General features: G+C 46.6%; 48 protein-coding genes and 1 other RNA gene (2 of these 49 running past the window's edge). 11 read left to right on the forward strand and 38 right to left on the reverse strand.

The genetic code is table 11. The annotated features are described in order from the left end of the window. From D9A03_RS09320 to D9A03_RS09345, 6 genes are all read right to left on the reverse strand, one after another. On the reverse strand, positions 1 to 228 hold the 5' portion of the coding sequence (locus tag D9A03_RS09320; protein WP_216825432.1) for a histone deacetylase family protein. 762 nt of this gene lie to the left of the window's left edge; 228 of the gene's 990 nt are visible here — the first part of the coding sequence; it begins with the start codon at positions 226 to 228; the stop codon falls past the left edge of the window. Between the two features lie 127 nt (positions 229 to 355). After that, complete coding sequence (locus tag D9A03_RS09325) at positions 356 to 1,396, reverse strand: extracellular solute-binding protein (RefSeq protein WP_120497649.1); 1,041 nt, start codon at positions 1,394 to 1,396, stop codon at positions 356 to 358. Positions 1,397 to 1,423: 27 nt separating this feature from the next. Then, positions 1,424 to 2,212 (reverse strand): ABC transporter permease, encoded by a 789-nt coding sequence (locus tag D9A03_RS09330; protein ID WP_120496928.1) that lies wholly within the window; start codon positions 2,210 to 2,212, stop codon positions 1,424 to 1,426. Further along, the gene (locus D9A03_RS09335; protein ID WP_254055010.1) at positions 2,212 to 3,066 is read right to left on the reverse strand and encodes an ABC transporter permease; all 855 of its coding nucleotides are present in this window, start codon (positions 3,064 to 3,066) and stop codon (positions 2,212 to 2,214) included. The genes D9A03_RS09330 and D9A03_RS09335 overlap by 1 nt, the downstream gene beginning before the upstream one ends. Before the next feature lie 29 nt (positions 3,067 to 3,095). Continuing rightward, positions 3,096 to 4,190 carry an ABC transporter ATP-binding protein gene (locus tag D9A03_RS09340; RefSeq protein ID WP_216825433.1) on the reverse strand — a complete coding sequence of 365 codons (1,095 nt, stop codon included), beginning with the start codon at positions 4,188 to 4,190 and terminating at the stop codon, positions 3,096 to 3,098. Positions 4,191 to 4,439: 249 nt separating this feature from the next. Beyond that, entirely contained in the window at positions 4,440 to 4,817 is a 378-nt protein-coding gene (locus D9A03_RS09345; protein ID WP_162938065.1) for a DUF1127 domain-containing protein, read from the reverse strand. Between the two features lie 265 nt (positions 4,818 to 5,082). Between D9A03_RS09345 and D9A03_RS09350 the strand changes: the two genes are divergently transcribed. Then, complete coding sequence (locus tag D9A03_RS09350; protein ID WP_120496932.1) at positions 5,083 to 6,900, forward strand: aminopeptidase P family protein; 1,818 nt, start codon at positions 5,083 to 5,085, stop codon at positions 6,898 to 6,900. 42 nt (positions 6,901 to 6,942) lie between these two features. Here the strand turns inward: D9A03_RS09350 and D9A03_RS09355 are convergent, their stop codons facing one another. From D9A03_RS09355 to D9A03_RS09370, 3 genes are all read right to left on the reverse strand, one after another. Beyond that, the gene (locus D9A03_RS09355) at positions 6,943 to 7,830 is read right to left on the reverse strand and encodes a LysR substrate-binding domain-containing protein (protein WP_120496933.1); all 888 of its coding nucleotides are present in this window, start codon (positions 7,828 to 7,830) and stop codon (positions 6,943 to 6,945) included. Between the two features lie 393 nt (positions 7,831 to 8,223). Next, positions 8,224 to 9,144, reverse strand: coding sequence for a DMT family transporter (locus D9A03_RS09365; protein WP_120496935.1), 921 nt, complete (start codon positions 9,142 to 9,144; stop codon positions 8,224 to 8,226). A gap of 121 nt (positions 9,145 to 9,265) precedes the next feature. After that, the gene (locus tag D9A03_RS09370; RefSeq protein WP_120496936.1) at positions 9,266 to 10,018 is read right to left on the reverse strand and encodes an AraC family transcriptional regulator; all 753 of its coding nucleotides are present in this window, start codon (positions 10,016 to 10,018) and stop codon (positions 9,266 to 9,268) included. Between the two features lie 296 nt (positions 10,019 to 10,314). Here D9A03_RS09370 and D9A03_RS09375 point away from each other — a divergent pair, with 296 nt between their 5' ends. Continuing rightward, positions 10,315 to 11,019, forward strand: a complete 705-nt coding sequence (locus D9A03_RS09375) for an ABC transporter substrate-binding protein (protein WP_216825434.1) — start codon at positions 10,315 to 10,317, stop codon at positions 11,017 to 11,019. Between the two features lie 120 nt (positions 11,020 to 11,139). Here D9A03_RS09375 and ligA read toward each other — a convergent pair whose 3' ends face one another. The 28 genes from ligA to D9A03_RS09515 form a co-directional block, all read right to left on the reverse strand. Further along, positions 11,140 to 13,248 carry an NAD-dependent DNA ligase LigA gene (ligA, locus tag D9A03_RS09380; protein WP_120496938.1) on the reverse strand — a complete coding sequence of 703 codons (2,109 nt, stop codon included), beginning with the start codon at positions 13,246 to 13,248 and terminating at the stop codon, positions 11,140 to 11,142. 5 nt (positions 13,249 to 13,253) lie between these two features. After that, positions 13,254 to 14,924, reverse strand: a complete 1,671-nt coding sequence (recN, locus tag D9A03_RS09385; RefSeq protein WP_120496939.1) for a DNA repair protein RecN — start codon at positions 14,922 to 14,924, stop codon at positions 13,254 to 13,256. Between the two features lie 13 nt (positions 14,925 to 14,937). Continuing rightward, positions 14,938 to 15,777 (reverse strand): outer membrane protein assembly factor BamD, encoded by an 840-nt coding sequence (locus tag D9A03_RS09390; RefSeq protein WP_120496940.1) that lies wholly within the window; start codon positions 15,775 to 15,777, stop codon positions 14,938 to 14,940. Between the two features lie 251 nt (positions 15,778 to 16,028). Continuing rightward, positions 16,029 to 16,982, reverse strand: coding sequence for a UDP-3-O-acyl-N-acetylglucosamine deacetylase (gene lpxC / locus D9A03_RS09395; RefSeq protein WP_120497650.1), 954 nt, complete (start codon positions 16,980 to 16,982; stop codon positions 16,029 to 16,031). Between the two features lie 156 nt (positions 16,983 to 17,138). Then, entirely contained in the window at positions 17,139 to 18,830 is a 1,692-nt protein-coding gene (gene ftsZ / locus D9A03_RS09400; protein WP_120496941.1) for a cell division protein FtsZ, read from the reverse strand. Positions 18,831 to 18,923: 93 nt separating this feature from the next. Further along, positions 18,924 to 20,195, reverse strand: coding sequence for a cell division protein FtsA (gene ftsA / locus D9A03_RS09405; protein WP_120496942.1), 1,272 nt, complete (start codon positions 20,193 to 20,195; stop codon positions 18,924 to 18,926). Positions 20,196 to 20,262: 67 nt separating this feature from the next. Next, entirely contained in the window at positions 20,263 to 21,123 is an 861-nt protein-coding gene (locus D9A03_RS09410) for a cell division protein FtsQ/DivIB (protein ID WP_120496943.1), read from the reverse strand. Next, positions 21,120 to 22,052, reverse strand: coding sequence for a D-alanine--D-alanine ligase (locus D9A03_RS09415; RefSeq protein WP_120496944.1), 933 nt, complete (start codon positions 22,050 to 22,052; stop codon positions 21,120 to 21,122). Before D9A03_RS09415 ends, D9A03_RS09410 begins: the two co-directional genes overlap by 4 nt. Positions 22,053 to 22,075: 23 nt before the next feature. Then, positions 22,076 to 23,029 carry a UDP-N-acetylmuramate dehydrogenase gene (gene murB, locus D9A03_RS09420; protein ID WP_120496945.1) on the reverse strand — a complete coding sequence of 318 codons (954 nt, stop codon included), beginning with the start codon at positions 23,027 to 23,029 and terminating at the stop codon, positions 22,076 to 22,078. Between the two features lie 2 nt (positions 23,030 to 23,031). Further along, a complete protein-coding gene (gene murC / locus D9A03_RS09425; protein ID WP_120496946.1) occupies positions 23,032 to 24,459 on the reverse strand; it encodes a UDP-N-acetylmuramate--L-alanine ligase in 1,428 nt (475 codons plus the stop codon). Beyond that, positions 24,456 to 25,613 carry an undecaprenyldiphospho-muramoylpentapeptide beta-N-acetylglucosaminyltransferase gene (murG, locus tag D9A03_RS09430; protein ID WP_120496947.1) on the reverse strand — a complete coding sequence of 386 codons (1,158 nt, stop codon included), beginning with the start codon at positions 25,611 to 25,613 and terminating at the stop codon, positions 24,456 to 24,458. The genes murC and murG overlap by 4 nt, the downstream gene beginning before the upstream one ends. Further along, positions 25,613 to 26,746 carry a putative lipid II flippase FtsW gene (gene ftsW / locus D9A03_RS09435; protein WP_120496948.1) on the reverse strand — a complete coding sequence of 378 codons (1,134 nt, stop codon included), beginning with the start codon at positions 26,744 to 26,746 and terminating at the stop codon, positions 25,613 to 25,615. Before ftsW ends, murG begins: the two co-directional genes overlap by 1 nt. Further along, positions 26,743 to 28,155, reverse strand: coding sequence for a UDP-N-acetylmuramoyl-L-alanine--D-glutamate ligase (gene murD, locus D9A03_RS09440; protein ID WP_120496949.1), 1,413 nt, complete (start codon positions 28,153 to 28,155; stop codon positions 26,743 to 26,745). Before murD ends, ftsW begins: the two co-directional genes overlap by 4 nt. Before the next feature lie 6 nt (positions 28,156 to 28,161). After that, positions 28,162 to 29,250, reverse strand: a complete 1,089-nt coding sequence (gene mraY, locus D9A03_RS09445; protein ID WP_120496950.1) for a phospho-N-acetylmuramoyl-pentapeptide-transferase — start codon at positions 29,248 to 29,250, stop codon at positions 28,162 to 28,164. Beyond that, on the reverse strand, positions 29,250 to 30,671 hold the full coding sequence (murF, locus tag D9A03_RS09450; RefSeq protein ID WP_254055011.1) for a UDP-N-acetylmuramoyl-tripeptide--D-alanyl-D-alanine ligase: 1,422 nt from the start codon (positions 30,669 to 30,671) through the stop codon (positions 29,250 to 29,252). Before murF ends, mraY begins: the two co-directional genes overlap by 1 nt. Continuing rightward, positions 30,664 to 32,166, reverse strand: coding sequence for a UDP-N-acetylmuramoyl-L-alanyl-D-glutamate--2,6-diaminopimelate ligase (locus tag D9A03_RS09455; RefSeq protein WP_254055012.1), 1,503 nt, complete (start codon positions 32,164 to 32,166; stop codon positions 30,664 to 30,666). Before D9A03_RS09455 ends, murF begins: the two co-directional genes overlap by 8 nt. A 4-nt stretch (positions 32,167 to 32,170) precedes the next feature. Beyond that, positions 32,171 to 33,937 carry a penicillin-binding protein 2 gene (locus tag D9A03_RS09460; RefSeq protein ID WP_120496953.1) on the reverse strand — a complete coding sequence of 589 codons (1,767 nt, stop codon included), beginning with the start codon at positions 33,935 to 33,937 and terminating at the stop codon, positions 32,171 to 32,173. Continuing rightward, a complete protein-coding gene (locus D9A03_RS09465) occupies positions 33,934 to 34,284 on the reverse strand; it encodes a hypothetical protein (RefSeq protein ID WP_120496954.1) in 351 nt (116 codons plus the stop codon). Before D9A03_RS09465 ends, D9A03_RS09460 begins: the two co-directional genes overlap by 4 nt. Continuing rightward, positions 34,281 to 35,357 carry a 16S rRNA (cytosine(1402)-N(4))-methyltransferase RsmH gene (gene rsmH, locus D9A03_RS09470; protein ID WP_120496955.1) on the reverse strand — a complete coding sequence of 359 codons (1,077 nt, stop codon included), beginning with the start codon at positions 35,355 to 35,357 and terminating at the stop codon, positions 34,281 to 34,283. The genes D9A03_RS09465 and rsmH overlap by 4 nt, the downstream gene beginning before the upstream one ends. Further along, the gene (locus D9A03_RS09475; RefSeq protein ID WP_120497651.1) at positions 35,354 to 35,821 is read right to left on the reverse strand and encodes a division/cell wall cluster transcriptional repressor MraZ; all 468 of its coding nucleotides are present in this window, start codon (positions 35,819 to 35,821) and stop codon (positions 35,354 to 35,356) included. Before D9A03_RS09475 ends, rsmH begins: the two co-directional genes overlap by 4 nt. Positions 35,822 to 36,189: 368 nt before the next feature. Continuing rightward, an RNA gene (gene rnpB / locus D9A03_RS09480) (RNase P RNA component class A) lies at positions 36,190 to 36,630 on the reverse strand. Positions 36,631 to 36,649: 19 nt separating this feature from the next. Continuing rightward, a complete protein-coding gene (locus D9A03_RS09485) occupies positions 36,650 to 37,363 on the reverse strand; it encodes an N-acetylmuramoyl-L-alanine amidase (protein ID WP_254055013.1) in 714 nt (237 codons plus the stop codon). Further along, entirely contained in the window at positions 37,360 to 38,358 is a 999-nt protein-coding gene (gcvA, locus tag D9A03_RS09490; protein WP_162938066.1) for a transcriptional regulator GcvA, read from the reverse strand. The genes D9A03_RS09485 and gcvA overlap by 4 nt, the downstream gene beginning before the upstream one ends. A gap of 291 nt (positions 38,359 to 38,649) precedes the next feature. Beyond that, entirely contained in the window at positions 38,650 to 39,750 is a 1,101-nt protein-coding gene (locus tag D9A03_RS09495) for an NAD(P)/FAD-dependent oxidoreductase (RefSeq protein ID WP_120496957.1), read from the reverse strand. 52 nt (positions 39,751 to 39,802) lie between these two features. Beyond that, positions 39,803 to 41,662 carry an ATP-binding cassette domain-containing protein gene (locus D9A03_RS09500; protein WP_120496958.1) on the reverse strand — a complete coding sequence of 620 codons (1,860 nt, stop codon included), beginning with the start codon at positions 41,660 to 41,662 and terminating at the stop codon, positions 39,803 to 39,805. Positions 41,663 to 41,676: 14 nt separating this feature from the next. Then, positions 41,677 to 42,402 carry a TerB family tellurite resistance protein gene (locus tag D9A03_RS09505; protein WP_120496959.1) on the reverse strand — a complete coding sequence of 242 codons (726 nt, stop codon included), beginning with the start codon at positions 42,400 to 42,402 and terminating at the stop codon, positions 41,677 to 41,679. 207 nt (positions 42,403 to 42,609) lie between these two features. Further along, positions 42,610 to 43,398, reverse strand: a complete 789-nt coding sequence (locus tag D9A03_RS09510; protein WP_120496960.1) for a DUF3750 domain-containing protein — start codon at positions 43,396 to 43,398, stop codon at positions 42,610 to 42,612. 142 nt (positions 43,399 to 43,540) lie between these two features. Beyond that, positions 43,541 to 44,257 (reverse strand): DUF2161 domain-containing phosphodiesterase, encoded by a 717-nt coding sequence (locus D9A03_RS09515; RefSeq protein WP_120496961.1) that lies wholly within the window; start codon positions 44,255 to 44,257, stop codon positions 43,541 to 43,543. Between the two features lie 158 nt (positions 44,258 to 44,415). On the opposite strand from D9A03_RS09515, the gene D9A03_RS09520 reads away from it, so the two are divergent. From D9A03_RS09520 to D9A03_RS09545, 5 genes are all read left to right on the forward strand, one after another. Beyond that, positions 44,416 to 45,807 (forward strand): FAD-binding oxidoreductase, encoded by a 1,392-nt coding sequence (locus tag D9A03_RS09520; RefSeq protein WP_120496962.1) that lies wholly within the window; start codon positions 44,416 to 44,418, stop codon positions 45,805 to 45,807. Positions 45,808 to 47,049: 1,242 nt separating this feature from the next. Beyond that, a complete protein-coding gene (locus D9A03_RS09530) occupies positions 47,050 to 48,147 on the forward strand; it encodes an ABC transporter ATP-binding protein (RefSeq protein ID WP_120496964.1) in 1,098 nt (365 codons plus the stop codon). A 93-nt stretch (positions 48,148 to 48,240) separates the two neighbouring features. Continuing rightward, the gene (locus D9A03_RS09535; RefSeq protein WP_120496965.1) at positions 48,241 to 49,335 is read left to right on the forward strand and encodes an ABC transporter substrate-binding protein; all 1,095 of its coding nucleotides are present in this window, start codon (positions 48,241 to 48,243) and stop codon (positions 49,333 to 49,335) included. 163 nt (positions 49,336 to 49,498) lie between these two features. After that, complete coding sequence (locus tag D9A03_RS09540) at positions 49,499 to 50,758, forward strand: ABC transporter permease (RefSeq protein WP_120496966.1); 1,260 nt, start codon at positions 49,499 to 49,501, stop codon at positions 50,756 to 50,758. A gap of 5 nt (positions 50,759 to 50,763) precedes the next feature. Next, the gene (locus D9A03_RS09545; RefSeq protein WP_120496967.1) at positions 50,764 to 51,609 is read left to right on the forward strand and encodes an ABC transporter permease; all 846 of its coding nucleotides are present in this window, start codon (positions 50,764 to 50,766) and stop codon (positions 51,607 to 51,609) included. Positions 51,610 to 51,696: 87 nt separating this feature from the next. Here the strand turns inward: D9A03_RS09545 and D9A03_RS09550 are convergent, their stop codons facing one another. Further along, positions 51,697 to 52,764, reverse strand: a complete 1,068-nt coding sequence (locus D9A03_RS09550) for a GlxA family transcriptional regulator (RefSeq protein WP_120496968.1) — start codon at positions 52,762 to 52,764, stop codon at positions 51,697 to 51,699. 190 nt (positions 52,765 to 52,954) lie between these two features. Between D9A03_RS09550 and D9A03_RS09555 the strand changes: the two genes are divergently transcribed. The 4 genes in view from D9A03_RS09555 to D9A03_RS09570 are tightly spaced (at most 12 nt apart) and all read left to right on the forward strand, a layout consistent with a single transcriptional unit that may run on beyond the window. Beyond that, a complete protein-coding gene (locus D9A03_RS09555) occupies positions 52,955 to 54,205 on the forward strand; it encodes a sarcosine oxidase subunit beta family protein (RefSeq protein ID WP_046503047.1) in 1,251 nt (416 codons plus the stop codon). A gap of 12 nt (positions 54,206 to 54,217) precedes the next feature. Further along, on the forward strand, positions 54,218 to 54,556 hold the full coding sequence (locus D9A03_RS09560; protein ID WP_120496969.1) for a sarcosine oxidase subunit delta: 339 nt from the start codon (positions 54,218 to 54,220) through the stop codon (positions 54,554 to 54,556). After that, positions 54,556 to 57,576, forward strand: coding sequence for a sarcosine oxidase subunit alpha (locus tag D9A03_RS09565; protein WP_120496970.1), 3,021 nt, complete (start codon positions 54,556 to 54,558; stop codon positions 57,574 to 57,576). Before D9A03_RS09560 ends, D9A03_RS09565 begins: the two co-directional genes overlap by 1 nt. Continuing rightward, a protein-coding gene (locus D9A03_RS09570; protein WP_162938067.1) for a sarcosine oxidase subunit gamma crosses the window boundary here: on the forward strand, positions 57,569 to 57,671 show its start. 494 nt of this gene lie beyond the right edge of the window; 103 of the gene's 597 nt are visible here — the first part of the coding sequence; its start codon is at positions 57,569 to 57,571; its stop codon lies off the right edge, out of view. Before D9A03_RS09565 ends, D9A03_RS09570 begins: the two co-directional genes overlap by 8 nt.

Consider the following 57,671-nt stretch of genomic DNA (forward strand, 5'->3'; position numbering starts at 1 on the left):
ACAGTTTGCGACAGCTTCACCATTAAAATCTTCTTTTTCCCATTCCGACCAGCAAGTTTCTAAAAATGTGAGGTAAGCTTTGTCGTGAATTTTTTCTACGGGCTCCATTCCGTATTCAATCGGCGGTTCAATTGGCCCCAATTCTACCGTCTTAATTCGATCAAGAATAATGTCCATTCGCTTTGGGCATTCAAAGGGAGGAACAATTTCGCCCCCGAAAATCTCCATCTTTGAATTCCGCAGAGCATGTTTTTTAGAATAAATAGTTATCATAAAACTTTGTCCAGAACTTGAGGCTAAATCAGAATCAGGATTGTAGGTAGGCGGTGCTATTGCACCGCCTGAAGTGGTGTCTTTATTGCAGCAAGGTTGTCCAAACTTTACTTTGCAATTTGATTGCTTTTTCAGAGCAGGTTTTGGTGAAAACCATTGGTGTCCCTTCGGGAGGGGATAATTCTTGAGCCGCCTTTAGTTTATCAGTAAAAAATTCCTGACTGCCTGTGATTCCGTTTGAATACCCTGCGAAATTCGACTGAATGGCAATGTTTTCAGGTTGCATCATGAACTTGATAAACTTGAGTGCGTTATCTAAGTTTTTTGCACCTTTTGGAATGGCCAGATTATCAGCCCAGGTAATTACGCCTTCTTTAGGAAAGGCATAACGCATACTGGCTTTAGCTTCGCGAGCGCGAATGGAATAACCATTCCAATTCTGGTGAATTGCTGTATCGCCAGAAGTCAGGCGTTCAAGAATACCATCAGAGTTATAAACTTTTACAAATGGCTTTTGAGTTTGAAGCAAATCTAATACTTGCCGCATTTCTTCTGGATTTTCATTACACAGAGATAAGCCCAGTGAAATCTGTGCCATAGAAATCACTTCATCTGCGGACTTAAACATTCCGATTTTACCTTGTAATTCTGATGGAGGCTGGAACAAGATCTCATACGTGTTGATGTCGCCATCGTATACTTCTGTATCAACAGTGAAGGATGTCGTTCCCCATTGCCAAGGTATTGTATATTGATTGTCTTTATCCCAAGGTGGGCTTTTGAAGTTAGCCGTCAGATTTTTATAGCTGGGCATGTCTGCTGCATTGATCTTTTGTAGAAGACCTTCGGTTACAAAAATTTCTACAAAATTGTGGCTGGGAACAACAATATCATAGCCTTTTGCCCCGGATTTTAATTTTGCGAGAAGTGTTTCATTGGTATCGTATGTGTCCAATGTCACAGATATACCTGTTTCGGACTCAAATTTGGTGATCAGATCAGGGGCAGTGTAATCTGTCCAATTATATATGAACAGATCTCCGTCTGCTGATGCAGGGGACGTACAGGCGATTATAGTCGCTGTTATTCCTGCTATGAGTGTGTTTCTTTTTTGTAAATCCATTTTAGAAGCCTTTCCCATTGTTTTATCTCACCGTTTTTTTTCGACCAGGTATGAGATGGTTACAAAGATGATCGAAATGCATAATAGGATTGTTGATACTGCGTTCACTTCCGGCGTAATACCAATGCGGACCAATGAATAGATATAGATTGGAAGAGTTGTTGATCCTGCTTCGGCGACCATGAGTGTGATAATAAAATCATCAATAGATATGATAAATGCGAGCATTGCCCCTGAAATAATTCCAGGGGTGAGTAATGGCAATGTTACATAACGTAGGGTTGCCCATTTTGAGGCATATAAATCCTGTGCTGCAATTTCCATATTTTTATCCATGCCATGAAGCCGCGCACGAATAGGCAAATAGGCAAAAGGAATACAGAATACAGTATGGGCGATAATAATATTTCCCAGCCCAAGAGATAAACCTATAACAGAAAAGAAAGTTAGTGTTGCAACTGCAGTGACGATTTCTGGAACCATAAGCGGCAGCATTAACACGCCATTAAAAACTGGTTTATGTTTTATTTGGTGATTCCGAGCAAGAGCCAAAGCGGCCATTGTTGCAAACGATGTGGCAAAAATAGTTGCAAATGTTGCGACAACAAGACTGTTCCAAGCTGCCCGACGAATGTCACTATTATCAAAGGCTTTGGCATACCAATTGAGACTGAACCCGTCCCAAACGGTGGCTGAATGCGTTGCGTTGAATGAAAAGACGACGAGTATTAGCAATGGAATGTACAAATATATAAAGAACCCAATGGTTGCTAGCCGAAACCCGGGTAATGTGCGTATGTCTGTTTTCTGTGCCATCAGTGGATTGTACCTTCACTGTTGTTTTTATGTGCATTTCGTGCGTAGAGCATCAACGCAAGCATGACTACAATTAGGATGATGACAGCTAAAGCTGATCCAAAAGGCCAGTTTCGAGCTGATGAAAATTGAAGCTGTACCAAGCTTCCCAACATCAGTTTTTGTCCGCCGCCCAGAAGTTCGGGTGCGATAAAAGCGCCTAAGGCAGGGATGAAAACCAGAATAGATCCGGCAACGATTCCGGGCATCGATAGTGGTAGAATAATTTTACGTAATGTAATCCATCTCGTGGCGTATAGATCACGGGATGCTTCGATGAGCTTTACATCCAGTCGCTCTAGTGACGCGTAAATTGGTAAGATCATAAAAGGGATATATGTATATATCAGCCCCAGAGCGATTGCGCCTTCGGTATAGAGAAGTTTTACAGGCGTATCTGTAATACCAAACACTTGAAGGCTGTTATTGACTAATCCAGTATCTCGTAAGACTAAAATCCAAGAATAGGTCCGGATCAAAAGATTTGTCCAAAAGGGAACGGTTATCAGTAGAATTAAAAAATTACGACGAGAGGGGGGCTGTATTGCGATGTAATAGGCGACGGGGAATCCTGCCACAAGGCATAGAATAACTGTGATTAGCGCAATCCAGATAGACCTGAAAATAATCACTAGATATGCCGAATTAAATGATATCTCATCAAAAAGATCTCGTTCATACAGGATCTTTGTATAGGCCTCAGTTGTCAGATTCCAGTTCACTCCACCATAAGGGTTTGCTTCAAGAAGAGAGTAGGTAACGATAATAAGAATCGGTATGAACATGAAAAAACCGATCACAAATATTGCAGGCATTATTCCTACATATTGTTTGATCTTATTTATCATGAGTTTTCACTCTCTAATATGCGTATAGATGTGGGATCTATACGAAGCGAGACCTTGTCACCGGGCTTGGCAATAGCTAACCCGTTTTGTTGGTTTTCGTTGCGTACAACAATTGAAAGTGATGAATTTAACTCTATTTGATAATCTGTTGAGCTTCCCAGATAAACGATATCTTTTATTTCCCCGCTTACGAGTTCTAGAGTACTGAAATTAATAATGCTGATTTTCTCGGGACGGACAAAAAGTGTGACTTTAGCATTATCAGGCATGTTTGGGCGTAAGGGACCTTTCAGATGTACTCCGTTACCGATTTGATATGTTGTTACATCATTCTCTGATTTGACTATTGATGCGTCATAAAAGTTTGCATCGCCTATGAAATCTGCAACAAACCTATTCGCAGGGGTTTCATAGATTTCATCTGGCTTTGCAATCTGTTGAACTTTACCTGCGGACATAACGGCAATACGGTCACTCATTGCGAGAGCTTCTTCTTGATCATGAGTGACAAAAACAAATGTTATGCCTGTTTCGCGCTGGAGGCGTTTAAGTTCTAAACGCATATTTTGCCGTAACTTTAGGTCTAACGCAGATAGGGGCTCATCCAGTAGCAGGACTTTGGGCTGTGGTGCTAAAGCACGGGCTAATGCTACGCGTTGTTGTTGCCCACCAGACAGTTGTTTAGGCATGCGCGTTGCAAAATCGTCTAGGTGCACAAGCTCAAGCATTTTTTCAGCAGCAGTATTGGCTTCATTCTCTGTTTTCCCCAAACGGCGCAGACCAAATGCGACATTTTCAATAATTGTCATATGTGGGAAGAGTGCATAGTGCTGAAAGACAGTGTTTACAGGTCGTTTTTCAGGAGGGAGATGAGATATATTTTGTTCAAACAGATGAAGTTTGCCAGCCGTTAAGTCTTCAAAGCCTGCAATTAATCTTAACAGAGTTGTTTTCCCGCATCCAGAAGGGCCAAGCAGGGTGAAGAATTCATTATGGTGTATATCAAAAGAGATATTTTTAAGGGCATCAATAGATGGTGAGCCATGGTACGTTTTCTTGACATTTCGTACGGAAACTGCAACAGCCATCATTTTTCCTCATTTTGCAAATTGCCTTACCAATATTACTTGGAATGGCAAGAATTCAAAATCATGCTGGAATATAATGAACTTGGAAATACCACCAAAGGGGTAGTATTTTAGTTAAATATTTTGCTTTATTTAGATGTGTAGGAAAAGTTTACTGAGGAACTTTAGATAACTTAAATTGATGCTTTATATAAAAAACGCGCCGGAGTTTCCGGCGCGTTTCAACAAGTAGTGCTGCAAGCAAAAGGGGGATTATGCTGCGCGTACTGGCTTGCTGTTGTTTTCAGCTTTGTTTGTTTCTTGTGTAGAAACGAAGTCTGAAGAAGAAAGGAAAGAGAAACCTGGCTCAAAGGTTTTGGCTTCTTTTTCTTCTGCTTCAGCATAGAGGCTGTTTACAGTTGCTTCGATATTACCGCGACTTAGACCAATGTCGTTAAGTTCATGGTCGCTTAGGTTCCAAAGCTGATTTACAGTCGCACGGCGCTCCATGTAACTTTTGAAGCTCTGAACCATGCCGGAAATAGCAGCATAGATACGGTATGTTTTTGTGTAGCGGTGTGGTGCTACAGTAACGAATACAGGCTGGTTAGCGATTTCGTTGGCCGCGAATACGAATTTATCTTCTCTCATGATCATTTCTCCTAGATCAGTTAATGCGGCCGACTATTGCTTTCTATTGCCGCTGTGCTGTTGCACTATATCTAGCGTATAAAAGTTTTTTCGGTAGCGGTGATTCTGCACCACAGCCATGCATTTTGGGCATGATTTGATTTTTATCTTGTTAAGTTGTTGAATATAAATGTTTTAGTATTATGCAAAAGCAAGTATTGTTATGCGCGAGTGGCTCAGATAATCTGCTGAAAACTGGATTGTATATTGTATAGGGACTATAGAAATGCCCGAAACGGCTACTCTTGATCACACTGCTCGCCTGAAAGCATTGCGCGACCAACTGGTATCAGAAGGTGTGGACGGCTTTATCGTGCCCAGAACTGATGAGCACCAAGGTGAATATGTTCCTCCACAAGCCCAGAGGCTGGCATGGTTGAGTGGCTTTACGGGGTCGGCCGGGCTTGCGACGGTCCTGATGGACCGCGCTGCAATCTTCGTGGATGGTCGCTATACAATTCAGGTCCGTCAAGAGGTGAGTGATCAGCTATTTGCCTATCAGCATCTGGTTGAAGAGCCTGCTCATCAATGGTTGGCGGATCATGTTTCCGAAGGGATGCGTATTGCCTATGATCCTTGGTTACAGAGCGAAAATCAGATCAAAGCTTTGCGCAAAGGTGTTGAAAAAGCGGGTGGCGTTCTGGTTCCTCTTTCAGAGAATCCTCTTGATAAAGTTTGGCTGGATCAGCCTGCGCGCCCTTGCACTAAATCCATACCATATGATTTAAAACATGCGGGGAAATCTTCGCGCGATAAACGGGACGAGATTGGTAAGCTGCTTGCAAACTCAGATGCAGACTGTGCTGTTTTGAGTTTACCAGACTCTGTTGCATGGCTTTTGAATGTGCGTGGTGAGGACGTGGCTCATACACCCTTGGTTCTTTCCTTTGCGATTGTCCATGCCGATGGAGCTGTACAGTGGTTTGTCGATTCAGAAAAAGTGACAAGCGAAACGCTTTCGGCGCTAGATAATCAGGTTGAAGTGGCTGAGCCAGGCACATTGGAGGCTCGCCTTGAAGCTTTCGCACGCGAAGGTAAGAAGGTCTTGATTGATCCTGCAACCTGCCCAGAACGTATTACTGTCCTCTTGGAAGAAAGTGGCGCACAGCTTGTTCGGGATATGGATCCAGTTAGCCTGCCAAAGGCCAGAAAGAATACATCAGAACTGGATGGTATCCGTGCTGCACATATCCGTGATGGTGCTGCTATGGTTCGATTCCTCAAGTGGGTAACGGAAACCGCGACGGAACGAGCTGGTACAGAAAACCCTGTGACTGAAATGGAAGCGGCTGAAAAACTCAGAGTATTCAGGGAAGAGGTTCCTTTATATAAAGATACCTCTTTTGATACCATTTCTGGCGCAGGACCGAATGGTGCGCTTTGCCATTATAAAGTAAGTGATGAGAGTTCTTTGCCGCTTAACAAGGATGAAATCTTTCTGATTGATTCCGGGGGGCAGTATCTGGATGGTACAACAGATATCACTCGCACTGTTATTATTGGGACAGCAAATGAAGAAATGAAAGATCGTTTCACCCGCGTATTGATGGGTCACATTTCTCTGTCCACGGCAAAATTCCCGAAAGGGACTAATGGTATTCAATTGGATAGCCTTGCCAGACGACCACTCTGGGACGCTGGTTTAGACTATGACCATGGAACAGGGCATGGTGTCGGGTGTTTCCTTGGTGTACATGAAGGCCCACAACGGATAGCAAAAACTTCATCGCCAGTGGCTTTGGAGCCTGGTATGTTTCTGTCAAATGAACCCGGTTATTACAAAGCCGGGGAATATGGTATCCGCATCGAAAATCTTATGATCGTACGTGATGCGGGGCAGATGGTTGGATTGGATATACCGTTATATGACTTTGAAACAGTGACCTTGTGTCCGATTGATTTGCGTTTGATTGAACCATCTTTGATGAGTGCTGCAGAGATTAAATGGTTGAATGATTACCACGCCTGGGTTCGCAAAGAGTTGACACCCTTGCTTGATGAAGAGCATGCGGTATGGCTTGAAACTGCGACGCAGGCAATTTGATTGTACGCACCCGCTCTCTGATTTTAATCAGAGAGCGGGTAGCTATATCGTACTCTCTTTATTCTGATTACGTATCCAGGTTAAGAACTTCTTCAAATGTGACGGAATGATACCTTGTTTATAAACAAGGTGATATCCGGTAAGTTCGTGTCCTGAGAGAGAGAAAAGCTCTATCAGCTGACCGCTTTTAATGTCTTCCTGCACCCAGTTTGAAGGCAAGACACCGACACCTTGACCATCACGAATAGCATCCTTGGTTAAATAGCCTGATAGGTGAATTTTTGCATAGTGTGCGTGAAAATCAATTTCATGATGTTTAAGCCAGAAGTGCCACTCTGAGTCGTTGTGATCAATATCGCATACCCAGGGTAACTTCATAAGGTCTTTCGGTTCTTTAATTTGCACATCTTTCAGAAGCTTGGGGGATACAACAATGCTGGTATAACTGGGCATGAGCTGTTCAACACTAAAGCCGGGCCAGTTTCCAGCACCATAGCGAATGGCAAGATCGTAATCATCCCTGCGGAGATCGACGACATCGCTGTTTGCATTCAAGAGAATTTCAACATCCGGGTGTTGTTTGCGAAAATCGCCCAATCGTGGCATGAGCCAGAAATTTACGAAGGTTGGCGTCATGGTAATGCGCAAGGGGCGATCTGTTGTGCTGTCTTTGAGATCCCTGACAGCATCATCAATGATGTCAAAGCTCTTTCCCAGTTCAGTACCGAGGCGAAAACCTGCCTCTGTAGGAACAACGCCCCGTCCTTCACGTTGAGTGAGTGTTGCGCCCAACCATTCTTCCAGACGTTTAATTTGTTGGGCAACAGCAGCGTGAGTCACATTTAGCTCTTTGGCTGCGTGACTTAGGTTGTGGTGCCGCACGACTGCTTCGAAGGCACGTAGGCTGGAAAGGGAAGGGAAATCACGCATTAAATGTAAGAAAATCTAACATTATAAGATTTTTCCTGATTTGAATTTAAATTCATTCCGCCTGATATTTATGAGAATAGTTATACAGAAGGAATGGATCAATGATAAATGTTTTAGGGCAAACTTACATTTTAGCTACGAGATTAGAGAATCGTGATGCGTTTACCGAGAACGGTAATTTTGAACAAAAAGATAATAATTTTAAGTCAGAGAGGCCGAGGAAGAGCGCAAAAATGAACTGGAAGTTCAAATCTGGCGGCCTTTTCAAGTTACTTGGTGCTTCGACTGAATGCTCTTGTCATTAAGTCCCGTTATTAAGCCCTGGTATTCTTCTTGAGATCGGGGAGGCATTTTTTATCAATAAAAGATATTTGCTATTTTTTGATCAGAAGTTCATTCGTTTATAAGGGTGTTGTTCTCCGGTGCAGTAGAGTTTGGCTTCAACATTTTTGCTGATGCTAGAAAGGCACCACCAACAATGAGCAAGCAGGCGATGGCAATGCTCCAGCTTGCTTGCGCCAAACCCACGGCTACCAGTAATAAGGTGCTGAGAAGAGGAGCACCATAGGAGAGAGCGCCTAATACCTGAATATCTCCATGTTTGGTTCCGTAATCCCAAACAAAGAAGGCGAGGCCAACTGGGCCAAGCCCTAGGGCCAGAATAGCGAGTGACTGAATGCTTGTTGGTGTTATCCATGTTTCTGTGCCGAGGTGAAAAATCAACCCCAAAAAAGCAGTTACCCCACAAAAACCGGTCACAGCATCGGTTGGAACCTCTTTGAATTTTCTGTTCAGGACAGAATAGCCTGACCAGATGAGCGCGCAGATGATTGCAGCGAGGTACCCCATATAGTGTTCTGCATTCCAGGATAAACTTTGCCCTTTGGTGACGATCAGGACAGCGCCAGTCAGACCGATTAAAGTGCCAGCAATATGAAACCAGTAGAGACGTTCACCCGATAGTAATGCAGAGAAGAATACAATCAGAAGGGGCCAGAGGTATGCAATCAGGCTTGCTTCTATGGCCGGGGCATTATGCAGGGCAATAAAATAGAACAAATGATAACCAAAGAGACCGCCAACAGAGATAATCCAGACAATAGGTTTTTGTTTTAAGCTCTGAAAAGATTTTTTGCCTTTGGTGCTCAAAACGATAAGCCCGGAAACAAAGGCAATAAAAAATGTGAGAGCTAATAGCTGGAAGGGAGGGACACCTTTTGCCCAAGTTGTAAAAAGTGCCAAAAGTGCCCACAAAAGAATAGCAACGATCCCAATAAGAGTGGCACGGGTATTATGGCTTGGTGAGGATGTCATTCTTGTTTAATTCCAAAGTTGCGGACCAGATATAAGGTTTGGAATGTACAGATTTTAGAGCAGATGTCTTGTCTCTGGTTCTGTTTATTTTTACCAGGATTCTGCTTTTTGAGATTCTGTTTCAGACTTTATTGTGGAGTGTTCGGTCCGTGCCGGGTGTCGTGCCAAAGCTATTGCGATAGGCACGATTAAAGCTACTTTGATCTGAATACCCGATGTTATGCGCGATTTCTGTCAGGGAAAATTTTGTGTTTAAAACGAGTTGTCGGGCATGTTCTAACTTCAGATTAGTTTGAAATCTTTGCGGCGAATAGCCCAAATAGTTACTGAAGAGTGCATGTAGGTGGCTTATCGATAGGCAAGCTTGTTCAGCGATATCTTTAGACGATAGTTTTCTTGTGTGGTTTTGTTTGATAAATTTTAGGGCCTTTTGCAGCTTTTCTGGCAGCTTGTTGTCTTCAGAGTTGTTTCTATCGGCAAGGGCCAACAAGAAGAGCTTTATGCTTTGTTCCCCGATAGATGTTATGGACTGATCTTTTAATTCCGAGGCCGTAAATTGACTGAGGTTTAAGAGGCCTTCATCAAGTGGAAAAAGAATCTGGTTGTGTGCGCTATCCCAAAGTGAATTGAGTTCAGGCATATAGTTGGCGTCAGCAAAATCAAAATCGACAACAGTAAAGCTGTTGGGGTTAAGGCCTCTGAAAGCATGGGTGTCATTGGCGGTTATAATGGCAACCTGATCTATTCTGGCAATTCCTGACGATTGTTCAGCTTCAAGTTCCAATTCACCCTTGTGTGGAATAATAAGCTGGTGAAAAGTACTGTGGTTGTGACTTTTAAAATCGCTTGTATAGCTACGGCAGTTTACTTTCATCCCTCCATTTTATCAGGCTTACTTTATAAGCCAAGCTATGTTGGTAAAAAGCAGGTCACACCTGATTTACTGATTTAGTTCTAAAGGAGGGAGTACTGGTAGTGCTTCATAAAATAGATCGTTTTCTTAAGCACAAGTTAAAACAATTTTCCTATGATAGATGTTCTTTTGGTTAATCATTTTGCTGAAGGACAAAGGTCAGATCAGATTTTTTTGTGATTTATAGCCAAAGATTACGAGTACTGTGGGCTTGGTTGGTACCTATGAAATTATGCAGATATGGAGTTGTATTTTATTTGCTGTTGGGCGTGTTTTTTGGATCTGCGCATTCGCAAAATATATATACGGAGAACTTCCCACCCTATAACTACCAGGTTGATGGTGAGTTATTGGGATTATCCAGTAAAGTTATTCAGGAAATGGCTCGTGAAATAGGTGTAGAACCTTCCATTACCTTTTTGCCTTGGGCAAGGGCCTATAGGTATGCAAAAGAGAAGGAGAATAGCGGAATTTTCTCTATTGTCCGTGTTCCCCCCAGAGAAGCTGACTTTCAATGGGTTGGCCCTATCGAGAGTGTGAATTTGGGGATATACACATCTGAACTGAACAGTGTTGAATACTCTGGGGAAAATGAGAAAAGGCTCGAACAAGCCAGACAGGCTACTAGTGTCGGGGTACAGCGAGGTGGTGCTGCGGAGAAGATACTTACATCAATGGGGTTCAAGAATTTGTATCATTCCGCAACAACGCGCAAAGCTATTTTGAGGTTGGCCGACTATAGATACGAACTGTTGGCACTTGATGAAAATTATTTGCGGTTCATATTAGAAGCAGAAAATATTCCGCTATCACGTATCCGTCGAGTTGCTGATCTTGGTGAATTTGATCTCTACCTTGCTTTTTCAAACAGTACACCAATAGAAGTCGTTAAAAAATGGCGACATGCATTGGATATCATTAGAAGCCGTTCGCAGAGTGAGGATAAAGACCTAATGAATTAATGATTTATCATTCTCAATAAGTCGAGTGTGGTAGTTGGAAATCACAATTTTAAACAAACAGCGTAGAGTTGTTTTACCCTGATTAACTGGGATGAGGGCGTCATAAACGCATAGAAACTTTTAACTCACAAGTGTGTGCCATTCTTCTTCACTTAGAACACTGACCCCTAAATCGGCAGCTTTTTTTAGTTTGGAACCCGCATCAGCGCCAGCCACAACATAATCGGTTTTCTTGGAAACAGATCCTGAAACCTTGGCGCCAAGGCTTTCTGCTTTTGCCTTGGCTTCATCCCTGGACATCGTCTGCAATTTACCTGTGAAAACAACCGTCTTTCCAGCTACGGGTGAATCAGAACTAACTTCAAGAACAAACTCTTCAATGTTTATCTGGGCTTTAAGGTCTGCAATAACTTCCTGATTATGGGGTTCGTTAAAGAAGGCAATCAGATCGCCGGCCATAGAAGCACCAATACCGTCAATTGATAGTAGCTCTTGTAGTGCGTCGCTCTCAGGATAATGTGCAAGCCGGGTGATTTCTTCTATGCGCTCTAGCGTGCCATAGTTTTTGGCCATCAGCTTGGCGGTGGCCTGTCCAATCTGGGGAATACCAAGAGCAAAGATAAAGCGATCCAGCTGGATTGTTCTTTTACTTTCTATGGCATTATAGAGATTTTCTACGGATTGTCGCCCCCACCCAGCTTGGTTGCGGAGGGGTGTCAGACTTCTGCGATCTTTCTCTGCCAGTCGGAATAGATCAGCAGGTGATTTGATGGTGCCTTGATCAAAGAAAAACTTGATTTGTTTATCGCCCAGTCCTTCGATATCAAAGGCGTTTCTACTGACAAAATGCTTTAGACGTTCTACGGCCTGTGCCGGGCATATCAAGCCGCCAGTACAGCGTGTAACAACTTCGCCGTCTTCCTGTGTGGCCTGTGATCCACATTCAGGGCAACGATCAGGGAAAGGGAAGGGAGCAGAGTCAGCGGGACGCTTGTCGAGAATAACTTCAACGACCTGTGGAATTACGTCGCCAGCGCGTTGGATGACGATACTATCGCCTTCGCGCACGTCTTTTCGTTCGATCTCGTCCTTGTTGTGCAGGGTTGCCCGGGAAACGACAACACCACCCACCGTTATCGGTTCTAGATTGGCAACAGGGGTAAGTGCGCCTGTTCTGCCCACTTGAATGGTTATTTCGCTAAGGCGCGTAATCGCACGCTCGGCGGGGAATTTGTGTGCAATAGCCCAACGTGGTGCACGACTGACAAAGCCGAGGCGTTCCTGCCAATCCAGGCGATTAACCTTGTATACTATTCCGTCAATTTCATGATTGAGATCTGGTCGATCTGTCATAATTTGACGATAATAGTCTAGGATTTCATCTAACGAGGTACAGAGCTGACCGGGATTCACTGGTAATCCCCAGGCTTCCATTTTTGCCCGAACATCTGTCAGGCTTTCGCCTAAAGAGGATGACGTTTCGCCCCAAGCATATGCATAGAAATCAAGAGGTCTTGCCGCAGTGATGGATGGATCAAGTTGTCTTAATGATCCCGCCGCAGCATTTCGGGGATTAGCAAAGGTTTTCCCGCCTGTTGAAGTCTGATTTGTATTAAGTTCCAGGAAACGGTCACGTCGCATGTAAACTTCACCGCGGATTTCAATAACATCGGGATATGAAGTTTCGGTAAGCTGGTGAGGAATAGAGGAAATGGTTTTAACGTTTGCTGTAATGTTTTCACCGATGGCACCATCGCCACGGGTTGCGGCTTGTACGAGGACACCTTTCTCGTAACGGATAGAACATGAAAGGCCATCGATTTTGGGTTCGGCAAAGATATGCACTAATTCGTCTTTGCCTAAACCAAGAAAGCGTCTAATACGGGTAAGAAACTCTGAAACATCTTCGTCTGCAAAAGCATTTCCAAGCGACAGCATTGGCACACTATGTTTTATCTTGCCGAAACCGGAAGAGGGGGAGGACCCTACTTTGTTTGTCGGGCTGTCTTCGCGGACAAGATGAGGGAATGCCTTTTCAATTGCTTCATTCCGACGTCTGAGAATGTCGTACTCGGTGTCAGTTAACTCTGGTTCATCTTTTTGATGATAAAGTACATCATGACGCGCTATTTCAGTTGCAAGATGTGCGAGTTCTGTCGCGGCCTGATCATCGGTAAGCCTTTCTGTCTCTGGATCAAAGAGAGAGAATATAGGGGTATCTTTTGTCAAGGTATCTATCCTAAAAGACTATCGGCGGCTGAACGTGCTTCGTTTGTTATCTCTGCACCAGAGAGCATGCGAGCTACTTCTTCCCGGCGTTCTTCGTGGCTTAAATGGAAAACGGTTGTTGTGGTTTGATCCGCTTTTGATGATTTGACAACTTTGAGATGTTGCATGCCTTTTGCCGCGACTTGGGGACTGTGAGTAATGACGAGAATTTGTCGCTCCTTTGCAAGGCGGGACAGGCGTTCGCCAACAGCATGGGCCGTCGCACCGCCGATGCCCGCATCAACTTCGTCAAAGACAAGACAAGCAACCGGGCTGACCTTTGCCATAACCACCTTCAGGGCAAGCAGAAAGCGTGCAAGCTCACCACCGGAGGCAATCTTTCCCAATGGACCTGGGGCGGAGCCTGAGTTTGTCGCCACAAGAAATGCGACCTGATCCCAACCGTGTTGCCCCCAGCTTTCTTCCGGCTGAATGATCAGCGAGGTTTCAAAAACAGCGCGTTCAAGCTTTAGGGGCGGCAATTCGTTATTGATTGCCTGATCCAATTCTTTTGCTTTTGCATGTCTGGCTTTACTTAATTTTTCTGCTGCTTTGGCATAGGCAGATCTTGCTTCCTCGCATAAACGATCCAGCTCTTGCAGGTGCTCATTGCCTGTGTCGATGAGCTTTAGCTGTTCTGCTATTGCGTCCTTTACCCTGGTTAGTTCCTCCGGCTCGACACGATGTTTTCTGGCGAGATCCTGATAGAGAAAATAGCGTTCTTCTGTTTCCTGAAGGCGGGTTGGGTCGAGATCAAGATCATTTGATATATCTTGTAACGAAGCAAGAGCATCCTGTATTTCGTAGGTTGCTCGATCCAGAGCTTCGACAACGGGTTCCAGCTTTTTCCCGACATTTTCGGGGGTAGTTGCCAAATGGCGTTGAGCTTCTGCAAGGGAACTTTCGGCACCACCGATGCCGTTTTCTCCACTGAGTTCCAGTGTGCAAGCATTCATTGCCTGTATTAGCTTTTCACTGTGGATCAGTAGCTGCCTCTGGGAAGAGAGGTTTTCCAGCTCCCCGTCAATGGGGGATAAATTATCCAGTTCTTCCAGAGAGTGGCGCAGGAATGTCTCTTCTCGTTGTGCTTGTGCCAACTTGTCGTCTGCTTCGGACCGATCTTTGGCAATAGCTTGCCATTTTCGCCAAAGTTCCGATGTCTGTATTATAAGGTGATCATTATCACTTGCCGCGTCGAGTAAGCTTCTGTGATTACTTTGGTCCAAAAGCCCGCGTTGTTCGAACTGTCCTTGTATCTCAATTAGTAAATCGCCCGCCTGTCTGAGCAGATTAGCAGAAACTGGTGTATCATTAATGTAAGCACGACTTCTGCCATCGGCGTTTACGACACGTCTGAAAACCAGCAAATCATCATCTATGGTGACGTCTTTATCTTTTAGGAACTCAAAAACGGGATGTGTTGGTATGGGGTCGAAAACTGCGGATACGATTGCTTTGTCTGTGCCGTGACGAACCAGTCTGGATTCAGCTCTTGCTCCAAGGGCCAGTCCCAGAGAATCAAGCAGTATCGATTTTCCTGCACCTGTCTCGCCCGTTAGAACACAGAGGCCATTGTCAAAAGAAAGTTCAAGGCGGTCAATAAGAACAACATTGCTGATGGAAAGGTTCAGCAGCATAGAACACCTATTACTAGAGAATGGAATCCCAAACTTCAGAAATCCAGGAGCCGTCCTTTTCTTCAGGCTCCAGATCTTGGCCAGTTAAGAGAGCGTAACTGTCTTGATACCAACGCTCACCAGGAAAATTATGCCCCAAAACCGAAGCAGTTGCCTGCGCTTCGTCGATAATACCGAGGGCAAGATATGCTTCTACCAAGCGGTGTAATGCTTCAGGAACATGAGTAGTCGTCTGGTATTCGCCTATTACGGTTCTAAAGCGGTTAATTGCAGCCAGATATTCTTTTCTGTTTAAATAAAAACGACCAATGGTCATTTGCTTGCCTGCGAGATGATCGTTTGCAAGGTCAATTTTTAATTGGGCATCGCGCGCATATTTGCTGTCGGGGAATCTGCGGACAACATCACGCAGGGATGACAGGGCATCCCGCGTCATCTTTTGATCACGTCCAACATCTGAAATTTGTTCGTAATAACAAAGTGCTTTCAGATAGTAAGCATAAGGTGTGTCACGGTTACCAGGGTGCAGATCAATAAAGCGATCTAGGGCGCTAATTGCATCGTCATATTTATTATCAGAATAAAGAGCATAAGCGGCCATTAGCTGAGCTTTTGATGCCCATACCGAATAGGGATGCTGGCGTTCAACTTCGTCAAAGAGCCTTGCCGCATCCTCGTTGTCACCTGCTTTTAAGGCGCTATTCGCACTGTTGTAAAGCTCTTCAACAGGGCGTTCTACATAGGCCGGCCTGTCATCAGAGCTACAAGCAGCCAATACGGCGAGTAGAGACGCTGCAAGGATTATCTGTTTGTAGGAGTTATCAATCTGCTGTCCGAAAAGACGGAAATTCATCTTAGGTTACTCTTTAAATCAAAACCAAATTACGCATCCCCAAATGACTTATTCGGGTTTGTTCCACAGGCATTCAAACGCCAACGGCAAGGATATAGCCAGAGCACTATAAGGCTTCACACTCGTGTCCTCAAGCATCCTTGAGATAACTTGATCTCTTTAAAGATAAAAAAAATATTTTTTTCGATGTTGCAAATGCAAGAAGCCCAGAAAAACCAGGCTTTTTGTGCTTTTATATATAGTTTGGTGAATTAAACGGAAGCAGCGACGGCACGCTCTGGTGCAACGTAGCTGGAACTACGAGCAACAGTGTTTTCCACAGGTAGAGTGGCCCATTCCCAAGCACTGTTGTCGGAGAGAAGCTGTTTCACCAAGCGGTATGTTTGGGCGTGACCGCTTTTAATGCCGTGGTAATGGCCAATAATTGGTGCACCAGCAAGGAAGAGATCCCCGATAGAATCCAGAATTTTGTGACGGACAAATTCGTTACCATAACGAAGTCCGCCTTCGTTCATCACATCGTCGCCGTCAATAACAATGGCATTGTCCAGTGACCCGCCACGGGCCAAGCCCATTTTACGAAGCTGATCTGCTTCGTGCAGAAAGCCGAAAGTACGTGCGCGACTTACTTCCTGTTTATAGTGGTCGGGGCGGACTTCCATAAAGAGTTCCTGGTGTCCAATTGCCTGTGTATTAAAGTCGATTTCGAAACTGACAGAGAAACCTTCCGCTGGGCTTAAGATGCCTGAGCGAGCTTCTTCATCATCACGTACTTCTTTGAGTATACGGATGGCACGTTTTGGGGCATTTTGCTCAACTACGCCTGCACATTCGATCAAAAACACAAACGGAGAAGAGCTGCCATCCATAACAGGTACTTCGCAAGCATTGATCTCAATACGGCAGTTGTCGATGCCAAAGCCGGCAAATGCTGACATAAGGTGTTCAATGGTACCGATTTTTACATCATCTTTAACAAGAGTTGTACAAAGAGGGGATTCAATGGCGTATTCCCAAGTTGCTGGAATAACAACCCCTTTTCCAGTGACATCAGTACGGTGAAAAACGATACCTGTACCTGGCTCAGCAGGGTAAAGTGTCATAACAACATTGTCGCCTGAATGTAATCCGACACCAGAGCAATTGATTGCGCTTTTGAGTGTCTTTTGTCTCTGTACACGATTGGCAGCAGTGTTGGTTTTCATGAGTACGCTTCGTTTGTTAGTTAATCCCCCCGGTGCAGCCGAACTGTTCATCCGATAAAATGCAACAGGGGAACGATAGCTCGTCCCCCTGTTTCTAACAAATCACTGTTTGTTTCAGTATGTTACGAAATGTAACGTACTTTGAAACATTTGCCTTTAATTGGCCTGACGCCGCAGAAATGCTGGGATATCCAGAAGGTCTTCTTCGGCTGACGGCGTCTGAATCCGCTCTTGTGGATCCAAACCTGTCAATCTGGGCTGTTGACTGTTACCAGTAGCAGGCGATTCGGATGGTGTCGCTGCTGGCGCTACAGACGGTGCAGCAGGGGCATTAACGGTTGCTTTTCCCATCTCAAGCTCTTCTTGCTCTTCTGACTGTGTGGCCGCTTGAAGAGCACGTGCTGCGCCACCGGTAATGCGCCCGAACAGACCGCGTCCTTTTTTGGATGCGTCTTCGTGCTTGTCTGTGCCGTTAGCAAGTGCAGCCGCTGCAAAAGGATCTGCCTTTTGCCCTGTTATCTGAGGAGCCGCAGGCTTCTGGTTTGTAACAGTGGCTGGGGCAGGGGCAACAAAAGTATCGCTCTTGATTTCAGCTTGCGGCGCAGCTGTCGAAACAGGCTGTGTCTCAGCTTCACTACGTGTAATCGCTGATTCGATACTTGTTTGTGACGGGCCAGTTTCAATGATTGGCTGAGTAGCATGTTCTGTACTTGCCGCTGCAGCAGGTGCTGCTACCGGTGCTGCGGGCTGCGGTGCTTCAGCCACAGATGCAACCGCTTGTTCTGGCTGAGGTTCTGCTGGTGCTTCAGGTGTCACATCCAATGGTGCTGGCGGCGCTTTGAATTCTTTTGTCTCCGGCGGGCGAATGTTTTTCATTGATTCGACATCAATGCCGGTTGCAACAACTGACACCCGCATGGTGCCTTCCATATTCGGATCGTAGGTAGAACCAAAGATGATGTTCGCTTCGGGATCGACCTCGTCACGGATACGGTTTGCAGCTTCGTCCACTTCAAACAGTGTCAGATCTGGTCCACCAGTGATGTTGATCAGAACGCCACGTGCTCCTTTCATGGAAACTTCGTCAAGCAGCGGGTTTGAAATTGCTGCTTCGGCAGCATCCATTGCACGGCTTTCGCCATCGGCTTCGCCTGTTCCCATCATGGCTTTGCCCATTTCTGTCATCACGGCGCGAATATCTGCAAAATCGAGATTGATCAAGCCTGGCATAACCATAAGATCGGTGACGCCACTAACACCTGAGCGCAATACATCATCCGCCATCTTAAAGGCGTCGGCGAAGGTTGTTTTTTCGTTGGCAATTCTGAACAGATTCTGGTTTGGAATAATAATCAGTGTATCAACGTATTGTGCCAGCTCTTCAATGCCTTTCTCCGCAAGGCGCATACGATGCACGCCTTCGAAGTGGAAAGGCTTGGTCACAACGCCAACTGTCAAAATGCCAGCATCGCGTGCCGATTTGGCAATAACAGGTGCTGCACCAGTTCCGGTGCCACCGCCCATACCAGCTGTGATAAAGACCATATTTGATCCCTCGAGGTGACCAAGGATTTCATCCATGGCTTCCTCTGCCGCAGCTTGACCAATGTCAGGACGTGACCCGGCACCAAGGCCCTGGGTAATGTTTCTGCCCAGCTGGATCGTGCGATCACATGATGACTGTGCAATTGCCTGCGCGTCGGTATTTGCGATTAAAAACTCGACACCCTCCAGATTACTCTGGATCATGTTGTTTACAGCATTACCGCCTGCACCACCGACCCCTATAACCGTAATCTGAGGGGTCAGTTCGGAATCAACTGGTGGTACATCTAAATTTAAAGCCATCACTAACCTCCGTTGCACGCCGACTCGGCGCATTCGTTTGTCAAGTTGTACTATAAAGTAGTGGAATCAGTCGAGCTAATTCCTAACTTTTTCTTAAAAATTTTCACTGAACCACTTCCCAAACTTACTAATGAAGTTCTGAGGCTGAGTCTCCTCGGGGGTTTTATCGGTTTGAACATCATTATGGGCAATGGTTGCGTAGGTCAAAAGACCTGCGCAGGTAGAGAAGCTTGGCCCGCCTGTAGCGTCTGCCAAGCCGGTTACACGCATCGGCCTGCCTATCCGAACCTGTTTGTCGAGTATTAAACTCGCAAGATCCGGTAACCCGGGAAGTTGACTGGCGCCGCCTGTTAAAACAACGCGTCGACCACCAACTTTATCAAAGCCACTCATTTCCAGTTTCGAACGAACGATCTCAAATGTTTCTTCCAGTCTGGGTTGTATGATGCCGACCAGAAGTGATCGCGGTACTTGTTGCGGTTGGCTGCCGGCTTCTTCACCAACTTGTGGAACATCAATCATTTCCCGTTCATCTGTAACGGTTGCTACGGCATGCCCGTACAAGGTTTTCATACGTTCAGCTTCGGCAACCGGTGTGGAAAGGCCGCGCGCAACATCATTGGTTACATGGTGACCACCAACAGGAATAACATCGCTGAAAACAAGCTTGCCTTCGCTGAAGACAGCGATTGATGTTGTCGTGCCACCCATATCAACCAGTGTGACTCCTAACTCCATTTCATCATCGACCAGACAAGCAAGGCCTGATGCGTAAGGAGTAAGAACAAAACTCAGAGGATCAAGGTGGCAACGTTTGATACAGGTTGTCAGGTTTCTCAGGGAATTTGCCGCAGCCGTGATAAGGTGCATTGTTACACCCAACATTTCCCCGTGCATGCCTCGGGGATCTTTGACCCCGCGATTACCGTCAAGGGTAAAGCCTGTTGGCAGTGAATGGAGGAGTTGACGACCCTGTTCTGGGTTACCTTCGGGTCCCTGGATTTTACTGGCGTGTTCGAGGGCCTGTTTTAAATCTGTCTCGGTAACTTCGTGGCCATTAATCGCAACTTCAAGATTGATGTTGTGTGATGTTGGTGATCCGCCAGAGAGATTTACAAGTACTGTGTTAACGGTTTCGCTTGCCATCTGTTCGGCAGAATGCACTGCGTTGAGAATGGAATCTTCCAATGCTTCCATATCAACAATGTTCCCGCTTTTCATACCGTGGCTGGCCTGTTGGCCTATACCGATCACTTTTGGAGGATTATCACCATCCATCTGAGCAATGAAACAGCAAATTTTACTGCTGCCCACATCAATGGCAGCGATTGTTCCATGTTTGATAGCCCCGGGGTTCCGCTTCATGATTGGCGATTTCCCTGAATAAGAGGCATGATCGTTATGTTTGTCCGGAAACGCGAGGACAGCACCATTAAGTTTTCTTTCCTTTTACTTTCTTGGTTTTGTTTTTTTCAGAGCCACCGGATGTTCTGACAATAAGACGGTCTCTTAGGCGTAAATCAACAACGATAACATCGCGTTCCAAAACGCCTTCGTCTCGTTCGATGCGGGCAAAAAAAGACCAGGCATCGTTTGCGTCTTCTTCGGGTAATTGCACATCAACACCATTGTTGAGGCGGATATTCCAACGACGTCCGCTTACACGAACAGCTGCCTTTACCCGATTACCAAGCTCTGGCTCGCTTTCAATAAGGGCGAGCACTTCCCGGGCATGATCTGGAGCGTCAGGCCCCACGATAAGAGGTAGCTTTGAAAATTTGCTAGCTTTGGCAGATGCGATCACCTCACCGCTTTGATCAATGACATGCAGAACGCCTTTTTCCTGCCAAAGTGCCAGTGGCTCTCTTTCTTCCAGTTTGACGTAAATAACATTCGGCAAACGACGTTCGACGATAGCTCTTTGAACCCAGGGTAATTCTTCGAGTTCAGCTTTTGCCTGTTCGGGGGAGAAGGATAAAATTGGCGTGCCGCGTTCTACATCTAACTTGCTGAGAATAGCAGCCGCGTTGCTTCTTTTCCGACCTTCGACGAGCACATCTTCAACGGACAGTCCGGTATCAGCCATCATGCCATGAAAATCTTCAACACCCTGATTGATCTTTTCCGGGATCCAGCCATTGGTCCATAAAACAGTGACAAGGCCTATGGTCGCGACAAGGCTCCCTGCGGCTGTGCCCCAAAATACTTTGCGCCAGTTCGTATCTCGAAAGGGAGTTTTACCCCTTTTCTGGGGTCTTTTGCGCCTATGCGCGGTTTTTTTATTATTACTCATAGCTCCTCCTTGTTCCCCAAGGCTTCTTGAACCATCCAGGAACAGAGTTCAGAGAAAGAAATACCGATGTGTTTTGCCTGTTCAGGAACCAGACTAAGATTTGTCATCCCAGGTTGAGTGTTGGTTTCCAGATAATAGAGCTTGCCATCACCATTTTCTGTGTCGTCGTAACGGAAATCGCTCCGGCTCACTCCGGAGCAACCAAGAACCTGGTGGGCTTTCAGAGCAGCATCCATTGCCTCCTGATATATGGCTGCGGGAATTGGCGCAGGAATTATATGATCGGTTTTGCCCTCGGTATATTTGGCTTCATAATCATAAAAACCTTCTTTTGGGGAAAGCTCTGTAACAGCAAGTGACTTGTTTCCCATCACAGCAACAGTTAGTTCGCGTCCGGGAATGTAGCGCTCTACCATGATGTCACCGGAAAATCCGAGGTCTGCGCGTGTGGTTGCAATGTGATTGTCCCCCTCAAGGACAATGTGAACACCAACGGATGAACCTTCACTCAATGGCTTGATAACATATGGTCGGGGCAGGGGATCACCTGCAGCTAGGTCTGTTGCCTGAATGCTTTTGCTTTCGGGAACACGTACACCAACTTGTTCAACCATCGCTTTGGCGCGTTCTTTGTGCATGGCAAGGGCTGAGCTTAAAACCTTGGAGTGGGTATAGGGCAGGGACAAGAGTTCCAGAAGCCCCTGGACACAGCCATCTTCACCCCATTGCCCGTGGAGCGCATTGAAAACGACAGCAGCTTTGCTTTCCTGTAACTGAGAAATCAATGCCGGAATATCCTGGTTAACATCTATTTCGGTTACGGTATAACCTGCCTTGCGCAATGCCTCAGCACAGGCAGCTCCGCTAGCAAGAGAAACGTCCCGCTCAGCTGAGAAACCACCTTTTAGTAATGCGACATGACAAGTCATAAATGTTTATTCCTTTTGTATTCCTAGTGTTCGCCAATTTTGTTGTTCAGAGTTTTATTTCCGAGACGCTTTATTTCCCAGTGCAACTCTATGCCAGAGTTTTCCTTGACTCGTTTCCTGACTTCTTCACCAAGGTTTTCCAGATCACTGGCTGACGCCTTGTTGTTATTTATCAGAAAATTACAGTGTTGTTCGGATACCTGAGCATCACCAAGCTTGAGGCCACGGCATCCAGCTTTATCTATTAACTGCCAGGCTTTATTGCCATCAGGGTTTTTAAACGTACTGCCCCCTGTGCGGGATTTGATGGGTTGTGTGCTACCGCGTGCATCCTGAATTTCTTTCATTCTCTCAGCAATTTCGCTTGAATTGCCAGCTGTTCCGGCAAAACAGGCGCGAACAAAAATCCACTCTTTTCCTAAATCACAATGACGATAAGCGTACCCCAATTGATCTGACGTAAAGCGTTGAATGTTTCCTGCCAGATCGATTGCTTCGGCCCAAACCAGGATGTCTTTGGTTTCTCGACCATAAGCTCCGGCATTCATTCTCAATGCGCCACCAATTGTGCCGGGAACTCCGCAGAGGAATTCCAGCCCACTAATTCCTGCTTTCATTGCTGTTTTTGCGACTTTGACATCTAAGGCTGCGGCACCGGCAATAATCTGATTTTCTGTTTCATCTGATGATTCTACCTTCGCAAAAGCGGGGCCAAGGCGAATAACAACACCGGGAATACCACCGTCACGGATCAAGAGATTTGAGCCGACCCCGATGACAAGAACGGGAATGTCCACCGGTTTGTTCTGCAAGAAATAAATCAGATCGCCCTGATCTGCTGGTGTATATAGTATATCTGTAGGTCCCCCGACTTTAAACCAGGTGACCTTTGCCAATTGTGCATCAGTCTTATAGCTGCCCCGAACTTGGGGCAGGCTATGTATAATATGGTTTTCTGGAAGAGCCTGTTGGGACATGCTTATTTACTGCCTCCGGATAGTACTGCATCCAGTTCATCTGGCAAGGCATGTGCCCAAGCGGATATTGATCCAGCACCAAGGCATACGATCACGTCACCTTTAGTGGCTGTCTCTGCTACTAATTTAGCGAGCTTGTCTGGGCCGGGTAGAGCAACTGCGTTTCTGTGTCCACGTGTCAAAAGCCCTTTGACAAGGCTGTCTCGATTAGCACCTTCTATAGGATCTTCGCCTGCTGTGTATACATCGGACACGATAACCTGATCGGCATCATTAAAGCATGAGCAGAAACCTTCAAAATGATCTGACAGGCGTGAATAGCGATGCGGTTGCACGACGGCAATGACTTTTGAATCTTCGTCTATGGCTTGTCTCGCTGCCTGTAAAACGGCAGCAATTTCTACCGGATGGTGTCCATAGTCATCGATAATGGTTATACCGTTTACCTCACCTGTTTTGGTGAAACGACGCTTCACGCCTTTAAAATCCAACAGTGATGCCCGGATTTCATCGTCATTCATGCCCAGTTCACTGGCGACGGAAATTGCGGCAAGCGCATTGAGAATGTTGTGGTTACCCAGCATTGGTAAGTGACAGTCGGTAATGGTTCTGCTGTCAGATTCGTTACGTTTTGAAATGACGACATCAAAGACATTACCCGTGATTTCAGTGCGAACATTTACGGCACGGAACTTTGCCTGTGGACTAAAGCCATAGGTGACAATTCTGCGATCTTCTATGCGTCCGATTAACGATTGAACCACAGGGTGATCTATGCACAAAACAGAAAACCCATAGAAGGGGATATTTTTAACAAACGTTGCAAAGGCATCATGGAGTGCTTCAATTGAGCCGTAAAATTCCATGTGTTCCGGGTCAATGTTGGTAATGACCGAGATTGTCGCGGGCAACTTGATGAAGGTACCATCGCTTTCGTCAGCTTCGACAACCATCCAGTCTCCATCGCCCAAACGTGCGTTGGTGCCATAGGCATTGATAATTCCACCGTTGATAACTGTTGGATCAAATCGTCCACCGTCAAGCAAGGCTGCAATCATTGAGGTTGTCGTTGTTTTCCCGTGAGTTCCGCCCACAGCAACGCAGGATTTAAAGCGCATCAGTTCGGCAAGCATTTCGGCACGACGAACAATCGGAGTCAGATTATTACGCGCTTCTTCTACCTCGGGATTATCAAGTTTGATGGCTGAAGAAACCACGACGACACGAGCATCTTTAACATTCTCGGCCTTGTGCCCGATCATGACCTTTATACCCATATTGCGCAGGCGGAGAACGTTGGATGATTCAGCAATATCACTGCCTTGAATTTGATATCCGAGATTGTGGAGGATTTCGGCAATTCCGCTCATCCCGATACCGCCAATACCAACAAAGTGCAGAGGACCTATATCAAGTGGCATGCCTTTCATGCTACCGCCCCCGTTGAAACGTTCTCGCTTGTTAATTTTTCGTCTCCGTTACTTTCTTTCATGCCACATACAACATCCGCGAGATTACTCGCGGCACCAGTAATGGCGCTGCTGCGGGCACAAGATGCTGATCTTTCGAGCAGTTGTGTGTGTGAAAAAAGTGAAATTAATCTATCAGCCAGTTTTTGCGGTTCCAAACAACCTTGAGCCATAAGCCAGCCAGCACCTGCATCCGTGAAATCACGCGCATTCTCTGTCTGATGATCATCCGTCGCATGGGGGTAGGGAACCAGAATAGCAGGGCGACCCGCTGCGGCCAACTCCGTCACTGTTGAAGCACCAGAACGGCAGATGGCAATATGTGCAGCTGCCAATCTTGTTGGCATGTCATCAAAAAAGGCTCTTAGGTCCGCTTTGATGCCTTTTTTCTTGTAAAGAGCTTCAATTATTTCAACACCTTCGCCGCGAACTTGCTGCGAAACATTAAGGCGTGTCCGAACTTCTTCGGGGAGAAGGGCAAGAGCCTCGGGAACAACTGTATTGAATACTGTGGCACCCTGACTGCCACCAGTGACGAGAATGTTTAACGCGGATTGATGATCTGGTGTCTGATAGGCCGTATCACGAAGAGACAGAATTTCAGGGCGAACCGGATTTCCCGTCAGAGTAATTTTTCTCTCCAGGTTTTGCGGGATATGGCTTACGCTTTTGAAGGAAGTACAAATGCCACGGGCTTTACTGGCCATTAATCGATTGGCGCGACCAAGCACAGCGTTTTGTTCGTGCAGGTAAAGGGGGATACCAAATTGCCCCGCTGCTAGTCCGGCAGGTACAGAGGCATAACCACCAAACGCGACGACAACATCGGCTTTGATCGATTTTAGAAGTTTACGCGCTTTCAGTGTACCAACAAAGATTTTGCCCAAGCTCAAAACTTTACGCAGAATGCCACCGCCAGCAACCCCACCGGCTGATACACGATAGACCGTTACGTCTGTGAGATCATCCCCGAACCCGGCCCCTCTAAGATCTGTGACAAGGCTGACTTTATTGCCTCGGGCTAATAGTTCTTCGGCAAGGGCACGCGCCGGGAACATGTGGCCGCCAGTTCCACCGGCTGTAAGTACGATATGCATTGGGTTATTTGTCGTCATTACATGCCCCCGTCATAATCACCATGAGGACGACGTCTGGTGAAGGCCAATACCATTCCCATGCCAATCGCCAAGGCAAGAAGAGATGATCCGCCATAGCTGATGAAGGGAAGTGTCATACCCTTGGTCGGGATGAGATGAATTGCAGAGGCCATATTAATAATAGCTTGCAGGCCAAATTGTACCAACAAGCCTGTGCAAGCAAGCAAGACAAAAAGATTGTTTTCCTGCAATAGACGGCTAAAGCCTCGTAAGACTACAAAAGCAAACAAGCTGACTATGATCAGGCAGGCAATGAGGCCGAGTTCTTCACCAGCCACAGAAAAGATAAAATCAGAATGCGCATCCGGGAGTTGGGATTTCACAGTGCCTTCGCCTGGTCCTTGGCCAAGTAATCCACCATTCTTGAAAGCTTCCATCGACCGATTAACCTGGTATCGGTTCCCGGCATCAGGATCCAGAAAACCGTCAATACGGGCGGTAACGTGAGGCAGGGTAAAATAAGCTGTAATTAAGCCGAGGGCAGCAAAAAGAATGAGACCTCCAACCAGAATCATAGGTAATCCGGCCAGAAAGAGTTGAACGCCGCCAATGACAGTCACGACAACCGTTTGTCCCAGATCGGGCTGCATTAACAACAGGCTGATAACGACGAGCCAGATACCAATCGCAATCCAGGTGCCGGGAATACCTTCATCACTCTTTGCACTGGCAAGCATCCAGGCGACAGTTACCGCAAAAAAAGGTTTCACAAATTCAGACGGCTGAAGAGAGAAGCCGAGAACATTGATCCATCGGGTCGCACCTTTGATCTCAACACCTAGTACGAGTGTTGCCAGTAAGGCGAACACTGTCAACCCCATCCCGATAACAGCAAAACGGCGTACTTTTTTCACAGGCATTAAGGATATGCCGATCATAAACGCTGCCGCCGCCGGGAGTAACAGGAAATGACGTTTTGCGAGTTGGAAGGTACCAACACCGCTGATCCGATCTGCGGCTGCGGGCGAGGCGGCAAGGACCAAAAGAGCGCCAAATCCCATAAGTGCAAGTAATGCAGCAAGATTCCAGCGATCCACCGTCCACCACCAGCGACCTAAAACAGATGTGTCTGTACGAGAAAAAGTGCTCATGAGGCAATTTCCTTTACAGGCTGGTATTTAAGCTCTGATACACACTCTTTGAAGTGATCGCCCCGAAGTTCAAAGCTGCGGTATTGATCCCAAGATGCACAAGCCGGGGATAGAAGAACAACAGGGTCTTTTTCTGTCGATTGAGCAGCATCGTTAGCTGCTTTTTTGACAGCAACATCGAGCGTTCCGCAAACCTCATAGGCAAGAGAATTGCCAATCTGATTTGCAAAAATATTAGCGCTCTCACCAACCAAATAGGCTTTTCGAATACGTGGAAAGTATGATGACAAGCTTTCAATGCCGCCTTCTTTTGCGCGTCCGCCGGCTATCCAGTAGATATTGTCATAACTACCGAGTGCACGTGCGGCAGCATCGGCATTGGTGGCTTTCGAATCGTTGATATAGCGAATGCCGCCCTTGGTTGTTACAAGCTCCTGACGATGAGCCAAACCGGGAAATGATTTCATCCCGGTGCTGATTTCGCTATCTGTTAATCCAACGGATCGGCAGGCTGCAAAAGCAGCCGCAGCATTCTGATAATTGTGGTTGCCCGGCAAACGTTCGATTGAACTAAGATCAGTAATACTTTTTTCGTCTGAAAAAGCATCGTCAATAAGCTGACCTTCCGCCACAAAAACACCTTCCGCCAGTCTGGTTGAACCGGAAATAGGTACAGCTTTTACGGTTCCCATCTGGTTGATGGAATCAAAGACTGCACGAGTGTAGTTATCATCCATTCCAATGATGGCTGTATCGTTTTTTGTCTGACGTTCGAAAATATGTTTCTTTGCTTTGATATAGCCATTTATATCGCCATGGCGGTCAAGATGATCTGGGCTGATGTTCATGAAAAGCGCGACATCAAAAGTTAGTTGAGATAATAGATCGAGCTGATAAGACGACATCTCCAGAACATAGATACCCGTTGTGTCCAACGGTGGTAATTCCAGAGCTGGGGTGCCAAGATTACCCCCGACAGCAACCTTACGTCCGGCCGAGGTCAAAATGTGTGCGATAAGACTTGTGGTCGTTGATTTCCCATTGGTGCCAGTAATACCAATGAAAGTCGGTTCAGAGGCTGCTCGGTAAAGAAGCTCGACTTCGCATATGATCTCAACATCATTATTTTTGGCCGCTGCTGCAACCGGATGTGGTGCGGGGTGTGTCAAAGGGATGCCAGGTGACATTACGAGAGTTTGTACTGCATCCCAATCACAGCTGTTCAGATCAATAAGCTCAAGCCCCGCTTTTTCAGCTTTTTCACGCCCTGCTGGATTGTCATCCCAAGCCCAAACTTTTGCGCCAGAGCGAACAAGAGCACATGCAGCCGTCAACCCGGAACGCCCCAAACCTAAAACGGCAAAGGCTTTTCCACTGGTTGAGCTGATATATGTGTTCAAGTCGATCATTACTTCTTATCTAAGTTTCAATGTGGCTAGACCAATGAGGGCAAGGATCATAGAGATAATCCAAAAGCGAATAACAACCGTTGGTTCTGCCCACCCTTTCTTTTCAAAGTGATGATGCAGAGGAGCCATTCGGAAAACGCGTTTCCCTGTCGTTTTGAATGAGGCGACTTGAACGATTACCGAAACCGTTTCAAGAACAAAGAGGCCACCGATTATTGAAAGAACAATTTCGTGCTTGGTGATGACAGCAATAGTACCCAAGGCACCGCCCATGCTTAGGGATCCGGTATCGCCCATAAAGACCATTGCGGGCGGAGCATTGAACCAAAGGAACCCAAGGCAAGCGCCGACAAGAGCACCACAGAAGACTGTCAGCTCACCTGTACCCGGTATATAGGAAATCTGCAGGTACTCAGAAAAAATGGTATTACCGACAAGGTATGAGATCAGGCCGAAGCAGGCTCCGGCGATCATGACGGGAACGGTTGCCAATCCATCAAGTCCGTCCGTCAGGTTAACTGCATTTGATGCGCCAACCATAACAAAGACGGCAAACGGAACATAGAAAAGACCAAGGTTCAGCATAAGTTCCTTGAAGAAAGGGATCGCCAGATGAGTTCCCATTTCAGAGGGGCTGACAGCCATTGTGCCCGTAGCAGCAAGAACAGATATCAGGACTTGGGCAAGTAATTTGGCTTTGCCCGGAAGTCCTTTGGTATTACGTTGTGTTAGCTTGAGGTAATCATCCCCAAAACCAATAAGGCCAAAGCCAATGGTCACAAGCAGAATAATCCAGATAAAAGGATTGCTAAGATTTGCCCAAAGCAAGGTGGAGATCGACAGGGCGAGCAGTATCAGTGCGCCTCCCATAGTCGGGGTTCCTTTTTTGGTCAAGAGATGGCTTTCCGGCCCATCATCTCTGATCGGTTGACCTTCACCTTGCTTGTCTTTAAGCCAGCGAATGATTTTGGGGCCAAAGATAAAGGAGATGAGCAGGGCGGTCAGAACGGCACCACCGCTTCTGAAGGTAATGTATCGGAAAACATTGAACAGGGAATAGTTATCAAACAGTGGAAAGAATATTTCATACAACATTACTCGTTTCCTCCATCATTTTGTACGGATAGAGATTTCAGAGCTTCTATAATCACGGACATCTTGCTTCCCAATGATCCTTTGACTGATACAATGTCATCGGCCTGAAGTTCCGTGGCCAGAACGACGGCTAATTCTTGTGAACTTTCTGTGTGAACACCGCGTAACCTCGCGGGCAGGGCTTCGTGTAAGGATTTCATGTATTGCCCGCAAGTAAACACGAGATTTATATTGGCATCGTTAAGGGGAGCGGCGAGATCTGCGTGTATTTTCCTTGCTTCTTTACCAAGCTCCAACATGTCACCCAGAACTGCTATCCTGCGTCCTGTGTTATCGGGGACGGAATTTGCCAGGACATTTATGCTGGCGCGAACGGATGCCGGGTTTGCATTGTAGCTGTCGTCGATGAGTTCGAAATGTTTGCCGTTTGCGAGGGCCTGTACGGATTTTTCGCCACGCCCGGGTAGTCCGTGTATGGTGCTTAAATCGGCTGCCGCTTTCTCTACATCTGCACCAACGGCGTCAATTGCGGCAAGGGCGGCTAGGCTATTTAAAATCCAGTGAAATCCGGGATTGGAAATTGTGTAATCAACAATCTTGCCGCAAATATCTGCCTGAACCCGACTGTATTCAGCAAAAAGCTCGTATCCGATCAGGCGAGCCTGCGCTTTGGGATGCTCCCCAAAACTGATAATATTTGTAATGCTGTTTATTTTTGCGCGTTCAGCCATGAAGTCAAAAAGCGGATGATCGCGATTTAGTATTGCGATACCGTCTGAAGACATGGCTTCGAATATTTCACACTTTGCCTCTGCAATTTCTTCAAGTGATTTAAAAAATTCAAAGTGTGCAGCTTCGATAGTGCTGATGATGGCAACGTCGGGGCGTACCAGCTTGGTTAACTCGCGAATTTCCCCGCTACTGCTCATGCCTATTTCATTGACAGCATAGACAGCGTTGCGTTGCATCCTTGCCAGACTGAGCGGAACACCCCAATGATTATTGAAGCTTGCTGCGCTGGCTGCGGTTTCGGCCTGTTGGCTGAGACAGTGACGTAATATTTCTTTGATTGTTGTTTTGCCGACGGAACCTGTTACGCCGATGAATTTAGCAGGGCTGCTGGCACGAGCTGCCGCCCCAAATCGGTTGAGGGCGCCGAGTGTATCATCGACGATCAGGAGAGGAGCATCATCAGGCAGGCGTTCGGGTCGACGTTGAACGACTGCTGCGGATGCGCCTTCTTCAAAGGCCTTGGCGACATAATCGTGTCCATCAAAGTTTGGACCTTGCAGTGCAAAAAACAAGTCGCCTTTTTCCAGGCTTCTGGTGTTCAGAGACAGGCCTGTTGCTTGCCAGTCATGTGTATTCTCGCCACCTGTTGCATTTGCTGCTTCTGCGGCCGTCCACAAAACTTCACGCACGATCTGGATCTCCTGTATCCTGGGCTGTATTCCGGTTTTCTAGCGTATGCTCTATTGCTTCTTTGGCAACAATGCGATCATCAAAGGGAAGAACTTTATCACCGACAATTTGGCCGCTTTCATGACCTTTTCCGGCAATAATAAGGAGATCTCCGTCACTTAGGTCTGAAACGGCTCTAAAAATGGCTTTTTTACGATCATCAATCTCAATCGCATTTGGGGCAGCAGCCATTGCCTGTGCGCGGATAGTCGCGGGGTCTTCCGTTCTGGGGTTGTCGTCTGTAATGTAAGCTTGATCTGCCAACTTATCAGCAATGCGACCCATTAGAGGGCGTTTCCCCGGATCGCGGTCACCACCACAACCTATAATAATAGAAAGTTTACCCGATGTGTGCGGGCGCAGTGCCTGAATAATGATTTCAACAGCATTAGGAGTATGGGCATAGTCAACATAAACTGCGCCGCCTTTTGCCGTTTTGCCAATTTTTTCGGCGCGCCCAGGAACACCTTCCAAAGAAGGTAAGATTGCAAGGATTTCTTTAAGATCTGCACCATCCGCAAGCGTGAGGCCAACTGCTGCCATAATATTGGAAGCCTGAAAACTGCCTGTCACAGGCAGTGTAACTTCATGGAGTTCCCCGAAAAGGCACAAGGTCAGATCTTGCCCTTCTGTTGTTGGGTTTTGTTTTATGATTTGCAGATCGCTGGTGGTGTGACCATAGCTGATAATTTGGTGATTTTTTCCAGCGCAAATTTTGGCAATTTTCCTATACTCTGGCATATCTGCATTGAGAACAGCAGTTGCGCCCGCAGGGAGTAAGTCGCGGAATAATCTTAGCTTGGCGTCCAGATAGCTGACCATATCCGGGTGGTAGTCGAGATGATCTTGGGAAAGATTACTAAAAGCGGCTGCTTTCAAACGAAGGCCGTCAAGACGGTATTGATCCAATCCGTGACTGGATGCTTCAAGAGCCAAATGGCTATAGCCGAGGGTAGCCAGATCTTTGAGGCTATTAAAAAGTCCAATAGAGTCAGGTGTTGTTAAGGCCGCCGGTGCATTTGGAATCGGTGGGTAAATACCAAGGGTTCCAAGGCTGGCAGCTTTATGCCCAAGAGCTCCCCAAATTTGTCGTGTGAAAGTCGCAATTGATGTTTTGCCATTTGTGCCTGTAATCGCAACCAGTGTTTGTGGTTGTTCCTCGCTAAAAGCAGCTGCCAGTAATGATATCGTCTGTCGTGGGTTATCACTTTTCAGAACAGCAACTTTGGCTTCGTATGCAGAGGTGTCTTTGTCGGATGCTACAAGAATAGTGGTTGCGCCGGAAGCCAGAGCCTGCGGAATAAAGTCAAAGCCATCGGGGCCGCCTTCAACTGCTGAAGGCAGAGCAGCAAAAAGGTAACCTGTTTCTATTCTTCTACTATCAAGAGACAATCCTGTTATTTCCCTGTTGTCATCACTGTTTGAGGGACGAAGTTCTTCAGGTATTTTTGACAACAGTTTATCTAGCCGCAACCTTACGTCCTTCCATGCGGGCTTTTGCCTTTTTCAAAATCGTATTTCCTACAGTATCGGCATCTTCAATATACGCGGGCTCAATACCCATTAGTGGCGCCATTCTCTCTACAACACGTTTGACAACGGGGGCTGCGACCCAACCACCTGTTGCAAATCCATATGTTTTCTTGGTGCCTTTGGGTTCATCGACCATGACATAAACAACATAGCGTGGATTGTTCATCGGGAAGGCCGCAACAAACGAGGAAACGCGTGAATTTTTTACGTAACGCCCGCCTCTTAATTTGTCAGCAGTACCTGTTTTTCCTCCGACGAGATACCCCTTGGCATTGGCGTTTTTACCTGAACCGTGCAAAACAACAAGTCTCATTAAATCACGCATATAATCAGACGTTTTTTCGTTTAGAATACGACGCCCAAGAGGAACGTCATCTTCTGCGCGTTTAATGAAAGTAGCAGGCTTTAATGTGCCGCCGTTCACAAGGCTGGAGATGGCAGAGCTCAGTTGTAATGGGCTTACGGCAATACCGTGGCCGTAAGAGATGGTCATGGTATTGATTTCACGCCATGGTGAGGGAACAAGTGGGGTGCCAACTTCATTTATTTCAACGGATGCCGGACGTAGTAAACCAAAGTTGGACAGATATTTGCGCTGGGCTTTTGTACCAACTTCCATTGCCATCTGAACGGTACCGATGTTGCTGGAATAAATAAGAATTTCCGGAACAGAGAGCCAACGTTTTAAAGGCTTGTAGTCATTGATCGTAAAGCGGGATACACGAATAGGCTGGCTGACATCATAACCATCATAGACCGAGGCAATACCTTCATCAAGCGCCATGGATGATGTGAGTAGTTTGAAAGTAGAACCCATTTCATAAATACCGAGCGTCGCGCGGTTAAATCGTGAATCATCAGAGGCTGTTCCCGGGTTACTGGGGTCAAAACTGGGGAGTGACACTGAGGAGATGATTTCACCTGTGTGCACGTCCATGACAATGCCTGCGGCACCAATAGCACTGAACTCTTTCATCGAGCGTGCCATTTCTTCACGCAATATATGTTGGATACGCAGATCAAGGCTTAGTTGAATAGGTTCAGGATTTTCACGCAAGACACGGTCAAAAGAGCGCTCTATTCCGGCCAAACCTTTGTTATCAACATTTGTAAAGCCGATGACATGGGCACCAAGGTTACCATGGGGGTAAAACCGGCGCTGTTCTTGTTCAAATTCCAGACCGGGAATGCCCAGATTGTTAATCGCATGTTGCTGACGTGGTGTCAGATTGCGTTTTATCCAGATAAAGCCGCGGTTTGATGAAAGTTTTTTTAGCAACTTGTCTTGGGAAATTTCAGGCAAAACATCCGCCAGAACTCTGGCAGCGGCTTCCGGATTGGGAATTTTCCTTGGTTCGGCGTAAAGTGATGCAGTTGGAAGTGTTGTGGCTAAAACAATACCGTTACGATCAACAATATCGGCACGGGTTGTTTGAATCGGCGGAGCCTCGTCAATTTCCTGTACTGTTTTTGTGCTTGCTCTGGGGCCTTGTAAAAGAGTCAGGTCAACTAAACGAATAGAGATGACCATAAAGGCCATAGCCATCAAGGCACCAGATACAATCAACCTTGTTCGACCAACTTCGAGTGCTTGCCGCAATCGTCCATCCAGTGTGATGACTGACTTGGGCGTCTGAGGATTGTTTAAATTGGTTAAACGGCCTTGTTTGTTATCATCGCGCCAATCACTCATTCTGTCACCTCTGCGCTGGCAGGGGTTGCGGACCCTGGTAGTTTGATGCTTGTACCGGGCACTTGTTCCTGATCTTTGTAGGGAAGATCTGATAGGGTGACAATTTGCGCCGGATCCAATGGTTTTAGTTCCAGATACTGTGAAGACAAACGTGCCAAGCGCTCTGGACGATTAAGATAGCTCCACTCCGCCTGTAAAATGCGAATGGCTTCTTTATCCCGTTTAATTTGGGATTCAACCTGAGCCAACTGCCCTTCAAGGGCGTTTACTTCTTCTTTGATTTGAAAGAGCACAATCGCACAGGCGGCGCCAACAACGATCCAGATAGTGAGGCCAAGATTTTTCATGCGGCCCCCCCTTGTGTATAGGGCGCATCCGTGCGGATCGCTACCCGTAGCTTTGCGGAACGGGAACGAGGATTTTCGTTACATTCTTCCTCGCTGGGTGCGATGGCCTTTTTTGTCGGCAGAGTGAAGGGGGCTTTACGCAGAGCCGCGGGCTCGACCGTCGGAGAATGACGGGAGCCCTGCGGCGTCCCCCCACTGCGTTCGCGTAAAAAGTTTTTAACGATACGATCTTCCAGAGAATGGAACGAGACTATTGCCAGGCGTCCACCGGAATTCAGAAGTTGTTCTGCAGCTTCCAAACCACGTTCCAACTCACCCAGTTCGTCATTGACGAAGATGCGTAATGCTTGGAATGAACGGGTGGCGGGGTGGATCGATTTTCCATCTTTTCGCGGTTTTTGTCTTATAATGCGGCGAATGAGTTCCGCGAGCTGTAATGTCGTCTCAAAAGGCTTCTCGATCCGATCTGTAACAATTGCACGTGCAATCAGGCGAGATTTTTTTTCTTCTCCATATTTGTAGAGAATATCAGCAATCTCTTTTTCTTCGTAGGTATTAACGATGTGGGATGCTGGCGGACGTTGGTTTGAATTTGGTCCGTCCATGCGCATATCAAGTGGGCCATCTTCCTGAAAGGAGAAACCACGTTCTGCTTGATCAAGTTGCATAGAGGAAACGCCTAAATCCAGCGTGATGCCGTCAACTTTGTTTATGCCGGCCTGTTTCAGGAGCTTTTGCATATCACCAAAACAGCCGGAAAGTGTCGAGATTTTACCTGAAATGACTTCGGGTAATTTTTTCGCGCTTTCATGCGCGGTTGGGTCCCGATCAATACCAAAAACTTTACAATCTGCCTGTTGTGCAATCGCACAACTATAGCCACCGGCACCAAAGGTGCCATCGACAAAAATTTCGTTGTCCTGTGGGGTCAGGGCAGCGATGATTTCTGGCAACATGACTGAGTAATGACCATCTTGCTTGGCATTGAGATTAACCGCAGATGATGTTGATGCTTGATCGTGTGAGCAGAAAGCAGGTTGCGGGATAGCAAGCGGAGAAAGATGTGGGGTCATCCATTCTCTCCTTCTCTATCCAGTGTAATCGTCAGCTTTTTGGCTTTGGCGCGATCACGGGCTTCTTGTTTTTTCTCTTCCAGAGTTGCAGGATTCCAAACTTGAAACAGGTCTCCCTTTCCAACAAAGGCAGCGCGATCATCGATTTGGGCGTGTGCGATCAGTGCAGGAGGCAAAAGAATTCGCCCGTCGCCGTCAAATGAAAGCTGGTGAGAGTCTGCAAGTATAGCTGTAGCAAGATCATCGTGCTCGTCAGAGAAGAGATCGAGATTTGAACTCATGCTTTTGTGGAGGCGGCGCATGAAATCCATCCCAGCTGCTTCCAGGGCATTTGCACGATAGGAGCGGAAAATAACTATTCCCTGAAAAGGTTGATCAGCGAGCATTTGGCGAAAGGTAGCCGGAACCGATACGCGGCCCTTCTTGTCTACCTTGTTTTCAAATGTACCTATAAAAAAGGTCACTGATTTCGCCCCAAAATAAATTGACCGATATTGGTCTTTTAAGAACACACCCCTGTGTTCTTATCTCGCCCTGTTCCCGATTTGGTCTGAAATGGGTCGTTTCTGATCTCAAATGGGATATTATGGGATATCATGGGATTTGATGGGTGTCAATGGTTTCAGGTTGTGTCAAGGTATGGTTAAAACATAGTTAATTGCTTATTTTTTATGATAAATTTTATGCAAATATTCTGTGTGTTTGGGCGGTTTTTTGGTTTGATTTTGTTGATGAAACTGTTCTTGATCTTTAAATATGGGGATGATGTAGGTATGAGGTATTGACCTTGGTTTTTATGGATTGGGGTGGTCGGGGCAAAAAGTAGGAAAAATATGTCAGACGGTCATAAGCCGGGTTTTGTCGCTTGTCACAAAGCCGAAGCCCGTAACAACGGAAGGCTATTCATCTGGGATGCTCATTACTGAACACCTCTCGCAACTGACCCGGTCGACGATGCGGAAAAACACCTGATTCCTCAAAACAAGGTTTTGTGAACCTGCCGACCCTATTTAGTTTTGCTCCCGGTGGGGTTTACCGTGCCGCTTCCATTTCTGGCCGCGCGGTGTGCTCTTACCACACCCTTTCACCCTTACCTGCTTGTCACAATCCATAAAGGAATGCTGCCTACAGGCGGTTTGCTTTCTGTGGCACTTTCCCTAGGGTCGCCCCCGCCGGGCGTTACCCGGCACCGTATTCCCGTGGAGCCCGGACTTTCCTCCCTTTCCGGTTCAGGCAAGGCCTGCCAGAAAGAGCAGCCTGTCGGACCGTCTGACGCGCTACAGTTAGGGGGCTTATGGTCTGTCGTCAAGCTGTGAATAGAGATCTGCAAGAATTTGGCAGCATTCCTGATCAATTTTCCCATCCAGCTTGCTTGATCGAAAGTGCCTTTGGAAGGCAATGATGGCAGCTTTTGTTATTGGTCCCGTTGGGTTTTCAATATCAAGTCGATAACCGTATTTGCTCAATTTTAAAAGAAAGCCGTCTTTTGAAATGCTGTTATTCTCTGTTGTTTTGTCTGGGAAAAGGCCGATGCCTTGTTTTGCTAGAATCTCCCAATTAAATAGTTCTCCAGGATCTTCTTTGCGATCGGGTGCTACGTCTGAGTGGGCCAATACTCTTTGCGCTGGAATAGAGTGTCGTTCTAAAATTCCTTTGCTAAGGATTATTACTGCTTCCATTTGTGCGGCGGGAAAGGGGCGGTATCCCCACTCGTGACCGGGGTTGACGATTTCTATTCCTATAGAACAACTGTTGATGTCTGTCTCTCCGTTCCAGTATGCAAGCCCAGCATGCCATGCACGCTGTTCTTCCGGGACAAGCTTAAAAATCTCTCCATTCTCTTCGATAAGGTAATGGGCGCTTACTTGTGCTGCTCTATCACATAGGCGTTCAAGTGCCTCTTTGCCTGCTTTCATACCTGTGTAGTGAAGCAAAAGCATATCTATCTCAGATCCCTCTGGGCGAGGGCCAAAGTTCGGAGACTGGAAAGTAGTATTTATTTTCATAGAGGGCTTTCCGTTTCTGCCATCGGTGCTTTGTGTGGTTTCGCTTCAAGCTCTTTTAGGATTGGATTGTGGGCAATGATATCTTCGTTGACAGAGAGTAACCACTGTCTGAATTTCCGAAGGGCGGGCCTGTTGGCTTTGTTTTTCGGACTGACAATATGATATTGCCCGATAAGGGATACAAGATGAGGAAAAGGTATGACAAGTCGCCCGGCAGCCACATCGCTTTCGATCATCATAAGATCGCCTAGAGCGATCCCATGCCCCATTGCTGCAGCCTGAAGGGCGCTATCAGTGGTGTCAAAGGCTTCACCTTGATTTGGGTCTAGAGATGTCGTTTTTGCTTCTTTGCACCATTGTGCCCATTCCCTGTATTTGCTCTGAGGGGTTAATTGGCTCCCGTCTTTATGGGAACTGCCACAATGCAAGAGCATTGCTTCGTTAAGCGAATTAGGATCTTGAGGGTTAGAGAGCTTTTCCAAAGTTGTGGGGGCGCAAACGGGTGTCATCCATTCATTTGTAACGATGGTGTCGTGAAGGCCTGATTGCATACAGTGGCTATGCAATATTCCCGCGTCGAAATTTTCCCTGTCAAAATCGACAGGAAACCAGGCTGTGGTTAGTCTTATATTAATATCAGGTTCAAGCTGTTGAAATTGGGATAATCGGGGGATAAGCCATCTTACTGCAAAGGAAGGGAAGACTTTGATTGTAAGCTCTTCGGATGTTCCTGTGAGCTCTTCAGATATTTCGTGAACACGGTCAAATACATCACTTAAAACCGGAAGCAATTTTCTCCCGTTTTCAGTAAGGCTGAGGCCTCGGTGCTCTCGTTCGAACAGTTGAACTTGATAATAATCTTCCAGTGTTTTTATTTGGCGGCTTATTGCACCTTGCGTCACATTCAGTTCATCTGCTGCATCTGTAAAGCTTAACCTTCTGGCTGCGGTTTCAAATGCTTTGAGTGCATTAAGGGGAGGGAGCTGTCGGCGCATTTTTTTCCTATGAGAAAATCTCATTCCAGTATGACAAATACCAGTTTGAATAACAATAGCCATTAATCTTAACTATTGATCAGAATTGAAAATTCAGATTGTTGCTCGTTACTAAGGATTATTGCGATGAGAAAAATTCGACTGATACATCAGCTTTTGCAATACTTCTCCTTGAAAAAAGAGATGCAGAATTCTTATCGTTTGGGTGGCTTTACTTTTGGTGCCGAAAAGAGGCGTCGAGACTTCCTCGCAAAGCCTATTCTGCCTGATGCGAAGGCTGATGCTTTTTTCCTAGATGCCAAGCGTCAGAACTTTTTCGGCAATGGCCATAGACGCAGTCAATCCCGGAGATTCAATCCCAAAGAGGTTTATTAAGCCGGGAATACCGTGATTGTTTTTATCTTGAATGACAAAGTCCACGGCTGGAGCACCCGGTGCCTGAAGTTTCGGGCGTATGCCGGAATAATCAGGTGTTAAAGTATCATCTTTTAGGTTAGGCCAATAACGCCGGATCGCATCGTAAAATGGCTTGGACCTGTCAGGAGATACTTCGTAGTTAAGGCGTTCTACCCATTCCACATCCGGGCCAAATCTGATTTGGCCTTCCATGTCCAAGGTAACATGAACGCCTAAGCCAGCAACTTCTGGGACAGGATATATCAGGCTTGAAAAAGGTGCTTTACCATTGAGGCTAAAGTAATTGCCTTTTGCATAGAAGAGGTTGGGCACACAGTCTTTTGGAAAGTGAGTGAGGTTGCTTGCTAATCTCGGAGCATGGAGTCCCCCAGCATTGATGACTGTTTTTGCCCGAAGTGTCATCGGGCTTTCGCCGCCAGTATGTAGGATAATTCCTTGGTCGCTGACCTCGCCACCAGTAACAGGTGTATTAAAGGCAATCATACCGCCCCGGTTTTCCAGATCACCCTGAAAAGCCAGGATAAGATTGTGAACGTCAACAATTCCCGTGGATGGTGAGTAAAGGGCTTTGGTCGCGCGGAGTTCTGGTTCGCGATCTTTTATTTCTGATTGGGAAAGATAGTATAAATCATCAACGCCGTTTTTGTGTGCTCGTTGCCTGATGTCTTCCAGTGTTTTTTCTTCTGCGGATGTTGTTGCGACGATCAGTTTGCCGCAATTTTCATGGGGCACTGCGTGATTATTGCAATAGCTATAGAGCAGTTCTTTACCTTTGACGCAAAGTTCTGCCTTTAGGCTGTTTTGTGGATAGTAAATGCCTGCATGAATTACGCCACTGTTTCTGGCTGAGATCTCAGATCCGGGCATGGACTCTTTTTCAATGACGATAACTTCGCGTCCAGATAATGCCAGTGCACGAGCACAGGCCATACCAACAACGCCCGCGCCAATGACAACACAATCAACTTGTTCCATGCTTGCGTTTTAATCCTTAATCAACCTTGCTGCTAGGGAATGACCTGTGGCTCTACTGCTTCCCAGTTTTGAGGTTCTCTTGTTTTTCTTCCAGTTCCAACCAGCGTTCTTCCGCGGCTTCAAGTTCGCTTTGTGCTTTTTCAAGAAGTTTACTGGCTTCCTGAAAACGTTCCGGTTTTTTACTGTAGAGTTCCGGATCAGCCATTTCTGCCTGAAGCTTTTCAGATTGCTCGGTTAGTTTTTCGATTAAACCCGGTAATGAGTCGAGTTCCCGCTGTTCTTTGTATCCAAGCTTTGCAGAGGATTTTGCCCGTGGAGCATTTTCCTTTTTGGATGTTTTGGATTTTCCGGAAGCTTTTTCAGACGACGTGCCAGATACGTCATCTGCGTTATTGCTGAGCGCTTTCTGAGCACGATAATCACTATAGCCACCAGCGTATTCGATAACGGTGCCATCGCCTTCAACCGCATAAATGGCGGTTGCCAGCCGGTCGAGAAAATCACGATCATGACTTACCAGTAAAAGTGTGCCATCATATTCATCAAGCACCTCGACCAACAGATCAAGAGTATCCATGTCCAGATCATTTGTGGGCTCATCCAGGATCAGCAAGTTACTTGCCTGAGCAAACATACGGGCAAGCAACAGGCGGTTCTTTTCACCACCAGAGAGAGTGTAAACTGGTTGGCGAACCTGGCCTTCGTCGAACAGGAAGTCTTTCAAGTAACTGACAACATGCTTTTGTTGTCCCCGGACCATGATGGAATCACCGCCCCCTGGAGACATGGTTTCCCAAAGAGTACTGTTGGGGTCAAGATCTTCGCGTTTTTGATCAAAGTACAGCATGGTCAGATTTGTACCCAGATCGACTTTGCCGGTATCCGGTTCAATCTTTTCAACCAGCATTTTGACAAGGGTGGATTTTCCGGCACCATTGGGGCCAACAATACCAATACGATCACCGCGTTTGACCTTGGTACTGAAATCTTTAATGATTTCGCGGGTTCCACCGTCGGCCAGAGGATAAGATTTACTAATGTTTTCGGCAGTGATGACTTTATCCCCGCCAGTATCAAGCGTCTCTACCTGAAGCTTGGCGGTTCCCGGGCCTTTCATCCACTCTGCGCGCTTTTGCCGGAGGTCCTGTAAGTTCCGCAGGCGGCCCATGTTACGTTTCCGTCGCCCGGTCACGCCGCGTTGGAGCCAGTGCTCTTCTCGGACAATTTTTCGTTTGAGCCGATGGAGCTCCTGTTCCTCGTTCTCACGCATTTCTTCGGCCCAGGCTTCGTAATGCTCAAAACCTTTGCCAAGACGATGAATGGCGCCACGGTCAAGCCAAAATGTTTGGCGGGTAAGGTGATTGAGAAAAGCTCTGTCATGACTGATAACCATCAGGGCACCACGGAAGTTTTTCAGCTCTTCTTCCAGCCATTGTATTGTCGGTAGGTCGAGGTGGTTCGTTGGTTCATCCATCAAGAGGACTTCGGGATCGCTGATCAGCGCACGCGCCAATGCTGCACGACGGCCTTCGCCACCGGATAGGCCCGTTAATCGTCTGTCACCCGGAAGCTTGACGTGGTTGAGCATGGCATCGACGAGATAGTCCGCTTCGCTGACATCCGGACGCAATCCAGCTTTTACATGATCAAAGACAGTTTCATCCTGATTGAAGACAGGATCCTGCGGTAGATAGGCAACAGTTATGCCGGGTTGAAGGAAACGTTGCCCTTCGTCCAGTTCCTGTTGTCCTGCCATGATTTTCAAAAGCGTGGACTTGCCCGTACCGTTTCTGCCAACCAAACAGGCTTTTTCGCCGCGAGCCAAACCAAAGGTGAGATCATTAAAGAGCGTTTTTGTACCAAAACGCAATCCGGCGCTATTAAGAGCGACTAGATGAGAAGGAGGCGCCATTTTACTTTTGATTCTTAACTTCTGAGTTGTTTGATTTGGTCGTAAGCAGCATTGATAGCGGCAAGTTTTTCATTTGCAAGATCCACAAACTCTTGTGGCATGCCCTGTGCTACAAGCTTGTCCGGGTGATTTTCAATAACAAGTTTTCGGTGTGCGGACTTAATTTCCTGATCACTGCTTTCACGTGTAATGCCTAGAATTTTATAAGGATCTGATTTGTCCGGCCCTATGTTTGATGCGTGCAGGCGATCCCATTGCGTTTCGCTAAAGCCAAAAATTTCCGCAACACGTTGCAGATAAACAACCTCTTCGGGGGAAACATTGCCGTCAGCCTTCGCAATGTGAAATAGACCATTCAAGAGTTCTTCAAGAACAGCTGGATTGTCTTTAAAGGTTCTCCCGATTTGATTCGCATAGGGTTCAAAGCCTTCAGCATCTTGTCTTGCGCGATCAAAAAGACGTCCAACATTCTTCATCTCTTCCGGGGGAATACGGAAAACCTGTTTAAAGGCAGCAACTTCATCCTTGGTAACAACGCCGTCGGCCTTTGCCATCTTTGCGCCAAGGACGATCACGCCAATCGTAAAGGTAATTTGTTTGGTGCTGTCTGTGCCTTCTTCCTCTGTTTCCGAGCGCATACGGTCAACTGCGTGCCCGGCCATAGCGCCGAGAAAAGCACCAATAGGTCCACCAAGTGCGAAGCCTGCTGCTCCGCCAACAATTTTTCCCCAGATACTCATTGTCTGTTTATTATGCCTTTGTCTGTGGTGCGTCTATCGTAGAGGCTTCTGAAAGTGCTGTAATGTAATTCTTTTGCACTAGCTTGCCACTGCATGAGAGTCAATCCCTGTAACAGTAGGCAAGGGAACCAAAATCATAAGGTTACAGCTTCTAACGGTATTTATAACGTTAATTTTCTAATTTGAAATTTATATCAGGAGTTTTTGTCAATTTTGCGATTGGGATGCAGCAGAACTTTCTATGAAGCCAACTTTGCCAATACCGGGCAAGCGCAGGGCTACGTTATCCGGGTCAACGCCGAAGTTTAACCCGAGGATATTGATCTCCAGACCTTCCGATTTGGCAAGTGTAATACCTGCGATGCCATAGAGAGACAATTGAAGGCCTGTGTTACTGGGAGCTGCGGCAAAGAAATAATCTTCTTCATCCAGATAGTCTTTGCCAATGGCTGTCGGCGGTAGATCAACATTCAAAGATGGAATTTGCCTGATAACATGAGCCGTAAAGGTATTTGAGTTTGGCCCCGGCCATGCTTCGTATTGATCAGGAAAACGATATGTTTTTGCAGCTTCTATAATCTTTGGGATGATTTCAGCGGCTTGTTTGCCACGAACGTCATAATAAATTTCAGGCTTGGATCCAAACCAGTTTCTGTCAGGCCATCCGGATGACACAGAAGTAACTGGCATCCCCCGGTAGTGACGCCAGCCGATGACTTCCAGCCGTGTGTATTCTCGGGCGTTCTTTTCCTTAAACGCAATCCATGTATGAACTGCAAATGCTCCGCGCCAGTTAAAGGTGCGTGCTCCATAGATCTGTACAATGGCTTCGGAAGCAAGGTTAGGATCGGGCGCTATGCCTGTTCTGTCATGGTTTGCTTTGCTCCAGGATGTATTCAAATCAACCTGACCTGTCAGAATAACAAGTCCGGGACCAACGAGTAAAAGCAATACAATGGCTGTGAGGCGTTTTATCGATTTAAAAAAATACTTCATGCCCTATTCCTAAAAGGATAATAGGGCACCGATGTGGCAAGTTATCAAAGAAAATTATATCACTTGGTCGTGATAAGTTACACATGCAGTTTGTGAGATGGGCTTGCCGCTTTCATTGTTTTTCGTAAATTTATAGCAGCACTTACTTTGCGGGTGGCTTCAATATGTGGAGGCTTTTTATGATGTCATCATATTCTTTGATGGCTTCAAGGCCTTTGGGAGACAGCTCGTATATTCCTCTTTCAACACGGATGAACCAGCCATAAACATCTCGTTGAAGTATCGCAGCTGTTTTTTCCACTAATGTATTCTTCCGTATATCCGCGACCTTTGCTTTTTGTTGCTGATACAGGTAATTCGCACAGCGTAAAGCGTCCTGGCGATAAGCTGTGATGATTGGACGTTTATTCGTACCACCTTCGTTGGGGTCGCCAACTCTGCGTTCAAACTCTTGAAGCAGTAATCCTTGGCGACGCTTGTTCTTGCTTGGTTGATAGGGGACGGGATCAACGTGAACCTGAATATCTGTTGGTTGATTTGCTCCCATGCGTACCGTGATAAGGCCCAACCCCAAACGACGACAGAGCTTGATGATATCTTTTTGCTGACGAAACCAGGGGTTTGTTTTCTTTAATTTGTGGGGAATGGCAAAGGCTATGTAAACATCGTCACTCAAGGCTTGCCGATCAATGCCTTGAAAAAGGAGTGTCAGGTTAAAGCTGGTTTTCAGCTCAACAACAACAGGTGTCTCATTGCCGCGAACAGCAATGACATCGCATCCTTTTATTTCAGATTTTACTTCATATCCCTGATTTTCAAGATATGCCTTTACTGGTGGATATAACTCTGTTTCTCGCAAAGGGGTGCCCGTATCTCTATGAAACTTAAATAAATATTATTGTCAGGTGGTTGATGATTTCCTTCCGTGATAGGGTAATCATCTCATGATGTTAGTCCAGCATGATTTGTTTCTTCAGGACCTTAAAGTCCAATCTTCATAGTTTCGCAGGTGGTTTAATGAGGAATAGAGTGCGTCTTAATGATAAGTTGAAGTCTTCCCTTATTGAAATTCTTGGGGATCGATTGAACTTTTCAGCCGCTATTTGTGAGAGGCACGGTAAGGGTGAATCCCATCATCCTGTGATGCCGCCAGAGGCCGTGGCCTTTGTGCGTTCAACGGAAGAAGCCTCTGCCATCATGAAGCTTTGCCACGAACATGATTGTCCGGTCATTCCCTTTGGGACAGGAACGTCATTAGAGGGACATGTTGCGGCTGTTGCAGGTGGCCTCTGTATTGATCTTTCTGAAATGAGAAACATTCTGGAAGTAAATGACGAAGATCTGGACTGTCGGGTTGAGGCTGGTGTAACCCGTAAACAGATTAATCATCATTTGCGGGATATGGGAATGTTTTTCCCAATTGATCCTGGTGCGGATGCATCCCTGGGCGGGATGGCAGCAACGCGAGCGTCAGGGACCAATGCTGTGCGTTATGGAACAATGCGTGATAATGTTCTGGGACTAACGGTTGTTTTGCCTGACGGAGAAATTATTCGCACAGGCGGACGGGCGCGAAAATCTTCCGCTGGTTATGATCTCACACGACTTATGGTGGGCTCAGAAGGCACACTGGGTATTATTACAGAGCTACAGTTAAAGCTCTATGGTATCCCCGAAGCGATATCATCAGCTGTTTGCTCTTTTGACGAGCTTAAGGCCGCTGTGGATGCGGTAATGTTGATTGTGCAAACGGGTATTCTGGTGGCGCGCATTGAATTGCTTGATGATGCGCAGATGGATGCGGTTAATCGCTATTCTAAATTGAATTATCCTGTTTTACCGACTCTTTTCTTTGAATTTCATGGAACTGCGGCTGGTGTTGCCGAACAAGCCGAGCAGGTCGGTGAAATAGTTAAAGATTATGGGGGGGGTGATTTTCAATGGGCCTCTGAACAGGAGGATCGTAATAAGCTATGGCAGGCACGTCATGATGCCTATTATGCCAGTATCAATCTGCGGTCTGATTGTGAAGGTTGGCCCACGGATGTTTGTGTCCCTGTTTCAAAGCTATCAGAATGTATTCTGCAAACGCGAAAACTGATTGACGAGGCCGAGTTGGTTGCGCCGATTATCGGACATGTAGGAGATGGAAATTTCCATGTTCTTTTTATTGTTGATCCGGAAAACCAAAATGAAATGGACAGTGCGGCACGCATCAACAAAGCTATGGTGGAAATGGCTATAGGTTTTGGGGGGACCTGTACCGGAGAGCACGGCATCGGTATGGGGAAGAAAAAGTATCTTGTCAAAGAACATGGTGATCGTGCGGTTAATGTCATGCGTAAAATCAAACAGGCACTGGACCCAAAGGGGCTTTTGAATCCAGGTAAGGTTGTTCCGGAAGTTTGATGGATGTTAAATCTCGTGTAATCATAGGAGGAGGATTTCCTCTTTGTTGGTCAGGATTCGTTTACAGTTAGTACTCTAAACCAGTGGACAAAAATCCTGACAGGTTCTGATTTTTCAATCTAAAGTTATTATAAATATCCTGAGTTCGTATTAATTTCGTTCTCTGATAAAGCGGCGAGATTGCCTCGTGCTATCTCGGCCTTGTAAACTTCTAGGGGGAGGGGGCATAAGACGATTCCGTGTCCTGCCATAACAGCAGGAGTCATCAGGTTAGTATTTTGAAATACAGGACCTTCTATATGTTGCTTATCAGATAATCTTGCCGTGTTGAACCAGTTGTGCCAATCTTGTTTTGTCATGAAATAGAAGGGCTGTCTGTATCAGTTCCAGAGTTGGGGTATTCGTCCAAAAAATGGGACTGCAAACAGGTCGTGTGGCCGATAAAAAAACTTGCCCGCTTTGGGGGTATGATCGTTATCTTCGCCTAGGGTAATCAGGACGTCATAGTCAGCGCTAGATAGCTTATTATCTGCGCGGGTGTAAAGAACTTGTAATTCAATACCATCATGTTTTTGGGTGAGACTTCTTATGTGCTTATGTGCCGATTAAGCCAGCATATGGTAATTGAGGGATACAGCCAACGGATAAAGTGGCTCGATGTTTGTTGGATTTTATGTGTTGGCATGTCTCAGTAAGATCTGAGTACATTACAGATTGAGGAGTTGTTTATCCTAACTTTCTTAGTTTGTGATAGGACAAGGCGTTGTGATGGATTTCATTTTGTATATTGACGATTTTAAAGATGAAAATGTCGCAATTGAACGAAAATAAAGTCATTATGTCTCAATTGTTCATGTTAATGTCACACTTGTTCATGACAGTAATTGGTTCATGAGCCATCGTGATTGAGGTTTGGCAGTTATGTTAAACAATAGTTCAAGCTCTCACTAAGAAGAGTGTTTCGATGGGCTGTAAAATGATCATGCCCGTCTGTGTTTAAGCAAAGAAATAAAAAAACTCGATACAAATCGAGTAAGGGAGACAGGGTCAGTGAAGTCTTTGATAGAGACAAGAATTTCAATGTCGAAAAATAAATAGAATTTAATGCTTGTTCTATGAATTTGCACAATAATTTGTTGTGAGTGCTTGATTCATTAGGAATTAGCGTTTCTAATGTACGCGAAAATAAAATAAGCGCGTACGGCGTGAAAAATTTGAACAGGTAGCGAGGCGATAAGCGCTATGGCGAATCCCGCATCTAGTGAAGCGTATGTACGCTTTGATGGGGTCCAAAAGAGTTATGACGGCGTAAATCTGGTTGTTAAAGACCTTAACGTCGACATACCACGGGGCGAATTCTTAACAATGTTGGGGCCTTCTGGCTCTGGTAAAACCACTTCACTGATGATGCTTGCCGGATTTGAAACCGCAACGCATGGTGACATTTTCCTGAACGGACGTTCCATCAACAATGTCGCTCCACATAAACGTGGCATTGGCATGGTGTTCCAGAACTATGCTCTTTTCCCACATATGACCGTTGCGGAAAATCTGGCGTTTCCATTGCAGGTCAGAAAAATGGGCAAGGCTGAAGTTGAAGAGAAAGTTCAGCGAGCTCTGGATATGGTTGAATTGGGAGAGTTCGGAAATCGACGCCCAGCCCAGTTGTCTGGTGGTCAGCAGCAGCGAGTTGCTGTGGCGCGTGCCCTTGTTTTTGAGCCTGACCTCGTTCTTATGGATGAGCCCCTTGGTGCGTTGGATAAAAACCTGCGCGAGCAGATGCAGTATGAAATCAAACATATTCATGAGCGTCTTGGTGTTACTGTTGTATACGTGACGCATGATCAATCCGAGGCTTTGACGATGTCCAACCGGATTGCTGTTTTCGAAGATGGCCGTATTCAGCAACTTGCACCGCCAACAGAACTTTATGAAAAGCCTGAAAATGCCTTTGTTGCCCAGTTTATTGGTGAGAACAATAAACTCAGCGGTAAAGTCGATGCTTTAGCAGATGGTATCTGTGAGGTTGTTCTGGATAGCGGTGAACGTGTTAAGGCCTTGGATATCAACACCGATGGTGCTGGCACTGCAACAACTCTTTCTCTGCGGCCTGAACGCGTGTTCCTAAATCCTTCTGAAGGGCAATGTCAGAACGTGTTCACAGGTAAAGCTGAAGAAGTCATTTATTTGGGTGATCATATCCGTGTTCGTATGAACGTTTGCGGACATGATGACTTTATCGTCAAAGTTCCAAACTCTTCTGACAAGAAGGGGCTCGCAGAAGGAGATACAATCCCTGTGGGCTGGAGTATTGATGACTGTCGGGCACTTGATGCCTGATAACCGACCGTCTTTTGTTTATTCCAGAGCAAAAGATTACATGGTGTTTTTCTAACATAAGGTCACAAAAAGCCTTAGGGAGGCATATTAAGAATGAAGAAAACTTTGAAACTATCTACAGCAATTGCGCTGGGTTCTATGGTTGTTGCTGGTGCAGCTCAGGCTGCTGAGAGCATCACAGTTGTGTCCTGGGGCGGCGCTTATACCGCTAGCCAACGTGGTGCGTACAGTGACCCGTACACTGCAAAAACTGGCATCGAAGTTCTTGACGAGGACAAATCTGGTAACGGTCTTGCCGGTATGCGTGCACAGGCAGAAGCTGGTAACGGTACCTGGGATGTTGTTGATATCCTAGAAGGTAACGCGTTAACAGCTTGTGACGAAGGTCTGGTTGAAGAAATCGACTACAACGAAGACCTCGACAAAGGCGCTGACGGTTCATTTCCTCTTGATGATTTCGTTGACGGTTCTTTGAGCGGTTGCTTCGTACCTACAATCGTTTATGCAACTCTCTTTGCGTACAACAACAACGCATTCTCTGGTGATGCTCCGAAGACAATTGCAGACGTTTTTGACCTGAAAAAGTTCCCAGGTAAGCGTGCTCTTGAGAAAATTCCTGGTGCAAACCTAGAGTGGGCTCTTGCTGCTGACGGTGTACCTTACGACGAGATCTATGACGTTTTGGACACTCCAGAAGGTGTTGATCGTGCGTTTGCTAAGCTAGACACAATTAAAGATTCTGTTGTTTGGTGGGACGCTGGTGCGCAACCTCCACAGCTTCTTGCTGATGGTGAGGTAACAATTGCCTCTGCATACAACGGTCGTATCTTTAACGCACAGGTCGTTGAAAATCAGCCTTTCACGATCATCTGGGACGGTCAGATGTTTGAGCTTGATGGTTGGGTAATTCCTAAGAATGCTCCAAACAAAAAAGCTGCGATGGACTACCTTCGTTTCTCCACAACGACTCAAGCTCTTGCTGACCAAGCTAAGTACATCTCTTATGGTCCAGCACGTAAGTCTTCTGCACCGTTGATTACGACACACATCGACACCGGTGTGGACATGAACCCACACATGCCTACTAACCCTGCAAACTTCAAAACTCCTATCAAGAAGGATGCTGGTTTCTGGGCGGATAACGGTGATGATCTAAGCGAACGTTTCAACGCTTGGTTGGCTCAATAAGCCATATTGCGAGAGGGAGCCAGCTGGCTCCCTCCTTCGTATCAAAATAAGTAAGAGCTAGATTAATAGCTGACCCCAAAAAGATAACGGACCCTAACAGGGAAAAACTCTTTGGGTAATCAATGACTAAAATTGAAACTCAAAGAAGGTCTGGGAAAAATTCATGTCGATATCAGTTGAGGCATCGGGCGATCTAGCCCCAGAAGAGCAGAAACGGCTAAAAGCTGACCTTTCTCGCTCATTACGCCGGAACAAAATAAGAGCATCCTTGTTGGTTGCTCCGCTAGTTATTTTCATTATCGTGACCTTTGTTGCCCCGATTGGAAATATGCTTTGGCGCAGTGTTGATAATCCGCTGGTTCGTGATTTCATGCCACAGACAACACTTGCCCTCGAGAGTTGGGATGAGCAAGAGCTACCGGATGAAGCGATTTATGCGGCCCTTGCCCAAGACATCATCGAAGGTCGAAAAGCCAAAACAATTGGTAAAGCTGCGAAGCGCCTGAACTATGAAAAGGGCGGCATGCGTAGCTTGGTCATGGGGACCGCGCGAAAACATAAAAAGATTGAAGCGCCCTATAAAGAATCCCTCATCAAAATTAAAAAGGGGTGGGGTGACATTGAGAATTGGCGTGTGATTAAGCGCCTGGGCTCTAGCTTCACGGCATCTTATTACATTGCTGCTTTTGACATGGAGACCTCCCCAGAAGGTGATGTGTCATTTGTTGATGAGAAAGAGCAAATTTATCTGAAGCTGTTCTGGCGTACAGTATGGATGTCATTGCTCATCACAGCTATGACCGTCTTGCTGGGCTATCCAGTGTCTTATCTCTTGGCATCAATGCCGCTTAAGACTGCTAACGTCTTGATGATCCTTGTGCTGCTACCTTTCTGGACTTCATTGCTTGTGCGTACGAGTTCCTGGATTGCGATGCTACAGGCGCAGGGTATCTTGAATGACCTATTAGTTTGGTTGGGAATCATTGCTGATGAAGCCCGTGTGCAAATGATCTATAATGCGATTGGGACGGTGGTCGCTATGACCCATATCCTGTTGCCGTTTATGATCTTGCCACTTTATTCCGTGATGAAAACAGTTCCACCGAGTTATCTACGAGCAGCGCGTTCACTGGGTGCTACTCCTTGGACCGCATTCTGGCAGGTTTACTTGCCACAGACGGTTCCTGGTATCTCTGCGGGGGCGATCCTCGTCTTTATCCTGTCCATTGGTTACTACATTACGCCTGCCCTGGTTGGCGGACAATCTGGTCAGTTTATCGGTAACCTGATCGCTTATCACATGCAGGGATCACTTAACTGGGGTCTTGCCGCTGCACTCGGTGTTATGCTGCTGGTGTTGGTGTTGGGTATCTATGGCGTCTACAACCGCATTGTCGGCGTTAATAATGTGAAGTTGGGGTAGAGAACATGGCTATACCTACATATGCTGGTCCACTGGAACGTGCTTGGTATTACATCTTCCGTATATTCTGTGTGGCAGTATTTATCTTCTTGATTGCGCCAATTCTTGTAATTGTACCGCTTTCATTTAATGCCGAACCTTATTTCAGCTTTACTCAAGGTATGCTGACTTTGGATCCGGGTGCATACTCCCTTCGTTGGTATGAGGAGTTTTTGACCAGTGATCGCTGGCTTGATTCAATCAAGAACTCTGTGATTATTGCGTTCTTCTCTACTATTCTATCAGCCGCGTTGGGCACTCTTGCTGCTTTGGGGTTGAGTCGGTCTGAGCTGCCTTTCAAGGGTGTGATTATGGGGCTGTTGATCTCCCCAATGATTGTGCCTTTGATTATTGCTGCAGCAGGTATGTTCTTCTTCTATTCCAGCCTTGGTATCTCTCAGAGCTATGTTGGCTTGATTTTGGCCCACACAGCACTTGGGACACCATTTGTGGTTATTACCGTTACGGCAACGCTCAGTAACTTTGACCACACCTTAATTAAAGCTGGTGCAAGTCTTGGTGCGACACCGACTTACACCTTCTTTAAAGTGACAATGCCGTTGATTATGACAGGTGTTATCTCTGGCGCCCTGTTTGCCATGATGACTTCGTTTGATGAGGTGATCGTTGCAATCTTTATTGCTGGTGTTGAGCAGCGTACGATCCCGCTTCAAATGTGGTCGGGTATTCGTGAGCAGATTAGCCCGACAATCCTTGCTGTTGCGACAATCTTGATCACCTTCTCGGTTATCATGTTGACCACAGTAGAAATCCTGCGTCGCCGCTCTGATCGGATCCGTGGTATTTCCTAGGCCAGTTTGTGTCCTGATAGATTTGTTTGTTTCCAAAAAAGGCAGAGCTTGGTTCAGGCTCTGCCTTTTTTTGCTGGTGCTTTCCGTCTATTCGAATTCCAGTTTTGAAAGGTTTTCCGGCATAAGACTTTGCAACATCGCCTGACCCTCTTCACGATGGCTGCGGACGATTGAAGGCGGGCGTTTGAAGGTTTTGCTAAAATGCCGGGAAAAATGGGACGCATCGGAGAAACCACAATCGGCTGCAATGTCACTGATAGCCTTATCGGTGTTGAGCAGCTGCCATAACCCATGCCTTAAGCGAAGATCCCTGTAGCAGGCTTGAGGAGAGACACCAAGCTGCTCGCTAAAGGTGCGTTCCAGTTGGCGTTTTGAAATATTCACTCGATTGGATAATTCTTCGATAGAAAGCGGCACGGACATATTCTGTTCCATGGTTAAAACCGCTTTCTTGACACGATCATTATGGGATAGCTGCACTGTCGGAGGTTGGGGTTGAGGAGCTGATGCGGAACGAACTCTGTCAACCTGGAGAATTCTCAGGCTTTTTTGTGCGACAGCTTTCCCCAAATGCTTTTCAACAAGCCAGGCTGCCAAATCCAATGCACCTGCGCCACCAGCACAAGTAATTCTTTTTCCATCAATGACATAAACCTGATCAGCGACAGGCTTAACGTCGGCAAACTCTTCTAGAAAATCGTTATAGTGATACCAGCTGACACAGCATCTGCGTCCTTGCATCAATCCAGCCCTGATCATCGCGAAACTGCCGGTGCACAGTCCGATGATAGAGACACCTTGTGCTGCAGCTTTTTGTAAAACTGAGATGCTTTCCTGATCTGCCTGTGGTCCTTTGTGCAGAAGGCCGCCAACCACGACGAGATAATCATATTGTGAAAGATCATTAATTCCCTGAGATGGTGTAATTTCCACGCCGCAACTTGATTTAACCGGCTTACCGGGTTTGGGGCTGATAATGGACCATCTGCATTTAAGGGGGCGACTGTAATCTTCATCGTCTGCTGCGAGTCTCAGGGTATCAATAACAGAGGAAAAGGGAGTAAGAGTAAAGTTTGGAAGCAGGATAAATGCGACACTTAGCGAAGTCGTTTCTTTTGGGGGTAATGTATCTGCTTGTGAGCTTCTGTATGTCATGCACCGTGGGCCTTTGAAAGGTTTTTCTCTTATATCCCGGATTTACCTATAAAGACAGAAATATGTCGCCTGTAAACACGAATAGTATCAGAATGTCGCAAGTATTCAATGACCTTGTCTTCGCCGTACATGGAAGTGTTTTGAAACTAGGCGTAGGATGTGGACAACTAATAGAGGAGTGTGAACGGCTATGTCCCGTTTTTCGATTTTCAGTTTGGCAAGGAATGCCATGAGCTGGCATCAGAACTGGCCCCGCCAATGGCGTAGTCCAGATCCGAAGCCGGAATATGACGTTGTGATTATTGGTGCTGGCGGCCATGGTTTGGCGACTGCCTATTATCTGGCGAAAGAACACGGTATTACCAACGTTGCCGTTATTGAAAAAGGCTGGCTTGGCGGTGGTAACACCGGGCGTAATACGACGATTGTTCGTTCGAACTATTTGTGGGACGAGTCTGGCTTGTTCTATGAAAACGCTATGAAGCTATGGGAAAACCTTTCCCAGGAATTGAACTACAACGTGATGTTCTCTCAACGTGGTGTTCTGAATTTGGCTCATAACCTTGGTGACGTTCGCGAATCAATTCGCCGTGTGAATGCCAACAACCTGAACGGTATTGATGCTGAATGGCTGAATGCAGAACAGGTGAAAGAATTCTGCCCGATCATAAACATTTCAAAAGACAGCCGTTACCCGGTTATGGGAGCTACCTTGCAACGCCGTGGTGGTACAGCCCGTCATGATGCTGTTGCCTGGGGCTATGCTCGTGGTGCGGATGACATGGGTGTTGATGTTATTCAGAACTGCGAAGTTCAGGGAATGATGATTGAGAATGGTACTGTAAAAGGCGTTCGTACGTCACTTGGTGATATCAAGGCCAAGAAAGTTGCCATGGCTTGTGCCGGACATACATCTGTTGTTGCAGATATGGCTGGTATCCGCTTGCCAATCGAATCACATCCTTTGCAAGCACTTGTTTCTGAGCCGATGAAACCTGTGATTGATTGTGTAGTGATGTCAAACGCAGTGCATGTTTATGTGTCTCAGTCTGATAAGGGCGAATTGGTCATGGGCGCGGGTATTGATGCCTATGTTGGCTATAGCCAACGCGGTTCGCTACATGTGATCGAAGATCAGCTGGCATCGGCTATGGAACTTTTCCCGTTGTTCTCGCGAACACGTATGATGCGTTCTTGGGGTGGTATTGTTGATACCTGTCCTGATGCGTCCCCGATTGTTGGTAAAACCCCGGTTAAAAACCTTTATGTTAATGCAGGCTGGGGTACTGGTGGCTTTAAGGCAACCCCAGGTGCTGGTTGGTGCTATGCCCATACAATCGCAAAAGATGAACCGCATGATCTTAATGCGCCGTTCTCTATTGATCGTTTTATTACCGGTGCGCTTGTGGATGAACACGGCGCTGCTGGTGTGGCCCACTAAGGAGTAAATTGGATGCTTTATATCAAATGTCCCTGGTGTGGTGAACGCGACGAAACAGAATATCACTACGGTGGCGAGGCACACATTGTACGCCCGGAAAACCCGGATGAATTAACGGATGCAGAATGGGCCGAATACGTTTTCATGCGGACGAATACCAAGGGTGTTCACCGCGAACGTTGGGTGCATTCTGACGGATGCCGTCGTTGGTTCAATGTTGCACGTAATACCGTAACCAATGAAATCGTCTCTGTTTACAAAGTAGGTGAAAAACCGGATCTTCCCGAAGCTTCTGCTTCGAAACATGCTCCGGCTAAAAAGACCTCTGCTAAAAAGAAAGAGGGCGCGTGATGACCGAGAAGTTCCGTACGACACAGGGAACACGGGTTGACCGTTCCAACGTCATTAACTTTACTTTTAATGGTAAAAATTACACAGGTGTCAAAGGGGATACCCTGGCATCTGCATTGGTTGCCAATGGGGTCCATCTGGTTGGCCGTAGTTTCAAGACGCACCGCCCGCGTGGTATTCTGACCGCTGGTTCTGAAGAACCGAATGCGATTATCCAGTTGGAAACCGGACCACGCAGCGAGCCAAACGTCCGTGCAACACAGATCGAACTCTACGAAGGCCTGACAGCAAAATCAGTTAACTGCTGGCCATCTGTGAACTTTGATCTTGCCGCGGTTAACTCTGTTGCATCCCGCATCTTTGTTGCAGGTTTCTATTACAAAACCTTTATGGATCCGAAGTCCATGTGGATGACGGTGTACGAGCCGATTATTCGTCGCATGGCCGGTCTGGGTGTTCTGCCACGCGAAAAAGATCCTGATACCTATGATCACATGAACGAGTTTTGTGAAGTCATGGTTGTCGGGGCTGGTCCTGCTGGTTTGAGTGCCGCGCTTGAAGCTGGACGTACTGGTGCTCGCGTTGTCCTTTGTGATGAACAGCCTGAGTTTGGTGGTTCTTTGCTGAACACAAAGCAGATCATTGACGGTAAACCAGCTCAGGAATGGGTTGATTCTGCCGTATCTGAATTGGAAGCTATGGATAATGTGCGTCTGTTAAAGCGCGCGAATGCCTTTGGCTATTATGATCATAACTACATCACTGTTCATGAACGCAGAACAGACCATTTTGGTCCGGGTGCGAAGCCGGGCCTGAGTAAACATCGCATCTGGCATTTCCGTGCGAAACAGGTTGTTCTTGCGACCGGATCACACGAACGTCCACTGGTTTTTGCCGACAATGATCGTCCGGGCATTATGTTGGCCAATGCTGGTCAGGCCTATGCGAACCGTTATGGTGCACTACCTGGCCGTCGCGGTGTTATTTTCACAAATAATGACAGTGCTTATTCAGCGGCGATTGATCTGATTGATGCGGGAATGGATATTCCAACCGTTATTGACTTGCGTGAAGTCGTTGATGGTGATCTGCCCAACGCAGCGCGTCAAAAAGGCATCGAAATTCTGACAGGTTCAGGCATTGTCGCTACCCTTGGCAGTAAACGTGTTAAGGGTGTCGAGGTGGCGAAAGTTTCTTCGGATGGCAGCAAGATCACTGGTAGCAGACGAAAAATTGATTGCGACACCATCCTGACATCTGGTGGATGGAACCCGGCTGTCCATCTTTTCTCTCAGTCAATCGGTAAGCTCCGTTATGATGAAGAGAAAGTTTGTTTTGTACCGAATATCTCTGCGCAGAACGAGCGAACTGTTGGGGCTTGTAAAGGTGCTTTTGATCTTCAGTCTGCCCTTGATGAAGGTGCTGCTGCGGGTGCTGCTGCGGCCACGGATACAGGTTTTGGCAAAGGCAAGGCGAAAGCTTCACCGAAAGCGCTTGTTGTTGAAGAAAAAGCGATTAAAGCCTACTGGGTTGTTCCAACGGATCACCCTGTAGGTCAGGGTAAGCGTAAACATTATGTTGATTATCAACATGATGTTACTGCCGCAGATATTATGCTGGCGGCGCGTGAAGGTATGCACTCTGTCGAACACATGAAGCGTTATACCACGACAGGTATGGCGACCGATCAGGGGAAACTTTCCAATGTAAATGGTTTGGCGATCCTGTCTTCCCAGTTGGAAAAAGATATTCCAAAGGTTGGTACAACGACTTTCCGTCCACCGTATACACCTGTTAATTTTGGTGCTTTGGCTGGACGTGGAATTAATGGTGATCTTGCTGATCCTGTTCGCCGTACTTCCATGTATAGCTGGCATCTGGAAAACGGCACTGCTTTTGAGCCCGTCGGTCAATGGCAACGTGCCTGGTACTACCCGAAAACCGGGGAAGACATGGATGCGGCTGTTGCGCGTGAAACTGCAGCTCTTCGTGAAGGTGTCGGTATTCTTGATGCGTCCACACTGGGTAAGATTGATATTCAGGGTAAAGATGCAGCCAAGTTCCTTAACCTGGTTTATACAAATGCATGGCTAAAGCTGCCTGTCGGATCTTGTCGTTATGGTTTCATGCTTAAAGAAGATGGTATGGTCTTTGATGATGGTGTGACGTCACGTCTTGGGGAGAATCATTTCCACATGACAACGACGACTGGTGGTGCTGCTGGTGTTCTTGATTGGCTTGAAGAATACCTGCAGACAGAATGGCCTGATCTGGAAGTTTACTGTACTTCTGTTACAGAAGAATGGTCGACGCTTTCTATTGGTGGTCCAAAAGCCCGTCAGCTATTGGAAGAGCTTGCGCCAGAGATGGATTTCTCTAACGAAGCTTTCCCGTTTATGACATGGCGTGAAGGTGAAGTTGCGGGGGTTCCTGCACGTGTCTTCCGTATTTCCTTTACCGGTGATCTTTCTTACGAAATCAATGTCAGAAACTGGCATGGCCTTCATCTGTGGAAGAAATGTATGGAACTGGGTGAAAAGAACGACATTACGCCGTACGGCACCGAAACCATGCACGTTCTTCGTGCGGAAAAAGGTTTTGTGATTATTGGTCAGGAAACTGATGGGACACAGACGCCACAAGATCTTGGTATGGATTGGATTGTTGCAAAGAAGAAAGGTGACTTTATTGGTCGTCGTTCCTTTGCACGTGAAGATACAGCACGTGAAGATCGCAAACAGCTTGTCGGTCTTGTCACTGAAAATCCAAAGGAAGTTCTGGAAGAGGGCGCGCAGCTTACCTATGAGCGTGTGAACCCGACACCAGCACCAATGGTGGGACACGTAACATCGTCTTACTGGAGCCCGAATTTGGGGCATTCTATCGCAATGGCCTTGGTAAAGGATGGACATAACCGTATGGGACAATGGATTTACGCGCATGATCGCGGCAAGGTGACAAAGGTGAAAATTGTCAGCCCGGTCTTCTATGATCCAAAAGGAGAACGTCGTGATGGTTGATACATTCCGTAGCAGTATTATTGCGCACAAGGAACAGGCCATGATCAATGGCTCTGTGAGTGGAGAACAGGGCGTCAACTTGTCAGAAGTTCCTT

It is taken from the genome of Kiloniella sp. EL199 (genome assembly GCF_900313065.1).
Taxonomy (GTDB): Bacteria; Pseudomonadota; Alphaproteobacteria; order Kiloniellales; family Kiloniellaceae; genus Kiloniella.

Bases quoted from the DNA above. Each gene is read 5' to 3' on its own strand.
- ftsW (WP_120496948.1), bottom strand. From the start codon at position 26,746: ATGAGCACTTTTTCTCGTACAGACACATCTGTTTTAGGTCGCTGGTGG.
- D9A03_RS09545 (WP_120496967.1), top strand. From the start codon at position 50,764: ATGGCTATACCTACATATGCTGGTCCACTGGAACGTGCTTGGTATTAC.
- murC (WP_120496946.1), bottom strand. From the start codon at position 24,459: ATGAAAGGCATGCCACTTGATATAGGTCCTCTGCACTTTGTTGGTATT.
- murG (WP_120496947.1), bottom strand. From the start codon at position 25,613: ATGACGACAAATAACCCAATGCATATCGTACTTACAGCCGGTGGAACT.
- ftsZ (WP_120496941.1), bottom strand. From the start codon at position 18,830: ATGGCTTTAAATTTAGATGTACCACCAGTTGATTCCGAACTGACCCCT.
- rsmH (WP_120496955.1), bottom strand. From the start codon at position 35,357: ATGACCCCACATCTTTCTCCGCTTGCTATCCCGCAACCTGCTTTCTGC.
- D9A03_RS09390 (WP_120496940.1), bottom strand. From the start codon at position 15,777: ATGAATTTCCGTCTTTTCGGACAGCAGATTGATAACTCCTACAAACAG.
- D9A03_RS09505 (WP_120496959.1), bottom strand. From the start codon at position 42,402: ATGAGTATCTGGGGAAAAATTGTTGGCGGAGCAGCAGGCTTCGCACTT.
- D9A03_RS09330 (WP_120496928.1), bottom strand. From the start codon at position 2,212: ATGGCACAGAAAACAGACATACGCACATTACCCGGGTTTCGGCTAGCA.
- D9A03_RS09550 (WP_120496968.1), bottom strand. From the start codon at position 52,764: ATGACATACAGAAGCTCACAAGCAGATACATTACCCCCAAAAGAAACG.
- D9A03_RS09485 (WP_254055013.1), bottom strand. From the start codon at position 37,363: ATGAAAATAAATACTACTTTCCAGTCTCCGAACTTTGGCCCTCGCCCA.
- gcvA (WP_162938066.1), bottom strand. From the start codon at position 38,358: ATGCGCCGACAGCTCCCTCCCCTTAATGCACTCAAAGCATTTGAAACC.
- D9A03_RS09355 (WP_120496933.1), bottom strand. From the start codon at position 7,830: ATGCGTGATTTCCCTTCCCTTTCCAGCCTACGTGCCTTCGAAGCAGTC.
- D9A03_RS09370 (WP_120496936.1), bottom strand. From the start codon at position 10,018: ATGAAAGTAAACTGCCGTAGCTATACAAGCGATTTTAAAAGTCACAAC.
- D9A03_RS09500 (WP_120496958.1), bottom strand. From the start codon at position 41,662: ATGGCGCCTCCTTCTCATCTAGTCGCTCTTAATAGCGCCGGATTGCGT.
- D9A03_RS09495 (WP_120496957.1), bottom strand. From the start codon at position 39,750: ATGGAACAAGTTGATTGTGTTGTCATTGGCGCGGGCGTTGTTGGTATG.
- D9A03_RS09560 (WP_120496969.1), top strand. From the start codon at position 54,218: ATGCTTTATATCAAATGTCCCTGGTGTGGTGAACGCGACGAAACAGAA.
- D9A03_RS09535 (WP_120496965.1), top strand. From the start codon at position 48,241: ATGAAGAAAACTTTGAAACTATCTACAGCAATTGCGCTGGGTTCTATG.
- D9A03_RS09555 (WP_046503047.1), top strand. From the start codon at position 52,955: ATGTCCCGTTTTTCGATTTTCAGTTTGGCAAGGAATGCCATGAGCTGG.
- D9A03_RS09465 (WP_120496954.1), bottom strand. From the start codon at position 34,284: ATGAAAAATCTTGGCCTCACTATCTGGATCGTTGTTGGCGCCGCCTGT.
- D9A03_RS09350 (WP_120496932.1), top strand. From the start codon at position 5,083: ATGCCCGAAACGGCTACTCTTGATCACACTGCTCGCCTGAAAGCATTG.
- recN (WP_120496939.1), bottom strand. From the start codon at position 14,924: ATGCTGCTGAACCTTTCCATCAGCAATGTTGTTCTTATTGACCGCCTT.
- D9A03_RS09530 (WP_120496964.1), top strand. From the start codon at position 47,050: ATGGCGAATCCCGCATCTAGTGAAGCGTATGTACGCTTTGATGGGGTC.
- D9A03_RS09335 (WP_254055010.1), bottom strand. From the start codon at position 3,066: ATGCCTGCAATATTTGTGATCGGTTTTTTCATGTTCATACCGATTCTT.
- murB (WP_120496945.1), bottom strand. From the start codon at position 23,029: ATGTCCCAACAGGCTCTTCCAGAAAACCATATTATACATAGCCTGCCC.
- D9A03_RS09345 (WP_162938065.1), bottom strand. From the start codon at position 4,817: ATGAGAGAAGATAAATTCGTATTCGCGGCCAACGAAATCGCTAACCAG.
- murD (WP_120496949.1), bottom strand. From the start codon at position 28,155: ATGATCGACTTGAACACATATATCAGCTCAACCAGTGGAAAAGCCTTT.
- D9A03_RS09415 (WP_120496944.1), bottom strand. From the start codon at position 22,052: ATGACTTGTCATGTCGCATTACTAAAAGGTGGTTTCTCAGCTGAGCGG.
- ftsA (WP_120496942.1), bottom strand. From the start codon at position 20,195: ATGAAGCGGAACCCCGGGGCTATCAAACATGGAACAATCGCTGCCATT.
- D9A03_RS09510 (WP_120496960.1), bottom strand. From the start codon at position 43,398: ATGAAGTATTTTTTTAAATCGATAAAACGCCTCACAGCCATTGTATTG.
- D9A03_RS09520 (WP_120496962.1), top strand. From the start codon at position 44,416: ATGAGGAATAGAGTGCGTCTTAATGATAAGTTGAAGTCTTCCCTTATT.
- lpxC (WP_120497650.1), bottom strand. From the start codon at position 16,982: ATGAAAACCAACACTGCTGCCAATCGTGTACAGAGACAAAAGACACTC.
- D9A03_RS09340 (WP_216825433.1), bottom strand. From the start codon at position 4,190: ATGATGGCTGTTGCAGTTTCCGTACGAAATGTCAAGAAAACGTACCAT.
- D9A03_RS09365 (WP_120496935.1), bottom strand. From the start codon at position 9,144: ATGACATCCTCACCAAGCCATAATACCCGTGCCACTCTTATTGGGATC.
- D9A03_RS09325 (WP_120497649.1), bottom strand. From the start codon at position 1,396: ATGGATTTACAAAAAAGAAACACACTCATAGCAGGAATAACAGCGACT.
- mraY (WP_120496950.1), bottom strand. From the start codon at position 29,250: ATGTTGTATGAAATATTCTTTCCACTGTTTGATAACTATTCCCTGTTC.
- D9A03_RS09460 (WP_120496953.1), bottom strand. From the start codon at position 33,937: ATGAGTGATTGGCGCGATGATAACAAACAAGGCCGTTTAACCAATTTA.
- D9A03_RS09410 (WP_120496943.1), bottom strand. From the start codon at position 21,123: ATGAGTAATAATAAAAAAACCGCGCATAGGCGCAAAAGACCCCAGAAA.
- D9A03_RS09565 (WP_120496970.1), top strand. From the start codon at position 54,556: ATGACCGAGAAGTTCCGTACGACACAGGGAACACGGGTTGACCGTTCC.
- D9A03_RS09540 (WP_120496966.1), top strand. From the start codon at position 49,499: ATGTCGATATCAGTTGAGGCATCGGGCGATCTAGCCCCAGAAGAGCAG.